Source organism: Bradyrhizobium sp. CCBAU 11361 (assembly GCF_028128935.1).
GTDB lineage: Bacteria > Pseudomonadota > Alphaproteobacteria > Rhizobiales > Xanthobacteraceae > Bradyrhizobium > Bradyrhizobium niftali.
Map to the genome: position 1 here is coordinate 1 of NZ_LBJZ01000155.1, position 41353 is coordinate 41353.

Sequence of the window (41353 nt, forward strand, 5' to 3'; positions counted from 1 at the left end):
CGCCACCAATCATCAGATCCCGAATCATGGTTGCCCATGGATTCAGAACCTTCAGGAAGATGCAACTGTAATGCTAGCTCCGAAGCACGTGCTCGAAGGCTCGCATTGCTAAGGCCTCGCGCTACGTTTAAAGATGGCGCTAAGCACCTTCCGCTCGAGCATCCCGTCCCTAATGCATACATCCGCGGCTGTCTCCATGAGCTGGCCGTCTAGACATCGCGCGCTCATGCTAGGCACCTTTAGCTTTCGAGAAGCGGACGATCTGATGGATTTAAGCCAAGGCCAGTTCGCCAAATCGCTCGGAGACACATCATCAAGTGTCACTTCAGGCCTGGACCGGCTTCGCGCACGACGCCATCCTGGTGCGGAGTGTCGGAAGAATAATGACCTTCCGGTCGTCCGTCCCGAACGACCGTGCTCGAGGAGCCGCGAAACAACATCAAAACCGACTCGCGTTGTGGCCTTTCGGCCGCGACGGGATCCCGCCGGGCCTGCGCCTCCGCCACAAGGCCCTTGAGGGTCTGGTCCACCAGCGCAACAAAGCGCGGTGGGCCAGAAGCCAGGACGAGGCCTTCTCCCGGAGCCGGTTTCACGATAAAGCGCTCATCGGAGATGTTGAGCGCATCGAGCGCGGTCTTGAACGCATCGAAGCTGATCGGGTTCAACACAATCAGCCGGCTTTGCGCCTCGTGGGCAGCGGAGACGTAAAGGACGAGCCCGTCGTAGTACCATTGAAGATTGTAGAGGGCTGTCAAACGATCGAGGAACTCTCGCGGCGGAAGGTCCGGCATTCGTCCGCGAATCCTGCCCCTTACCTCGGCGCTGACATTGACCCTGATATTGAGATTGTTGCCGAACTCCTGAAGCGCCGCAGAAAGATCCTGATCGAGAACGGTGTAGCTATAAGGGGTCGAGGGTAGTGAAAGTGATGCGCCAAACGCCCGCATTATTCCGAGATAGACGAAAACCCCGACATATAGAGCTCTCTTCAAAATTTGCACCATCTTAGATCGCATGAGCATTCCCAGACGCCTTCCACTCAGAATAACACTGGAGTTTCATTCCAACTTGGAAGTCAAACGTGATCTTTAGATGACGCAATCAGCGGCATCTTCGTCAGGTTTTCGTCAGCTCGCTAATCTATGACCTTGATCCGCTTATCGGTCAAAACGCCTGGTCACATCACGCGAGAACAATGACTCCTTCCATGATGTTAGGCGCAACGCCGATCTCTTCCAATGCAGTTGGCTGTCTTCCCAATGCCTGCTCGCCGGCAGCTCCTGGCGAGCAGGCGCACTTTGAGCAGGCTCTCGCGCAAGCAGCTTCCAGTCAAGCAGCTGCCTCCCCGGTCGCGGACAAGCCGGTGGTTGCTCCGCCGGTAACGGAGGTCCAGCGCGCGAACACGTTTGCAAGTCCGCCGGGCGACCGCGTCCTTCACGCCCTTTCCAGCCTGTACCATGGCCATGCCGTTCCTCCGGCTGTCGGAGGCGTGCCGACTGCTGTGAGCGGTCTGCAGCCTGGACCGGCTACCCAGCCGCTCTTGCAGTCGGACGACGGCGGTGCACATGCGACGGTTAAGCCGGTTGGAGCGGAGTTCGATTCGATGATGGTCAATCTGCGGGACGTCTACAGAGACGTCATTCAGGTTTCGCTCGTGTCCAAGGGTACCAGTGCCGTCAGCTCGTCGCTAAACAAGCTGCTGTCGGCAGGCTGAGTGAGGTTGATGAGTGGCGTGATGCAGAGGGGTAGCGGCGGCGGTCGTCAATCGTGGCGGCGACTTCGCATGTGTTTTGCTCTGCCCCTTCTGCTTCCGCTGATCGGCTGCAAGGCTGATCTCTACACCAAAATTCAGGAGCGCGAGGCTAATGAGATGCTTGCGCTTCTCCTTGGTAAGGGTGTTGATGCCGTTCGTGTTGTCGCTAAGGACGGAACCAGTACAATCCAGGTTGAGGAAAAGCAGCTTGCCTATTCGATTGACCTGCTCAATATCGAGGGGCTGCCGCGCCAATCCTTCAAGAATCTTGGCGAAGTGTTCAAAGGATCGGGCCTCGTTGCCTCGCCGATCGAGGAGCGGGCCCGTTATGTTTATGCTCTAAGCGAAGAATTGTCGCGCACGATCAGCGATATAGACGGCGTCCTTTCAGCTCGTGTCCATGTCGTTCTTCCGAAGAACGATTTGCTGCGCCAAGATGCGACCCCGTCCTCTGCGTCGGTTTTCATCCGACATGGCTCCAGCGCGAAGCTATCTACGCTGCTACCGCAAATTAAGATGCTTGTCGCAAACAGCATTGAAGGTTTGTCCTACGACAAGGTCGCGGTCGTCTTCGTGCCGGTTGAGCGGGCAACGCTCGAGCAGTCGGCCGGGCCGGCGGCCGCCGCGGCTCAAACAGCCAAATCTGGTTCAATGCCGTTGCTTGCACTCGGTGTGGGGGGCGCCGGCGCCGCATTCGGCATCGTATCTTACGTGTTGCTGGGCACCCGTCTTCGTCGGCCCGGACAATCATCGCGCAAATGGACCATTTTCGGTGCACGTTCGAGTGCGCCCGCTGTGCAGGCTGCCCGCAAAAAGATGATTTCTGATGCGACATAGTCAGGACGCTCATGTCGACATCGATATCATCAACCGAACCCAATCGTTCGTTCACGCTGGCTGCCGATCGGCTGCGCGAGCTCGTGGCCTCGATCGATCCGAGCCGTTTCGCTGAGCGTCTTGATCCGCTGCTGTCGCCTCCCACATTGGTCAGGCTACAGCGGAGTGCCAGGCTGCAGCCAAGACTGGCCGAGCTGCTGCTTGGCAGCGAAGTGGATCTGAGCGGCGCCGGCTGGAATGAGGACCCTCTGCTCGGGCACGATCCGCGTCGGGCTGCGCTGCTCGCGGGCAGCATCTGGCATGCACGCTCCGTCCTCAAGCTGGTATCCCGGCACGATCTGTCGATATTAATCGAAATGATCGGTGCTGAAGCGCATGCTTTCGGGGTCCGGCATTTATCCAATGCGGTCGCAACGGCCCCCATTGTCGATCCTGAGCAATTGTCGCGACAGATCGAATGCGACGGGCATGCTTGTCTCGGCGCCTGGCTCGAAAAGGCTTCATCACTTGACCGTATCCGCGTGCTTCTACGCCTGCCGATTGGGACCGCTGCGGAGAATCCGGGTGCTGAACACCGTAGCGCGGCCGGCCCGCTGTTTTCCCTGGTAACGGCCCATTTGGGGACGGAGGCCGCCAGGGCATGACAGCCGATGCCCCAGAATTCCCCGTGGCACCACAGATTCGGCCCCTCGGGCCGTTGATCTCGGCAGCCGAGCTCAAGATCTGGCACGATGCCGTAGAGGCGCGGGCTGCTGCCGAGCGGCATCTGCAGCGGGTTCGCGGTTGGGCACGCCAGGCTTATGAGCGGGAACGAGCGCGGGGCCGCGCCGAGGGCGCAAAGGCAGGCGCAGGAGAGATGGCGCGACTGATAGCGCAGGCTGCTTGTGAACTCGCGCAGCGAAAGGCTGTTCTGGAGCGGGAATTGCCGCAGCTGGTGCTTGAGATCGTGCGCGATTTGCTTGGCGCGTTTGATCCGGGCGAGATGCTGGTGCGGGGCGTTCGTCACGCCATTGAGCAGAAATACAAGAACACGGAAGTGTGCCTTCACGTATCCCCTCTGAAGGCCGATCTGCTCGCAAGTGAGTTCAGGGGCTATGACGGACTGGAAGGGCGGCCCAAGGTCAGGATTGAGCCCGATCCGGCGCTGACGGCGGACCAGTGCGTCTTGTGGAGCGAGTTTGGCAATGTCGATCTCGGACTTGGCGCGCAGCTCCGCGCCCTACGGCTCGGGTTAGGTTTGCCTTCGCACGGAGGTGAATCGTGACCAAGCAACAACCGACCCATGAAGCCGCCGCCGGAGAAGGAACTGTCCACGCCGCGCTCTCATCCTTGAGATCTTCTGCGAAGCATATCGATACGCGCGCCGTCCGCGGTCGGATCACGCGGGCAATCGGCACGCTGCTGCATGCTGTCTTGCCCGAGGCCCGCGTTGGAGAACTATGCCTGTTGCAGGATCCCCGCACCGGGTGGTCGCTCGAGGCCGAGGTGATCGGCCTGTTGCCCGACGGGGTGTTACTCACACCGATCGGTGACATGGTCGGGCTGTCCAACCGTGCGGAGGTGATCACAACCGGACGAATGCAGGAAGTGGCGGTCGGCCCCGATTTGCTCGGCCGAGTGGTCGACAGCTTTGGGCGTCCGCTCGATGGCAAAGGTCTGATAAAGGCGGGGGAAGCCCGCCCTCTGCGGGGTAAGGCACCCAATCCGATGAAACGGCGCGGCATCGAACAGCCTTTTCCGCTCGGCGTCCGTGTCCTCGATGGCCTTCTGACGTGTGGAGAAGGTCAGCGAATCGGAATCTATGGTGATGCCGGTTGCGGCAAGTCGACGCTGATGTCGCAGATCGTAAAAGGCGCGTCGGCCGACGTCACCGTCGTTGCGCTGATCGGCGAACGTGGACGAGAGGTGCGAGAATTCATCGAACGTCAGCTTGGAGAGGCCCTCGCCCGTTCCGTAGTCGTGGTTGAGACCTCTGACCGTTCGGCGATGGAGCGGGCGCAATGCGCTTATATGGCGACGGCACTCGCCGAATATTTCCGTGACCAGGGACTGCGCGTCGTTCTGATGATGGATTCTTTGACGCGCTTTAGCCGCGCCATGCGTGAAATCGGCCTTGCCGCAGGAGAACCGCCGACCCGGCGCGGCTTTCCGCCCTCCGTGTTTGCGCTGTTGCCTGGCTTGTTGGAGCGCGCCGGCATGGGCGAGCATGGCTCCATTACGGCGTTCTATACAGTGCTTGTCGAAGGTGACGGCACGGGCGATCCAATTGCGGAAGAATCACGAGGCATCCTCGATGGCCATATTATTCTCTCGCGCGCGCTGGCCTCTCGAGAGCATTTTCCGGCCATCGATGTGCTGTCGAGCCGAAGCCGCGTCATGGATGCAATCGTATCTGTGCCGCATCGTAAAGCGGCATCCTTCTTTCGTGATCTGCTCTCGCGCTACGCTGAGGCCGAGTTCTTGATCAAGGTCGGCGAATATAAGCAAGGCTCTGATCCGCTAACCGACCGGGCGATTGCCTCCATCGAGGATCTGCGAGCATTTTTGCGCCAGGGTCAGGACGAGGCATGCAGCTTTGAGGAGACGATCGCATGGATATCACGTCTGACCGCCTGAATCCCGTTCACGCGTCGAAATTGCGACTCGTCAAGGACATGCGGGAGCGGAGCGCCCTCCGTGAGTTGTCCAACATGGAAGCCAAGCGCCGCATCGCGGTTCAAGCCGTCGAACAAGCTTGCGAGCATCTTGCAAATGCCGAAAGACGGCGCGCAACGGTCGAAGCGGAGCTTTATCGGGAGATGTTGTCGGCCGATGCGATTTCAGTCCCCGAACTGGAGCGTCGCCATCATCTCATCATCGGCCGGCTCACAGACGAGATCGCAGCGGCGCAGCGGAGCCTTGGTAAGGCTCGTGCTGCTCAAGAGCAGGCCGAGGCTGCGGCTGTTGAGGCGCGCAGCCTTTGGACCAAACGTTCGGCCGCGAGCCAGAAATGGCATGAGATCGAGCGCGACGTTCGGCGCATCACCAATGCGCATTTCGAGGCCGCGGCTGAAAGCGAAGCCGATGATGAGGTCCTGCTCCGCTACCGGCGAAGCCCATCCGGGCAAATGGGAGGCGAGCCGACATGATGGCCGATTTTCCTGTACTGGAGCCTGGGTGCTGCAATGTGGAAGTAGAGCCTGCGACATACAGATCGGGTGGCCCCACACCCTTTATACCGGCGCTGACCCTCTCTCGCGCTGTGGCCTCGTGGCTCAATGAGATCGCAGCTTTGCGCACACCTCTGCAAAGCCGTCTCGGCGAGAAGCCGCTATCGATCGTTGTAAGCCGGCTTGTCTGGCAGGCGGAGCTGGCTCCGGCATCGATGCTCAACTGCGTCTTCGAAGCAGACGGTGAAACCCTCATCCTGTCCTTGCCCGGGCCGCTTGCCGAAGCGCTGATTGAGACCGTGCAGGATGGCCTTACCTTACCTTCTGAGCCGGCGCGTTCGCTGATCCTGGAACTTGCGCTTGAACCCTTGCTTGCTCCGCTGGAAAGAATGACGCAGCGGAATCTGCAGCTTGTTCGCACTGATGAAGCGCCCAGTGCGAGACCTTATCTTGAATTTGACGTCGTCTATGGTCAGCTCGCCAGCAAGGCTCGCCTGCTTCTATTCTCGCCTCTTGACGTTCAGGTTCCGTCGGCGTTCCGCGCCCTCGGCGAGTTGCTTGGCCGATTGCCGCGACACACGCCCAGGCTGCTTTCTGACCTCCCGGTCATCGTTGCAGGCCATATCGGTTCGCTCCGCGTCACGATCGGCGTTGTTCGCCAAGCACGGCAAGGCGACGCGCTGCTCCCGGACGCAATTCCCCTCGCTAGAGGCCAGATCATTCTCACGGCAGACCGATTGTGGGCTCCTGCAGAGATTGGCGGCGATAGGCTCGTGCTGCGGGGACCATTCCGCTTGCGATCCCACCCCTTGAAAAGTGAAGATGTGATGACACAAAGCCAGACGCAGCAGCCCCCCTCAGAGGCCGATATCGACAGTCTCGAGATCACACTCGTATTCGAATGTGGCCGCTGGCCGATGCCGTTGGGAACCTTGCGAACCATCAACGAAGGCCACGTGTTCGAAATTGGCCGGCCGCTTGACGGCCCGGTCGATATTCTTGCCAACGGCCAACGTATCGGCCGCGGCGACATCGTGCGGATCGGCGAGGAACTGGCCGTCAGGTTACGCGGCAGGTTGGCGCTTAATGACTGAGATTCAACCCAGCATCCTTGCGCTTCTTGCGATAACCGTCGGCCTTGGCCTGCTGGCCTTTGCAGTCGTCACAACTACCGCCTTCATCAAGGTCTCGGTTGTACTCTTCCTCGTGCGTAATGCGCTGGGGACCCAATCGATACCGCCGAACATCGTCCTTTACGGAGCGGCACTGATCCTGACCGTATTCATCAGCGCGCCGGTCTTTGAGCAGACCTACAATCGCCTTACCGACCCCCAACTTCGCTACCAAAGCTTCGACGACTGGATGACGGCCGCCAAGGAGGGGCAGGAGCCGCTGCGAGCCCATCTTAAGAAGTTCACCAACGAAGAGCAGCGCCGCTTCTTCCTGTCGTCCACCGAACATGTCTGGTCGGAGGAGATGCGCGGCAGCGCCACGGCAGATGATTTTGTAATTCTTGTGCCGTCGTTCCTGATTTCCGAGCTCAAGCGTGGCTTCGAAATCGGCTTTCTTCTCTATCTTCCCTTTATCACGATCGATCTGATCGTCACGACGATCTTGATGGCCATGGGCATGTCGATGGTCTCTCCGACGGTGATATCTGTCCCGTTCAAGCTCTTTCTGTTCGTCACTATCGACGGCTGGTCACGGCTCATGCACGGGCTGGTGTTAAGCTACACGACGCCAGGAGGTTGACGATGAACGAAGCCAGCATCCTCACGTACTTAAGCCAATCGCTTGTCCTTTTCATGATCTGGATTCTGCCGCCGTTGCTCGCAGCTCTCATCTCAGGATTGATCATTGGCCTCATCCAGGCGGCAACCCAGCTCCAGGATCAAACCTTGCCGCTGACGGTCAAGCTTCTGGTCGTCGTCGCCGTGCTCGCCGCGTTTTCTCCCGTGCTCAGCGCTCCACTCATCGAACAAGCAGAGCGCATTTTCAGCGAATTTCCTGCACTCACGGCAAGATACTAGCAGAGCTTGGATGGCTGGCCTGTCACCCACAGATGCGCAAGCTGTTGTCCAGAGCGCGATCGAGCTCGTCGCCGCAACCGCTCTGAGCGCGTCCCGCGCCCTGGGCATCATGCTAGTGCTTCCCGTCTTTACCCGGCCGCGCATCAGCGGCCTGATTCGGGGAAGCCTGACGATTGCGATCGGCCTGCCGTGCCTCGCGCAGGTGAAGCTCGGCCTGCAGGCACTGGACCCGAACACGCGTCTGGTCAGTGTCACCCTGCTTGGCCTAAAGGAGGTATTTGTCGGTCTTGTGCTCGGCATCCTGCTCAGTATTCCACTATGGAGTATCCAGGCAGTCGGCGACATCATCGATACCCAACGAGGAATTTCAAGCCAGATTGCGGGCGAGGATCCCGCGACGCACAGCCAAGCGTCCGGAACGGGGCTTTTTCTCGGCATTACGGCGGTTACGATTTTCGTTCTGGTCGGCGGCCTCCAGACGATGGTGAAGAGCCTTTATGGCAGCTATCTGGTCTGGCCCGTTTATCAGTTCCTGCCTGCAGTGACGTCGCAAGGGGCAATGGAATGTCTGGCCCTTCTCGATCATATCATGCTGACGACGCTGCTGGTCGCAGGGCCGGTGCTGGCCCTGCTGCTGCTGATCGATATCTCGGTCATGATGCTCGGCCGTTTCGCATCTCAGCTCAAGATGAATGATCTCTCCCCGATGATCAAGAATGTCGCTTTTGGCATCATCATGGTCAGCTACACCGTCTATCTACTGGAATACGCGGAAGCTGAAATCTTGAACTCGGACAGCATGCTCGATTATCTGAAGAAGCTCTTGAAATGAGCGGTACGAGTGAGGAGAAAAAGCTTCCTCCGACGCCCAAGAAGCTGCGCGATGCGCGCAAGAAGGGGCAGAGCGCGCGCAGCTCCGATCTGGTGAGCGGCGTCAGCGCCTGTGCCGGTTTCGGCTGCCTGTGGTGGCGAGCGGGTGCCATCGAGGACAAATGGCAAGAAACGGTCCGACTGGTCGATAAACTGCAAGAGCAGCCGTTCACCAGCGCGGTGCCACAAGCGCTCAGCGGCTTGCTAGAACTTTCGATTGCAACTGTCGCGCCGTTGCTCGCCGCTGCCGTGACAGCAGCTCTTCTGGCCAATGTCCTGGCCAATGGCGGTTTCATGTTTGCTTCGGAGCCGCTCAAGCCGAAGCTCGAGAAACTGGATCCCATCAAAGGCTTGAAACGGATCGCGTCGAAACGTTCAGCCATCGAACTTGGCAAGACGCTGGTTAAAGTCGTCTTGCTTGGTGCGACCTTCTTTCTCACCGTTTTCGCAAGTTGGAAGGCGCTGATATACCTGCCGGTCTGCGGCATGGGCTGTTTTGGCTTCGTCTTCAGCGAGGTTAAACTGCTGACCGGGATTGCCGCTGGAGCTTTTCTGGTCGGCGGATTGGCTGACCTTCTAATCCAGCGCTGGTTGTTTATGCAGGACATGCGCATGACGGAAACGGAGGCCAAGCGCGAGAACAAGGAACAGCAAGGCAATCCGCAGGTGAAACGTGAGCACCGGCGTCTCCGGCAAGAGTCGGCGAACGAGGCTCCACTCGGCGTCCATCGCGCCACGTTGATATTGAGGGGCCCGACAACGTTGATCGGGCTGCGCTATGTACGTGGCGAGACCGGCGTGCCGGTCTTGGTCTGCCGTGGCGAGGGCGAAGCCGCTTCAATACTGCTTGGCGAGGCGCGCGCGCTGCGCCTCAACATTGTGGATGACGATGTCCTGGCACGTCAGCTGCTCGGCAAAGCAAAGCTCGGCAACCCGGTTCCTTCGCAGTATTTCGAATCAGTCGCCAAAGCACTCTATGCCGCCGGGCTGGTCTAGATCGGCTTTACCTGGGGCTGCGATAGCAAACCCGCGCTATCGAAGCGGCTGTACCTCCCTTGTTGTTGCCCCCGCGGCTTCCGGCTCTGCCTTCTTGCCCGCGCCATCTTCGCCGTTAGTCTTACTGCGCGGGGCAAAGGTCCCGTAGCTGGCAACAGGAATGGCGGCACGATCGCCATGACTCGTCATGATTGATCGATTGTCCAGCAAATCGAGCGGGTCGTTTACCATGGTTGCCAGATTGCTTCTGGTCGAACAACCAAGCGTCGGGTCAAACGAATTGTCGTTCACAGTAGGACCGACGATGGAAAGCGACGGACAGGGCGGAGTATGGGCTTCGAAGGTGATCGCCTCGATCCTCACCCCGGAACGGGCGGGCGGATCGAGCGGGGAAGTGGACAGGCGGATGTTATAGGAGGCAACACCCATGGCCCGGGCCTCGTGAGCCACCTGCGCGATAAGGGGCGGGGAGCCGGTGACATCGAGATGGAGTGCATCCCGCCGGCCCTGACTGGCAGTCGCAATGAAACTCCGCAGCCGATGCGTTTCGGGGCCACGAAGGCTTCGTAAAAACAAGATACTGCTGTTCTGCTCCACCTGAATCGCTTGTTCAGCCGGTCTGTAATGGACCGAAGCAGTATTTGCGCATCCGCCTAATGTTGCTGCAAGACCAATCAAATGGCACAATTGTCGCAAAGTCATTTGACGATCCTCATTCGATAATAAAGCCGGCGCTGCCGGTCAATCCTGGTGCGCTGGCGCGAGGCGCATCGCGGTCTCGCGGCGGCCGGGCCACCGTGTTCGTTAAAATCCGCCCCACGTCTGAGGGCGGTGAGATGCGGTCGCTTGGCGCACTCATCTTGTTCGGGTTCGATCCGGGCCGCACGATGTACGGCGTGACAATAATGACCAGCTCGGTTTCACGTTTTTGAAACGACGAGGAGCGAAAAAGCGCACCCAGGATCGGCACATCGCCGAGCCAGGGAAACTCGCCGATATCAGTGTTGAAGTTGCGCCTGATGAGGCCGCCGATTGCAAAGCTCTGACCGCTGGCGAGCTCGACCACGGTGCTCGCCCGCCGAGTCGAGAGGGCAGGGACCGCCATGCCGTTGATTTTGACTTCGCCTTCGCTCGACAATTCGCTGACTTCGGGCTTCACACGGACATTGATCTGATTATTGCTGAGAACCGTCGGAACGAACTCGAGGCTCACGCCGAATTGGCGAAATTGGACTGAAACCTGCCGGTTATCCTGCATCACCGGAATGGGGAATTCGCCGCCGGCGAGGAAGCTTGCGGCTTCGCCAGACATCGCCGTCAGATTCGGCTCAGCCAGGATTGAGGCGAGGTGCTCGCTCGCGAGGGCGTCGAGAACAGCGCTCAGGTTGGTATTGCCGGCGTTAAACCCGATCCCGATCGTGCCGCCGCCGCCGGCCGCGCCGGACCCGCCGCCTTTGCCGGTGACAAGGAACGCGCCGTTTGGGCTCGAGGCGGTGAAGTTGATATTGAGATCCTTGACAGCGCTGCGGGAGACTTCTGCCACCCGTACGCTGAGATTCACCTGCAATGAGCCGGCGACCTGGATCTTGTTGACAACCAGCGCGCCCGCCCCAAGAAACTGCTCCGTGACCTTCCTGGCGGTCTCGACGACATCGGCATTGGGCGCCGTGCCGCTAAGGATCGCGCCGCGCGGAGTATAGCTGACTTGAATCGGATAGTCGCCGACCTCGGCCTTCAGCGCGGCCCGCAGATCCTCGATCGGTTGGGTGACGACAACACGCAGCTCGGCGAGAGCCTCTCCTTTGTCGTTCAGGGCGAACAGGCTCGTCCGTCCGGACTTTTTCCCAAACACGAAAATCGTGTTGTTCGACGGCGCCTGATAATCCGCAATCGCCGGGTCGGCAATAAAAATGCTTGCAGCCGGTCCGGTGAGATGAACTGTCTTGCCCTGTGAGGAGGTAAGGTTGAGCGTGCCGGTGGTGCTGCCAGGCGCCGCACGTGGCGGTTCTCCTTTGTCATCCCGCTTTGTCTGAGCTGTCACAGCCTGCGGAAATAGCAGAGCGACTGCGCACAGGACGTAGCAGAGGCGGGGAAATGCGGCATAGTGCGAGCCGCCGGCGACCATCGACGGCTCATCAGCGCCGGCGTCATTGTTAACGACGTTCAAGGGAGTGTTGCTTTCAAGTTCGATCGGCTAGGCAGCCGATGCTGCGCCAATGAGTTCAAGGGTGTAACCGACACCACGCGCGGTCTTGATCCTGAGCGTTGCGCCCGCCTGGCTCAAATGCGTGCGTAAGCGATAAATCCCGACTTCCAGCGCATTGGTCGAGACCTCGTCGTCAAATGCATACAAGCTATCTTCGAGCGATGCGCGCGGCACGGTACGGCCGGCGCGGTTGAGCAGATGTTCAAGAATGCACACTTCGCGGCGCGCAATTCTCAGTATTCGACCGCCGACGGAGACTTGTCTCGCGATCGGATCGAAATGCAGATTCCCAAATGTCACCACCGGCGCCGTCATTTGCGTTGACCGTCGCAAAATAGCTCGCATGCGAGCAATGAGTTCGTCGATAGACATGGGCTTGGGCAGAAAATCATCCGCGCCTGCATTGAATATCGCAATCCGCCGGCTGAGATCATTGAGACTGCTCATCATCATTGCCGGCATTGACCGTCCCTCGCGCCGCAACTGCTTCAGCCAGTCCAATCCGTCTCCATCGGGCAAAGCCGATTCGAGCAGGATCATGTGATAGTTTGCGCAATCGAGCGCGGCCGCCGCCTCATCCAGCGTGCGTGTCACGTCGACGGCGAAGCCGCAATTTAAGAGCGCTTCCTTCGCGTTGCGGGCAAATTCCGCGTGATGATCAACCAGGAGAATTCGCATTTCATCGCCTCTCGTCCATCCACGCCAAGACCTGAGCGCGTCACGATTGCCCATGGGGCTCGATGGAACTGAGAGGCGGTTGCGTTGGCGTGAATTTGAACAGCCCGAAACGATAGGGCGGAACATGTTGACAGGCGACCAATATCTGCGGGTCGATCGTCATCGGATGGACCACGGACCGCCGCGGACTGCTTACGCCGTCGACGCCGCTCAACATGTCCCTCATGCCAGCACGAGTTCTGATTTTGTTTAAAAGGCTGAAGGCCGCGGCAGCCCGCTGACGCGTCTGTGGGCCGATCGCAGCCGGTCTTGCATGCACTGAGCCGACACCTGCAGTGCAAATAGCGCCAGGCCGCGCAATCGAAACCAAAGCGGGAGAGACGATCGGATTTGTGGCGGAACAGGTGAGCGAAATCGACATTTGCAACTTTCCCAATTCGTCTTGGTCCGTGGTCAGTCTTGCTGGGCTGTTGAGCCGTCGTGTCGTGAAGTCACGACAATGCAAGCCTTTCCGCATTCGAAGACACGTCACGCGACGCATCTGACCAATGGCTTCACAGGCCGAGACGCACGACAGAGACGATCAATGCCCCTCTCGGCTTGAAGAACACCCTCGCCCCCGCCAATTGTTTGCACGCAAGGCGTCAACCGTCCTGAAGTTCCATCGCGCCAGAGGTCCCCCTGTACGCCGCAGCCCAGCGAAAGCTGCGGACGATGGCCGCTTCGCGCTGCACGCTGTTGCCGTCGCGCATAGTTCCAGGTGGCTCCACCAGCACCGTTTCGTCTCACGGAGTGCGCAGCGCCAGAATGATCGGTTCTCGAATTCGAAGTTGGCGTGTGCCCGGAAAGGGAAGATAGCGACCGCCAGCGTTCTGCTCGCGCGCCGCATCTTGATTCACTTCCGAGGGGATCGGCGCTGCGTTGTCCGATCTGCACATAGGCGATGTCGGACGCTGGCCCTGGAGAGGAGCAGTCCAGCAACGTGACCGGGCGGAGCGGCGGAGCATTGTGCTTTTGAGACGTTCGCAATTCTTGCTACCTGTTAGGAAGAGTTCACGCGAGCAGGTTCTGTGTCGCGGGGCTGTCTGAAATCCTACAATCTGACGCTAGGTGAGATTCAAGTGCCTTTGATTGCTGGTTGTAGCAATGCTCTCGAACTCAGCATTTTGAAGTGATGACGACACAGTCCGGACCAGACTATTGACCTGCGCGTAAGGCGCGTCCCTCTCGACAATGTCATGAGCATTTCGTCGGTCCAATTAAGGCATAGCTTGAGCCAACGCCGATGACAGTGTGAGAAGGCAGTTGTCTTTGCTTGGACTTAAGGCGTGACGTCACGGTCGTCCGATCGACCTCATACGTGCCAATTCAGCAAGGAGACGGCAGCGAGCCGCGTGATGCTTCTATGTGACGCGCGGGAGCTAACTTCTGGGATGCAGACGCCCGAGCGCGCAAGCCGATTTGACCGGCAAGGGACTCAAAGAATAATCGATTGCCGCAGGACATTCGTGAATGCTGCCTCCATAGATCACGATCGACTATGGGGCTTTTAGGCAAGATCGGCAAAATCGATTGTTTTGATGGAACGCATCCAGGTAGCGAATAGGCCGTTGTGCGACGGCATGCCTTGGCGCTGAGCAATACTCCATTGACCTGATCCGTTGATGCGGTCGGACCCGAGCTCTTTTGATTGATCGCGCGATCGATGGCAGGTCGAGCTGCCGAAGGGATCGATGCTCCGCCTTAGTGGGTCGCTCATCCGAACCTCCCGCCAAATGTGTCGGTGGCGATCGGATCGATGCGGGGCGAGGCCGCAGCGCTCCAATGAGGGCGGTGGAAGAGCGAACAATGTGCGAGGGTGTCCTCCAGAGCGTCGGGTACCTCTTAGGATGTGGGCGCGCCTTCGTCCCTTGCGGCAGGTCAACGGATGGGTTGATCTGAACTTTATTCGCGAAGCCATTGTCGTTCTTCGTGACGCGGCGCCGCTGGGAAGACTGTTCCTTAGGGTGGTCGTCTTGGTGAACATCAAGGAACATGCGAGAACGGTGCGGTCGCCAGTTGTCTAATCATTAGTCTCCAGTCTGCCGCTTGTAGAGATTCCCTTCGCTGGCCGTTCGGGAGCCGCCCGGGAACAAGCGCTCGGTCTCACGGTCTGCCCAGCGAGCACATCAAATCCACATCCGCATCGATGTTGTCCTGATCCTCCACATTCATTTCAAGGCCAATACTGCTCAGTGCGTCGTTGTCGGGCGTCCAGGCCGCGGACTTCGGTACGGCGTAGGTATGCAGCGTGTTCCGTTGTTGGCGATCGCTCTCGCCCCGCGGTCACGCGAAACCGTGAGTTTTGAGGGATCTTCGACCAACGACACGAATGGAGAAGCTGTTGGCTTACCACACATAGGCCATCCAGCCTGGCTCACACGTCCCTGGAATGTCGCTCCAGAGGATCTTCAATGGAAGAATGGTCCCGCGCCGTGTTACGGACATGCGATATCGCTCATGTGCTGGCTTCCGTGCTTGGTTCGCAATCGCCGTCCTGGTTCAGGAAACGATGCAGCTTGAGATATCCCGATGCCGCTACATTGTCGAAAATGCGGTCCCGCTCGACACTTTCGTCCCCCGTTGCGGTTGCTGGCGCCCATCGTGCTGATTGCTGTTCGGCCAAGGCTGTCTCGTTCTTGAGCGCTTCAAGCGTCGCGCCCGTTTGCGTTGCGGCAAGATGGGCGCGCCGCTGACAAATGATGCGGCTGGATAGTGCTTGGTTTGCGGCACCGCCTCATTCGGCGCACTCGATGATGCGACAGCAGGATCCGATGTTTGGTGAATGGAATGCAGACCATGTACCTGGACTTCAAAGTCTGCTTGATCGGCCGGCAGCCGCACCGGTGAGCTGGCTTATACGCTCAGTTCGACTGCTTGACGATTTACCCGGTGCGGTGACTGTCAAACCGAGGCCTCTGCGGCTTTCCGTGGATCGATGTTCATCCGCCTCCCCTCGCAAAGTAGTTGTTGGTGACCAGTTCTTTGCAAAGACAGCTTTCGAGAAGCTGACGGGCGCGAAAATGCTGCTGTTGGTTTTAGATGAGGATTGGCGGATATACCGAGGCGCGTTCAGCCGGACTCAATGCCGCAAGCTGGCGCTCCATTGCGCCATCTAACATGTATTTCGAGGGGTAAGCTCAGCTGCCCTGATTGCAGGGACTTTTTACCGCAGCGCGATGTTCGTGCCAGCCTATGTCCGCACCTGTCGTTCAGCCGGCAGATGCCGGCGCCGTCTTGTGGTTTCTAATGGCTCTGCTCGATGAATCATTTCGCTTGATGACCCCCGCGAGGGCGACTTCAGCAAACCTGACCTACGATGTTGTGACGTCAGGAATAGCCGTCACAACCACTTGCGTCTGATTGCGACTGATTGTCTTGTTCGAAGTGCGACGACGCTAGGTCGCGAACCTTTTCCGCATCCCCTATCCCGGAGCCGCCACTGCCGACTTCCGTCGTGCTTCGCGCGAGCGAGCCTTCGCGGCTCGGCGCGAGATCTCCACGACAAGCGCTATCGCCGAATCTCGAGCCTTTGAGAGGTACCTCCTTCAGCTCGGCGGTCGATTAAGTTGACGACGCCCGACGGTCTCCTGTAGTCCAAGAGGCCACAGATGCTCGGACCTCAGTGCTAACCATGTTCGTCTCGTTCTTCCCCCGACCCAAGCTGTTCTTTCTCTCGGCGATCGTTTGGACCGCACTGGCAATGCTGGTCTGGCATGGCTTCGCCAGCAATCTATTCGAAGCGCCGCAAAGATCGGTCGGGTTGGCGACGTTCACGTCGGCGCCGGCTCTCTGGTTCGACCTCTATTTCGCCGCATGCTCGGCGATATTTGCGGCTGGCTGGATGTTGGTTGCGCCGCATCCCTGGGCGAGGTGGTCGATTCTTGGCTCCGCGCTGATACTGTTCACCTCCTACTTTCAGGTCCAGGTCAGCGTCGCCATCAACAGCTGGTATGGGCCCTTCTATGATCTTGTCCAGGCCGCGCTTTCGAAATCGGCGCAAGTGACGGTGCAGCAGTTCTACAGCGAGTTGTCGACTTTTGCCGGCATTGCTCTTGTTGCGGTCGTGGTCGGTGTGATGACGCGTTTCTTCGTCAGTCACTACATCTTCCGCTGGCGGACGGCGATGAACGATTTCTATGTTGCAAGCTGGCCGCGGCTGCGCGCCATCGAAGGCGCCTCGCAACGCGTACAGGAAGACACCATGCGCTTTGCGAGCACCATGGAAGGTCTCGGCGTCAACCTCATCAGTGCCTTGCTCACGCTCCTGGCTTTCCTGCCTGTTTTGGTGAGGCTATCCAGCAATATCACAGAACTACCTCTGATCGGTTCCATTCCCTATCCGCTGGTGTTTGCAGCAGTGATCTGGTCGGTGCTCGGCACCGGCGTTCTCGCGTTGATCGGAATCCGCTTGCCGAGAATCGAGTTTTTCAACCAGCGGGTGGAAGCAGCCTATCGCAAGGAACTAGTGCTCGGCGAGGACGACCCCGCTCGCGCCGACCCGCCGGGATTGAGCATGCTGTTTGGCGACATTCGCAGGAACTATTTCCGGCTTTATCTGAACTTCATGTACTTTAACGTAGGCCGCATCGTTTACCTGCAGACCGACACCATTTTCCCCTATGTCTTGCTCGCACCCACGATCATTGCGGGCAAGATTACGCTTGGCGCGATGAACCAGATTTTGAATGCGTTCGCGCAGGTCAGAACCTCGTTTCAGTATCTTATCAACTCATGGAGCACCATTGTCGAACTGATTTCGATTTATCAGCGGCTGCGGGGCTTTGAGTCCAAGCTCCATGGCGAGCCGCCGCCCTCGATCGAGACAGAAAGGGAGCCATTGTCGTTGGGATGATACCTGCATTCCAAAGCCCCTGCTCTGGATGTGACGACCCCGGATCATGTCTTTCATTTCACCGGCTTCCGCGCCAGGCATAGAACTCCAATTCCCACAGTGTCGGGTCGGAGGAGGCGCGCTTGATTGCTCTTGCGCTGGCCTCCGTCCGCCGCACAAACTGGACGTGCAGTTTCCCGCATCCAGCTTTCAGGAACGGGCTCTTGCGGCTGAAGCGAAGGGATCAGTGAGACCAGCCCGACCAGCTTGAACTCCTGTGCAGCCGTGCGGTCGGATATTCATTCCAGGCTGCGTTCCGCCACGGCTTGCGCGGCGCGACAAGAGCCTTCGGATGATCCAGCCATCCAGCTGATGGAAGGTATCCCTCCATTGAGGGGCGCCTTCCCCCCTAGGTGGACCCGACCAGCGCGCGGAGCTGGGCTAACCGAGTTCGAACACTCCCTAACCGTGAGGCCGGCGATCCGCACGTGTCGAATTGCAAGTCCTCGATTGCGTGCCCGCAAGGACTCGCGGCTCTTGCTCTCCTGCAAACGAGCTCGGAATTTTCGCTGCGCGATAGCCTTGCGATCATGGTGCGGTCCCTGACAACGAGACTGTCTTTGTCAGGTTCAAAGCATTCGCGTCAATTACGATTTCATGAAGCCTATTCAGCCCCTTACTTGCGACTGATGCGGCTGGCACGGTCGTTGCTATCGAAAATGGGGTAACACCGAGTAAGGGCTGAGTGCAGCCCTAGATGAACGATCATTTTTCCGCCCGCAAGCGGTGGGGCCATTCTGAAAAATAAGCAAGACCTTGGAACGTTCGCGTTCGGTTTGATGGAGAGCGATGTGGATTTGCCTATATGAGCCGACGACACAAATCGCGCCTTCTGGACATATCTCACTGTCAGACGACCGTTGCCTTGTCAGCGTTGCCGGGCTTGGTCAACAATCGCAGCGAGCGGCACTGGGAGGGGGCATGACTAGAATTCGGCTGACGTGCTCAAGCGTGCCGGCTGCGGGAGGCCACCGACACAATAGGCGCCTCTCGACGCATCGTGTCGCCATTTCGCAGACGAATACGCCACAAATCGCATAGCGTACGTCCAAGATAACAGGCCCCCTGTAATCCGGGTAATACGGAATTGTCGACATGCCGCAAACGATCGGCGCTGATAGCGAGTGCACCGCGAATGAAGGGGCAGAGCACTGGTCAGAGACGAAAAACAACCTTTCATCAGATGGCGAGTTTGTTCGGTACTGGAGCCGAGCTGCTGATCGGTTGCGCGCAGTGGCCGCTGTCGGCAGGCGAACTGAGGAGGCGATCAGAAAGACTGGGATTGGTTTGCAGCTATCCTCCGAGAACTTTAACGGTCACGACCTGTCAGATTTCCCGTTGCGACGCTGTACCCTCAATCGTGCGCAGCTCTATGGAGCAAAGTTGGATCGGGCAGACCTTTCTGGGGCGAACCTTGTCTGTCCGGGGCTAGAGAGGGCAAGTTTCCTCGGGACCAAGCTCGATTTTGCGTATATGCACGCGATTGCAGCGCAGGTTTGCAACTTCGATGACGCCAGTCTGCGCAATGTAATTGATGCAACCGGCAGTCTGTTCCACGGTTGCAGCATGAAAAGGACACGCTTTGACAACGCGATGCTCAGCGGGCTCCTCGTTTACCAGTGCGACGCGAGCGATGCTGTATTTGATGGCGCGGAATTACAGGGTTCGACCATCAATGAATGCTTCCTTCCATCCGCCTCCTTTCGCTTTGCCAAGCTGAGCCAAGTCACGATCACGAAGGCGCATCTGGCGGCTTGCTCGTTCTTCCAGTCAAAGGGGGACTGTTTATCGATCGTGCGTCCCACCTCGGTCGACGGTCTTGTCCTGGAAGGCGCTCATCTTCCGTATCTGAGGCTCTCAAAGGTGAGCGGCCGCGTTACGGCGAGAGCCCTCTGTGCTCCATTCGCTGACCTTCACTTGTCAAATCTTTCAAGTGCGGAGCTGGAGCACGCAGACTTGACGGAGGCGCGGCTTCTGTCCGTAAGCTTGTCCGACGCGAACCTCGTCGGTGCTGTGTTGAACGGTGCATCCATTCATTCCTGTCAGCTCGATGGAGTGGACCTATCTCGGGCGTCAGGCGAAAACATTTCGATAACAGAGAGCACAATGCGAGCCGCCAAATTCACGGGCTTTCGTGGTCGCTGTGCCTTTGTGCGCGACTGCGATCTTGAGCATGCAGACCTATCCCAGGCTTACCTTTACAGGTCAATGATTACCGGTGATCCGCCGCAATCGATGGCATTGGATCACGCAAATCTCGAAGGATCCAATCTCGTTCAGGCATATCTCGCCGCCGGAATAGCCGACAGCAACCTGGAGGCAGCGCGCGTCGCATACGTTCGCATGAACCAATCGTCCTTGCGCGACGCGAACCTGAGTGGGATATCGCCATTCCAGGCCAGCTTCGTAAAGGTCGACTTTTCGGGCGCTAAGATAACGACATTCGAGCCACCGTTTTTTGCAGACCGATGTCCGGGACTGCAGGCCGCTTTGAATAGTGATCAGCCGCGCGAGCCATCAAGCTATCTGGACGAATTCTCATCGTTGATCAGACGTGGTCGAGAAGGGTCAACCTGACGGCTTAGGAAACCGCAAAATTGAAGGGGCTACAGTGTCCGCGAGCTTAGAATAGGTTGGTGCGGTAGTCCGAGCTGTGAGCGGGCGTTAAAGCTCTTTGGGGGCTCGCTGACGTGCGCGGTCAATACGACACGCGGGGCGGACCTTCTGCGATTCGACCGATCAGAGCACACTTTCGGCTTTCGAAGAAACTGGAGTAAGAAAATGCATCTGGCATGTCTTTCCGCAGGCAAAGCTTTCATCCGGGAGGTGGCGAGAACAGGTCAGACTATTGGGACGGTACACACTCTAGGCGCCCTGCATCTTGGGCACGCAGAACTGATCAGGAGAGCGGCATCGGAGAATGACGTCGCGATTGTCACGGTCTACCCGAACAAGAGCCAGCTCAAACCAGGTGGGAGCTACGATTTCAATTTGGACGATGATATTGGGCTTGCCCTACGTGCGGGAGCAACTGCCGTGATTTCCTCGAACGATACCGAAATGTTCCCGCCTGGCTATCTAACGTTTGTATCGCAAGGCGATTATCATTTGCGTTTAGATGGGCCTGAGGAGTACTTGAAGGAAGCCGTTACCGGGGCAATCCGCTGGATCTGTTATGCGCGACCAACTCGCAGCTACTTCGGCCTCAAGGATATCGGTCAGGCGATCCTGGTGAAGCGCGCCGTCGCAGACCTCCTTCTCGATTGCGAGATACGGTTTGTGCCGACCGTGAGATACAAAAACGGCGTGCCAGTTTCGTCGCGCTTGAGGCAATTTAGCCGCTCCGAGCTTGATGAGCTGTCGTGTCTCTTCACGGCACTCAACCATTCGAGGAAAGAGATCGCCCAAGGAGCGTCGAGCGTCAAGGATCTAGTAGCGTCGGCTACATCTCAAATTGAGTTCCGACAGTTTAAACTCGATTTTGTTCGAATTGTTGGTGCTGAAAGCTTCGAAGACCTGGAGCAGGTCAAGCTTCCTTTTATAATTGTTGGAGCGGCAATGGCGCATGGTCTCAGGGTCTTCGATAGTATCTACGTTCCAGATCAGGATACACTCCTGAATGGTCCTCCGGATGTCTGGATAGATCTGCCTGAACAGTCCTAGCCAGACGATTATGCATAGCGTGATTTCGACTGCAGTCGCCACTCCGGCCGTGCCTGAACTTATGACTGTGCATTTCGGCTCGACGCTGCCTCCAGCGTAGAACCATCGTCCAACTGCGGTGATAGCTCTCACCGATCCGCTGAGTAGATCGACTTGGAAAGTCAATTCGATCCTTACTGCCCGACATAGTAGGGAGGAGCTAGCTGCACTTTGAGATAGTCTGGTCGAGCGGCCGGTCGCAGCCCCACGCCACGGCAGCTCGAAACGGTGAATCGCGATCCTGGATCCGTAAGCTCTCAAGAGCAAAATCTACAGAGACGATCATGAAAAGGCGATTGGAAGATTATAGAGCTGACGACGACTGTATTATCCCGCTGAGCAATCTGGATGTAAGCGAGGCCAAGCGCTTTCAAGACGACAGCATATGGGGTTGCTTCGAGCGGTTGCGAAGGGAAGATCCCGTTCACTACTGTCAAGACAGCCCTCATGGTCCATATTGGTCCCTGACGAAATACCGGGATATAGTAGCGGTAGACACAAACCACAAAGCATTCTCGTCAGAGCAAGGTGTCACTATTGTCGACGTGCCTGACAAGCACTGGACCCAGAGTTTCATCAAGATGGGGCCTCCCCAGCACGCCGAACAGCGCAATACCGTGAGTCCGATAGTCGAGCCGGAAAGCCTGACGAAGCTCGAAAGCTTGATCCGCTCTCGGGTCAGGGCGATTCTAGCCGGCCTGCCGCGCAATGATGCCTTCAATTGGGTGGACATGGTCTCCATAGAGTTGACGACGCAAATGCTCGCCACGCTGTTCGACTTCCCATTTGAGGATCGGCGACTCCTGACCTATTGGTCAGACGTAGCTGTTGCAGTTCCGAAAGCAGGCCATGCGATCGATACCTGGGACAAGCGAAGCAAAATCTTGTCAGAGTGCCTCGACTATTTCACCAGACTTTGGAACGAGCGCATCAATGCCGAGCCGCGCCTCGACCTGATTTCCTTGATGGCGCACTCGCCCGCCACACGCCATATGGAGCCGAGTGAGTTTCTCGGGAATCTGATTCTGCTGATCGTTGGGGGGAATGACACCACGCGCAACTCGATTACCGGCGGCCTCCTGTTCATGAGTCAGTACCCCTCCGAACTGCGAAAACTAACCGTCAATCCAAAGCTGGTCTCGAGCGCCGTGTCCGAGATTATTCGATACCAGACGCCGATCGCACATATGCGCCGCACCGCCGCTACCGATAGCATCGTAGGCGGGAAACAGATCAGTAAGGGCGACAAGGTCGTTATGTGGTACATCTCCGGCAACCGGGACGAAGAGATCATTAAGAGCGCCAACAGCTTCATCATCGACCGCAAGAATGTGCGGCAGCATCTCGCGTTCGGATTCGGCATCCATCGCTGTCTTGGTCGACATCTTGCGGAACTTCAGTTGAGAGTCCTCTGGGAAGAGATGCTGGATGCGGGACTGGAGGTCAAGGTTGTCGGCGAACCCGAGCGAATTGCGTCCAACTTCGTGCACGGCTATTCCGCTCTCCCCGTACGGATTGCAGCCTAGGCCCTTATCGCTCCGGTCTGGCAGCGGACACGCGGTGGGGTTTGGCTCGTAGTGAACCATCTCCGCTTCTGCAAGCAGCGAAGATGGTTTGATCGACGCGAAACAATTGCTGCATCTCAGGATCTAGTCATCAACAGGGCGGATGTTTGAAGTGTCCGTGAGGAGCGATAGTGTAGCGCGCGGACAACTTGCGGCGGCATCAACCAACTTGGAGAATGCAATGTCTACGAAATCCAAAGTCGTGAAGCCCAGTCATGACGCCTTTGTCGTCACCGGTGAGGTGAGAGCGCCTCCTGGACTAAGATCGGCGCGGTCTGGTGATGGCAGCAAGGGCGTCAAGGTCGCTCCGATCGCCCTGCTTGTCAGCGGAAGGCTCGTTACCCGCGAGCGAAAAGAAACCACCGACTCTGAGTCCGATGCGGTGTCACGTGTGCTTGCGGGGACACTCGTCCCTTCCAAGGCTTTTGATTGTTCGGGGGCTGCAGGTCCATCCGGACCGGAAAGCATTCTTTGGTAGACAATGCTCCAGGCAACGTGATTGCCATGAAGCTGCGCTTCACAGATGGGCTATGCCATGAGCAGTTCCGCCTTCCTCTGGGATTCCAAGGTCGTCGCCGGCAGTAACCTTCAGCTTTTGGGTGTGTCTGTCGTTACCGTCTGAAGTTTGATTGTCACATCGAGTTTCCAACATCCCAACACAGAGCCGCGCCCAGCACCCGCGTCAGTATTTGACCCTACGTTCAGTGAGCAGGGATCGTGGTCGGCTGAGAAAAACTAGACCAGATTATCTGCGAAAATGTCATCCAGCAACAGGACAAGACCACAAGCTGCCCCAGCGCTGCGAGAAGTGGTGATCGCGCACCAAACCACGAATGATCAGAGATAGCCTTTTCACGTGCAAGGCGTTTTTGGTTGAGTGTGGCAGATGCCAATCACCCGTCGCATTTGCACCTCCTGCCTGACACATGTCGGGAACTGCGGGCGACACGGCAACTACGAATTCGCGCTCTCGGCGCAACCGGGCGAGTCGCAGAGGCGGCCAGCTACTAACTCGAGCTCCTGCAGCTCGATCTCGACGGCCCGGGCGAGCAGCTCACGGGCTCCGTTCCGCAGAATTTCTGGCAGTGGATCGTCAACCGCAGACGGCTGACTTCTCGTTCATGCGTATCGCTCTCCTTGAGAGGTTAGGGCAGGCTCGACACCTGCCTTGAACGCCGCCTATCTCAACCCGTCATCACCCACGTCCCCGCATAGCTCTCATAGCCTTCAGCTTTGGATGTTGGACCAAGATCTCGTCCCCGTTAGGCTCCGCATGCTGGGTTTTATCTCCCATGATGAATTGAGGGAAGCAAACCGTCGACGTCCGAACCTACGCAGCCCTGTGGCGCGAAACATTGATCGATGCTGCGATCTTCGTTAAGCGACCTCCGATTGGACTCTTAAGGCAATCACTTTGTCTTCGGATTTGTTCGGTCACTGCATTGCCCGAGGTTGGAGCTTGGCTGTGAGGCCCCTCAATTGAAGTTGTAGGAGGCCTGAAAGAACGTACCCCAGCGCTCCATGCTATACTTCGCAAGTACGGTCGGATCACCGACGCAGCCATAGCTGCTGCACAAAGAGTTGCTCCGCTTGTTGGTCCACATCGCCCAGTAGCGGCCACCGACGCCGACGCTGAAGTTCCTGGTGATGAAGTAGGACAAGACGCCTTCAACCTGGACGCCTCGGCCCCCATTGCCCCGTTGTTCATCAAACACGGTCTCGTTGCGCAAGAGATGATAATCACGCCCCTTGAAATCGGTCCACGGCAGGTAAGCGACGTCCGTGCTCAAGCGCCAACGCTCGGTGAGCATGGTTTCGGCGCTTAGGCCGATACGAGGTGCATTCCATTGAGTATCCTGGCTGCCAACGTTCGTGTTGTCGCCTGGCGCCAGGCACGGTAGGTTGACGATCTTGATGCATCCTATCGAGTCCGAGCTCTCGCCGTAATAGCTCCAACCCGTGAATCCGCCGACCTTGTAGGTGGCGCCGCGCAGGAAATCATAACCTAGGTCCGCCGTGTAATAAGTGAACCTTCCGTTTGCTTGGCCCGAGATCGTGTTAGTATACGACATTGATGTGGTCCCAGTATCGAGACCCCAATCTTCATCGTTCGAGTGTCCTTTGTTGAAGCGCCCGATCCCAATATTGCCCTTGAGGAATACTCCCCAGGGGCTGTCAACACGGAGAAATGATTCCCCGGAAAGTCCGTCCAATCCGTAATAAGTGAGCCTCGAGATGAGACGGCTGGGGTCGTCGAGGTGGCCATAGGGCACTGCGCTGTGGTCCCATTGAAATTGTCCGCGGCTGAGCCAGAGCCGCGATCCGCCTTCAAACGCCCAACCGGGCGAGTAAGCGACCGGCGGCGCACCGGCGAGTGCTTTCGCGTACAGCGGCGCGTCGCCCCATTGCGCCGTCCAAGGGTCGGCGCCAAAATGGTAATTCAACCCGATCTTTCCGACGTGATAACTGCTGGAGGGCCTCGTTGTGTTCGCTGGCAGAATCGCAAACGGTGGAAACTGCACCGTCGGAGGTGTGTCGATCCTCGGCCCGCCGAAATGTAGATAGTCATACTCAGCTTTGACCGACCATGCAGGCGTAAGCGCTTGCTCGACGCCCAGCCCGATGGTGCCACCGAGGCGACCATAATCGAAATGGGTCTTCTCCGGTGAGAATCCAAACTCGTAATTATTGAGGACGTCGCCCTGATTGTTCTGCCAAGCGACGCCTCCCTTGAGATAGGCCAGCGTGTGGCCCAGCGCGCCAAACGCGTAACCGATGCGGCCGGTCCCGGTGGCAAGAACGTTGGGACCTGCCTTGCAGTTTGCGCTCACGACAAAGCCGGAGGCAGCGAGGCAGGTATTTGTGCCGTCGGAGACAGCGCGGCTGACATCGAGTTCGACACCAAAGACCCAGCCCTTGTTCTGCCAATTGTAACCGATCTGGCCACCTGCGAGGAACACTGGGGTATCGACGACATCGCCATAGATTGACGGACCGTAGGGATTGCTGAAGGAGGTTCGGCCGTACCCGCCGCCGACGTGCCCGCCAATATAGCCTCCGGTCCAGTTCCACACCGCCGGCGGCAGTTTCACTTCTGGCTCAAGGTCTGCCGAATTGGCGGCACTGCTTGCGACGAGCGCAATTGTTGTGGCTCCCCAAAAAAGAAATCCAGATCGCATCAAATACTCCGCTGCGCTTCTCCATCCACAACCGAGCGCCTTCGCGCTGGCATCGGTGATGGCGCCGCGAATGAAGCAAGCAGCGTGCCGCTTAAATGAGGCTCTTCACGCGCCAGGTACGCGTCAAATTTGCGACATTGGGGCTCAAACCCGACAATCGCGCTGTTAGCGTTCGACAGTAAATGTTGCGCAACGCGAAGCCGCCATTCTCGCTGTAGCTGCGACATCAGCTGTCGAGTCTCATGTGAAGCGTTTGAGTCCAGTGGACATTACCAATACGAGCCCTGCCGGCCTGGACGCCGGATCCGTCGATCTGCAGAGGGATGATACTTGGTATGCTACGCTATCGAAATCCGCTTCCTTGGGAAAACATCTGACGAGCGATCATTCAGGCAATGCGGCACGCGCAGGAGACGCTCGTCGTCAGCCTCTTCGTGTCCCTGGTGATGCTCGCCTTCGCCATGATGGCCGCGATCCGACTTCGCGCTCACCGCCATCGCCCAAAAAACAAAACGTCGCCCCCCGGCAACAGCCCAAACACCACCACGCCGCCGCTGATCTGTTGGTCAATCCAGGAATCGGCCATTGCCATCAGACCGTAAGGCCGTATGTCCGCCTCTTCCGGTGAGGTGGCTCGCCCTACACTGCGCGTCCGAGGGTTACTCGGGCGTACCGAGCCGATCCTCATCACAGGAGGACGAGCCGTGGCAGATTATAGGGAAGCATTTGTCGGAATCGACGTCGCGAAGCTGAAAAACGCCATCGCGATCGCGGAAACAGGCCGGGAAGGAGAGGTTCGCTTCTTCGGTGAGGTCGACGCGTCGGCGACCGGCATGCGCCGGGTCGTTGAACGGATCGCCAACCGGTTTGGTGGTGTGCATTTCTGTTACGAGGCCGGTCCGACGGGCTATGGCCTTTATCGCCTGATCCGGTCGCTCGGCCATGAATGAACCGTGGTTGCGCCGTCGCTGATCCCGAGGAAACCGGGCGATCGCGTGAAGACAAACCGCCGGGACGCTGTTTCTCTCGCCCGGCTGCTGCGCGCCGGCGAGCTGACGGCGGTGTGGGTTCCCGATGAAAGCCACGAAGCGATGCGCGATCTCGTCCGCGCCCGAGCGGCGGCGGTTGAGGCTCTGCGGGTCCACCGCCAACAGGTGAGCGCCTTCATGCTCAAGCACGGCCGCACCTATCCCCGCAAGAAGGGATGGACGATGCGCTATCTGCGTTGGCTTCAGGAACAGCAGTTCGATCATCCCGCGCATCAGATCGCGCTCCAAGAAATGGTCGAAGCAGTTCGCATCACCAGGGAGCGGGTCCAACGTCTGGAGCGCACGATCGAAGAGTTCGTCTCGGCCTGGTCCTTGGAGCCGCTCGTGCGGGCGCTTCAAACACTGCGAGGCATCGATCTAATCGTCGCGGTGACATTTGCCACCGAGGTTGGTGACGTGAGCCGTTTTGAGACCTCACGTCAGCTCATGGGCTATCTCGGCCTGGTGCCGGGCGAGCGATCGACCGGGGAGACGGTCAGGCGTGGCGGCATCACTAAGGCCGGCAACGGCCGCGTTCGCCACATGTTGATCGAGAGCGCCGGGACGTATCGGCACCCGCCGAAGATCGGAAAGACAAAGCTATACCGGCTCGAGCAGGCATCGCCAGCGGTGCGAGAGATCGCATGGAAGGCGCAGACCCGCCTGACTGCTCGCTACCGAAAGCTCGCTTCGCGCGGCAAGCGAACGACGGTGGTCTGCACTGCTATCGCCCGTGAACTGGTCGGCTTCATGTGGGCGGTCGCCAGGCAAGTGCAATCAGCCTGATCAGGCCCTCTCATCATCGCGCATGGGCGGAGGCGGGACCACGGTAGAGGGAATGCCCGTCAGACGCTTTGTGGCCGGCAAGAACGCCGACGCCCGCAGTAAGATCGGAGCAGACCTCGGACGCACAATCGGGAATGCGGTAGCCAACCCGCGCATCAGAGCTTGATCACCGACGTCCTTCGGTTCCGCCTCCACCCATGCGCGATCATCAGTATCAACAGCCGATCAACGATCGGGCGAACCTCTGCGTTCTATCCTTGATAGCGGACATCAGAGCGTCGTCCTCAGGCCACGGCTTTAAGATCGTGACGGCAGTAAGCCCAAAGACGCAACTGATCGATTTCGCTGTTTGGATAGCCGTTGACGATGCTGGTGAGCGCGTCGGCCAGGTAAGCAAGCGCATTCATATCGGCGACCGCGAAAGCGACATCTTCGAATTGTATTGCCTGACGCAAGAGCTTGGCGCTCACTTGCTTGTCCGCGCCTGCGTCGATCGGCTGGCGGGCGATGACGGCCATTCGATTGCGACCGAGATGGAAGAGACCAGCGGTCAAGGGCCTGCATTACATCGGCGTGCGGGACGACAAGGGCGAGATGACGAAAGCTGTGCTGGAGATCAAGTTCAAGCGGATTGCGGTCTTGCCTCCGATCGGAAAGCAAAACTCTATCCTGCCCTCGACCTGACGGTAATCCTCGCAAGCGAGCGCGGTGCGCCAAAGGGCCGGAAACCTATTGAGTCGAAGCTAATCACGGACCTACCCGTCCGTAGACGCTCCGAGGCAATCGAGAAGATTAACTGGTGCGCCATGCGGTGGAAAATCGAGATGTTCCACAAGATCTTGAAATCGGGCTGCAGGGCGGGCGGAAGACTCAAAACTGCGGACGCGGACCGCCTCGCTAATCTGATGGCGGTCTTCTGCATTCTCAGTTGGCGCGTCCTCTGGCTCACCATGCTCAATCGCGCGGCCCGGACGCGTCACCGAAGATGGCCTTGACGGACAACGAGATCGCATTGCTCGATGAACTCATCAGCGACGTCGGCAATCGACGATGTCGCCCTGGAACCCTCGCATTCTACTTGACCAAACTTGAACGATTGGGTCGCTACCTGGCCAGGGCCGCCGATCCGCCACCCGGAAATGTCGTCATCTGGCGCGGACTTTCCAGACTGACCGTTATCGAATTCGGCGCCGAAATCGGAGCGGCTGGAAATGTGGGTTTGAAAGCTGGTGAGGACCTCACCAGACGCCGTACCCGGCATAGGGGCAGGACCCTTACGGATCGCCTCGCGGACGGTACTGTCAATCCAGAGCGCAGATCTTGACCGGGGCACGTCAGGCCGCGGTCACGTCTCAGCGGATTATGCCGCAACTGACGCAGCTATCCCGCATCGCTGTCTTCAGCAACACAGGAGCTGCGATGGAAATGGGACCCAAGGCGATATCGGCTTTCTTGCGCATCCGGAAGAACTCTCTTGGTCAGCTACTGGTCAGCCAGGCGGTCTATCCAGATAGGCTGAGCATTCTCGACTTTATCGGAGATAAAATATGACGGGCATTGGCCGAGCTGGCACATCGCGCGTTGGGGCTGCACGAGCCGACAGCACCGGGGAATTGAGCAGTTCGAGCGCGGAGTCCGGCCTGTTGCCTGGGGAACGCAGTCAATCCTTCGACGCCGTCGTGGAGCGGATGCGCTCCGGGCCTCAAGATAGAACCGCGGCGCTCGCGAACCAGCCACCAGCTTTGGATGTGGCGGCGCCAACGCGGGACGAGATCAAGGCAGCAGAGGAAAACTTGGACAGCCTGCTCGAGCAGCTTAAAACTTGTCGTCAAGCGGCCAGGCGCGCCCGGAACTTGCCCGAGGCGCAAGAGCTGATCGATCAAGTGGTTAAAGCAGGCTCAGCAGTTCTGGAGTACTACGCGAATCTGCCCCCAGCTCTGGCGCGCCGCATTCTGCCGGACGATCGGGCTCGCCAGCTCCGCTATGACACGCTGAACGCGGCCCACGAATGTGACCACTTGGCCAAGCAGATTCTCGACGAGTTGGAGAAGAACAGAAAGAAAGCAGCACGCCTGCTCGACAACATGAAAGACACCGCTTCGCCCGCCCAGCTGAGCCGCGTGGTTGCAGGCGTGGCGGACCACTATGTCGCCTGCATGGAGTGGTGGGGAAAGAAGGCATTGCGCTCGGAGCGGATGCAGTCAGTCTGCGCAGCTACTGCCAAGTTGCCATGTAGCACGCCCGAGATGCGGAAGGCCGAAGAGGCCGCACTAAGGCTGCATACCGGCTGGGCGCTCAATACGAAGTGCATGTATCTGCAATCGCGGATAGCTCTCGCGGAGCTCTTGATTAACTCGCAAGCGAGCACGTTCGAACCAGATCTGCGCGGCGCCCTCATGGACGAGAGCGGGCGAGTGCGTCTGCTCGGGACCTTCATCGAAGATGTTTTTCCGGCATTCGTCTCGACGCACGGCGCCGTTCTGAAGAGCGATGGAGCGGCCCTCGACGCAGAGCACCGCGCCGTTCTGGAAGGAGTCATGGAGCGCCTTTCGGAATTTGCGTCAGGACTGAGCGGCATCGTTGCCAGCCTGAGGGAGGCCAGAACGCGAGCCGACCTCCCGTTGCAGTTGCTGGACGAGATCGTGGAAGGCGCGTGGGTTACGGCGAACGACGTCATGCGGCTGCTGGCATTGCAGCCGAAGACGATAGCCACGATTGAACCGCCGGCTTGGGCTGGGCTGCCGGAAAATACTGCCGTCGTCGGCGAAGATAGTCCAGCGCGCAGAAGGGGAAAAGGAAGGCGCGCAGCGGCCGCAGGCGAGGGGAGTTCGACGGCCCGCCCGGCGGGGCCGCAACTCGCCAAGCCCAATGCCGCCACGGTCCGGACGGGCAAGGTTATCGTACTCTCGGATCTCGGCACCAAGAAACTCGCGACCGCGGACGAGGCACGCGCGTTATCCTCCGCGACCGAGCACCTCCAGATGTGGCAGGCTCCGCCCTCCAGGAAAGCGCTGGCGGGATTACTTGAGCGATTGGACGAGCTGCTGCAGTTCGATCTGTCGGCTCAGCAAAGCGCCGTCTCGCAAGCGCGCCAGATGAAGCCCGAGGACGCCGAACACGTCTTGGATCGCGTCATTAAGCGCTTGCAGACGCAGGCCTCCGAGATTGAGGCATGTGCAGCCGCGCTGGAGGAGCCTCGACGACGTGGCCTGCTCACGCCTGCGCAACTGCCCGAAGTGCACGATAAAATTGTACGGCTCAAGGCGATGTGGTCCGAGGTGCAGGGGCAGGCAAACTCATTAAACGCGCAAAAGGCAGCAATCACGAGCGATTGCATGAAGACCTATGCGTTTCCATCGCAAAAATACCTTGAACAGTTGCGGGCGGCGGGGGAGCTGGCGTCAGTGGATCCACCACGTGCCTTGAAGGGAGAGCCAGGGACGCTGTTCGAGATCAGGGTGCAGCCCAAGGCGCTGCGCAATGGTGCGACGCCAAGCCCGATGTGGGTGCACATCCATACCAAGCAGCCGGTACATGCCTGGCAATTAGCAACGCTGGGCGATCGCGGTTTCGCCGCTTGCCACGTGAAGTCTAACGAACAGCGCGGCTACAATCAGCACTGGCAGAGCGCTCGAGCCGCCGAGGGGCACGAGAAAGTCGTGATCCACCGCGGCAAGCTCACCCCTGCGTTCTGTAGGTCCTTGTTGAGCGACGCCGCTGGCCGCCATCCGTGGCCTCCCCTTCCCGATCCGGAGCACGTGTCGGCGCAGATCGCTCGACTGGGGATCTCGTGAGCTGGTTGTCTTCCGGCGTAGTGCCGTTCGGTGGCAGCTTTCCTGCCTCCGGATCGGCTCGGAGGATTGCCTGCCCAGCACCGAGCCCTCCAGGCTCCATCTCCCAAAAGGATGGAGCTTGGAGAAGAGAACGCGCACCACGGGAGGCTTGTCAGCCTGTCGCGCGGCGATCAGGATGGAAGAGCGCGTCAATCAAGCAAGGTGAGAGAGTTTCGCCGGGCTCGTGACGTAGGGAGGGCGTAGCCCGACCGGAGTTACGATCCCCGCGTCGGCGCGATCCGCGAGGGACCGCGCCGACTTCTGATCGCGGCCGGCAGGTTATGCAAGTGGGAGGCGACAGGCCGGATCTGCGGGAAGCGGCTGAAGGCATTACTGCCTGCGCTGATTGAGGCTATGGAACGGCACGGCCACCTCGACCTTGCCCCCCAGATCGGCGCCAAACTTTTGGCGATGAGCGCTGCGACGATCGACCGCACATTAGTGCGGATCCAAGAAGAATCAGGTCGCAAGCGCCGGCGGCACGCGACGCACTCGTTGCGTCGCAGTGTTCCAATACGGACGTCGGCAGATTGGAATGATCCGGCGCCCGGATTCGAGGCCGACCTTGTAGCACATAGCGGTCCATCTGCCCGGCAGCTTCATCCTGACCCTCGTGCTCACCGACAGTGCTACCGGCTGGACAGAGTGCGCTGCTCTGATCGTGGCGCGAACAGGCGCTATTGAGCATGGTGCTGACGGAATTGCGCAAACCATTGCCTTTTGCGCTGCTCGGCCTCGATACTGACAATGATACCGTGTTCATGATTGAGACGCTGAACGCCCACTGCGAGGTGGCCAACATCGTTTTCACGCGTTGCCGGCCCTACCGAAAGAATGACCAGCCGTTCGTCGAGCAGAAGAACGGCGCCGTCGTGCGCAGAATGGTCGGCTATCGTCGGTTCGAGAGCCTGGAAGTGCTGCTGGCTGAACACTATCGATCGCGGAGGCTGTTCGTGCACGTCTTCCAATCCTCGTTCAATTGATAGCCGGGCAGCGCGACGATGCGCGTGTGCGCAAGACATACCGTGCGCCGGCGACACCACACCAGCGCTTAGCCGCCGACACGCCCCGCTCGGTTCGTGCCCATCTCCAAGAAATACATGCCGTTCTCGACCCGGTCGCGTTGTTGCGCGATATCCGCGGCGCGCAGGAAACGGCGTCCCGCAAGTGCAAATTGATCTTATGAGTCCTGCTTCATGAGAACGTTTGACCTGCCACCGAGAAGAACCGCCGATCCTATAGGACCGGCGGCCAAGTCAAGGGAGGAAACGCCCGTCAGGGCAGCGGTAGCGAGACTACCGCAAGGCACCACCAACTTCTTGGCGGATCTCAAATAGACATTTTGCGATGGGCTAGACGATGATCCGCCTACTCATCGAATGGAGGTAATGCGAGGAAAGCTACGCATTGCTGGCTTCCAGTAATTCAATTGAGCCTGAATTTAAAGAAAAAGTTGCGTACAAAGCGTACAAATCGAGCTTTTTCGCGCTCTCTCGTCACACCTTCAACAGGTCAGAGCTGTTTCGCACGGAGTGCCGAGTTAGATCCGTCAAGTTTGCAGCTTGCCGCCCCTTCTATGGACCGTGCTGCCACGTTTGGGACGAAGTCGCCGATCTCACGCTCGGAAGCTCTCTGCCAATCGCAGGAAATTCATGAGCAGCACGTGACCTTGTTGAGTAAGTACTGACTCCGGGTGGAATTGCAGTCCATAGGTCGGTTGATGCCGATGTGCCAAAGCCATGATCTCACCTTCATTTGAGCGGGCTGTCACCACGAGATGCTGCGCGTCTGACTCCTCTAGTTCAACCGCCAGAGAATGATAGCGTCCAACAGAAAGTGGAGACGGGACTTGCTTGAACAACCCTCGGCCGTCATGAGTTATGTGTGAGGCTCGACCGTGCATCGGACAACGCGCGCGTACCACGCGACCGCCGAAAACGCTCCCAATACACTGGTGCCCAAGACAGATGCCAAGAATTGGAATGCGACCCGATAGTTCGCGGACAACGGCAGTGGATATGCCGGCCTCCATTGGCGTGCAAGGTCCGGGAGAGATCACGATTGCACGCGCCTGGAGCGCGAGGAGATCGGTGAAGCTCATCGCGTCATTCCGGACGACTTGCGTCTCTTCACCGAGCGCGCGGAAATATCGCGCGATATTGAACACGAATGAGTCGTAATTGTCGATGATCAGAATCAAAATGCACCAGATAGATCGGCACCAAAGGCGGCGAAGAGTCGCTGTGCCTTGGCAAGCGTCTCCTCGTACTCGGCTTCAGGATCCGACATCGCCGTTATCCCAGCCCCTGCATGAAAGACAGCTAGGTCGTCGTCGATCATCACAGTGCGGATCGCAATGTTCGTGTCCATCTGTCCATTGAATCCAATGAAACCGATCGCGCCGCAATAGACCTCTCGCGCCACTCCCTCGATGTCCGCAATAATCTCCATTGCTCGCACCTTCGGAACGCCGGTAACGGAGCCGCCCGGAAAGCAGGCGCGAAGCAAACTGACGGCGTCCTTGTCTTCAGCAAGTGCGCCCCTGACAATCGAAACGAGATGGTGCACCGATGCATAGGATTCTAGGTTGCACAGTGCGGTAACATCGACCGAATTGTCGGTACAAACGCGTGACAGATCGTTGCGCAGCAGGTCGACAATCATAATGTTCTCGGCACGATCCTTCTCGGACGCAAGAAGGAGTTCGGCACGCCGCCCATCTTCCGCGGAATCGGCGGAACGCGCGAATGTGCCCTTGATCGGGCGCGTTTCGACTTGCCGTTCGTCAAGTTTTAGAAATCTCTCAGGAGAGCTTGATGCGATCGTCAGCTTATCGTAGCGCAAGAGAGCTGCAAACGGTGCCGGGTTCAGAGTCCGGAGCTGGCAATAAAAGGTGAGCGGATCGAACAGGGGCGAAACCCTGGCACTGAAGCGTTGCGCGATGTTGGCCTGGAATATATCTCCTGCCAGGATCAAGCCGACGACGCGCTGGACCGCTGCGATAAAGCGTTCACGGCTATAGTTAGAATGCCAAGCGCCCGCCGTGCTGGGGATTATGTTCCGCGGCGACTTTGGCCTGGCGAGCAGTGCTGCAAACTCGTCGGCGCGACGACGCGCGCGATCGGCTCGTCGGGTTGGGTCCTGTTCGGGCCATCCGGTCGAGACGATCCAGCACCTGTGGTGCCGGTGATCGAAGCTGACGACCACATCGTAAAAATGCAGGATTGATTGAGGCAACCGGAGGCCGTGAATTGACGGCGGCTGCAGCTGCTCCAGTGTTCGGTTCAGATCGTAAGCAAGGAAGCCGGCTGCGCCGCCCTGGAATGGGGGGAGATCGGGGCGATGCGCTTCTTTGTATCTCGCAAGAAGGCCGCGGAGGACCTCCCATGGATCGCCTGTAAGTGCCACTCCATTCCAACTTGCCTGTCCATCTGCGACCAAATAGGTGCCGAACGGCTCGCAGGCCAGATATGAGTAACGCCCAAGCAGCTCATGCCCTGCCGCGCTATCGAGAAAGGTAAGCTGCGGCCACGGCGCAAGGCACCGCAGCGCCTTGACAGGTTCAATCCACTGCAACTCGCGGACGTGCATAGGCTATCTGTTACCGACGACCGGCAGGTTGGGAGGCCTGCGCCGCCGTGATGCCGCTCCGAAGGAGGGTTGTTTCCGCCCGAGCGTACAAGACCCTGCGGCTGATCATCAAGCTACTCACCGCCAGCTGATCCGCTACGCCGAGCGACTTGCGTTAGCCCTGCCGTTCCCGCGAAATGCACATCTGTTGACAGCTCATAGTCAGCGGCAAAGCGCAACTCCCGAAGTGGCCGTACGCATCTGATCGCTTCTCGATACAAATTGTGCGTTTTGTACGCAGCGAGATCCGTCTCGCTAGCAAACTCCCCGTACACCACGACGTCGATGTCATTGCCGAGCTGATCGCTCTTGCGGTTGCGCGCAATCTCGAGCCGGCGTGCATATGGGATTGAGGTGAGAACCGATAGACCTTTGACGATTTGGTCGATACAGGCCTCATCCCTGGCTGTGAAGAAGACGATGTGACGGATCATGGTGGCCGCAAAGGTGACGCCTCAACTTGGCCGCGTCCTTACCTCGGGGAGCGGCGCAACGCAATGCAATGCTGGAACGTCGTTGATGGCAAGGGGGCGCTCGTGTGACGCTCGGCCTTGCAGCAGAGGCTCGCAACAGCAGAGACTCGCAGAATTTCCAATTGAGCAAGACGTGTGAGTTGCTCGGTGTCCAAAATGATCTGAATGTGGCATATTCTGGCTCGGCGGCTCGATGAATCCGCGTGCAAAACTCGAGAACCCGCAATACTTCGTTGCGGGTGATACCGTCGATCAGTGTTTCCCGACAAGACGATTCAGCACTATCTCAACAGCCCATATCGATTGAACTCAGGCACCTCTCGTAGATCTGGGGTCCGAAACGTACGGTTCTGCATCTATTAGGATACATCGTGCCGCAGGTGAATGCCTTCGTCCGATCCGGACAGTATTTGTGCGCCGAAAACAATCTCAACCTGTCACAACGCATGACACGCAACTTAGGGAAGCGCGATGGTCCGCGCGCGAAACTCTATAATTCAATCTATCAGTTGGCCAGGCGGAACAGGCCCTTTCAGGCCAGGGGCATCGGCAACGAAGGCCATCCGTGAGTCGCATAGATTGAGCGACCGCTACTTTGCTTTGAGAGAGTAAAAAATGGTCGTAAGGGAGCTGAGCAGAGTTTTGCTCGACGCGCCTGGAAGGCCAGGTCGTACGCGGAACGTTGACTGCCGATCTTCCCAGGCGCGAGGTGGGTACTCCCGACTGGCGTATATTTGTGAACTGATACTGAAATCGTGGAGGGTGAGTTGCGTACAACTGCAGGAGGAGACAAGAGGCCAAACTCAATGAGCCAGAAGCAGATTGTGGTGACCGCTACTGGCGCCGGCATCGGAAAGACGGTGTTCTGCGCAGGACTCGTCAATCTCCTCGGTGCGAAGTTTTGGAAACCGATTCAGGCCGGCCTCGAAGGAGAAACCGATACCGAGCGGGTCGCTCGGCTTGGCAGTCTTCCGCCGGATCGCATCGTGCCTGAGCGTTACCGACTGCAAACGGCCGCTTGGCACCACAGTTCCTCGGGGATTGACGAGGTTCGTATCAAACCGGATTCGCTGGACGTACCGGACACCGGAGGGCAGCCGCTCGTGATCGAGGGTACCGGCGGACTAATGGAGCCGCTGAATTGCGGCTCGCTTTACATTGACCTCTTGGAGCGGTGGCGACTACCTGTCGTGCTCTGCGCGAGCACAACCCTGAGTACGATCAATTGTTCACTGCTGTCCATAGATGCGCTCCGAAGGCGCCAGATCGTCATTCTTGGGATCGCTTTCGTTGGCGAAAAGAATTCGGACGCTGTGGCAGCAATTTGCGAGATTGGACGGGTGCGGTGGTTAGGACGACTGCCCTGGATTGCGCCTTTGTCGGCAGACACGCTGCAAGCTGCGTTCAAGGCCTCCTTCTGTCAGGATGATTTCAATTCATGATGCTAAAGATGAAGTCGTTGATTGGCATCCGCATGCAACACGCGCTTCAAGCGGAATGACAACCGCCGGGCGATGGTGCTTATCTTTAGCCGGAACCGTTGCGGCGTTCGATCTGAAGACAATCACCTGATTATCGTGATGTCGCCATTTTGCGTCACAAGGGCAGACCTCGATGAAATCGGGGCATGTCATATTCGCCGACATGTGCGAGCAAGTTGTCCTTCATGCGCTGAAAGGCCTCAGTCGAAAACGAACGTTGTCCGAGATCAGCTATGACACGCTCCAATATTCGCCAGTGGCGATTTTCACGCGAAACCCGAGAAAGCGAGGGCTCAGGAAACCGCTCCCTCAAATACTGCACTGGCCGACGGAAAGGCTCACCTCAAGGGATCATGGTCATCAATTAATCGAACCATCAACCAGTGCCTGCCTTATTCGTTCGGCCTGTTCCTTGGATTGCTTCTCGGCCAAGCTGTGATCCTTTAACAGCGCGGGCCCCTTGCGTTGTCGATCATAGACCATCCAGCCGGTGGTCCCTATTCGAACGAGGAACCTGTACTGTTGCGGAGGTAATTCGTGGCTCAATAGTTCCTCCTAAATCGACCTGTTACGAAATCGCGCCCGGTGTCCCAAGAAAAGACGACACTCATGTCAGGAAAACACGCCCCGCGCTTTTTATTCCTGAATCGGAACACTGAATTTTCAGGCAACAAACGCACTGCACAGCCTGTGGCACTGGCCGAGGCATCTTTCGATGCCGCGTTCGTCGTATCCCACTGCCGCAGAGAGGGGCATGCAAACGCCTCGTGAAATTGATCACCTCGCCGGAGTCCAGCCGCGCCCATGACCCCTGTCGGCGTCGCTGTGTCTTGTAGTGAAGAGAAGTGGGCCGGTGCCGACCGCATCGCCCGGGAAGGCTTGCACTATCAGTTAAGGTGAAAGATTGTCGCTGCGATCGTCAATTTTGGCCGGCAGGAAGTCCGAAATCCCTCGACGATTCGCGCCGGCGAGCCAATTCTAATGGCTCCGCGTTTAACAGCTTCATCACCAGTCCCCCTCAGCCTTTCGCCATTGTGGCCAAGTGCGACACGATAGCAATCTAATGTCTTACAACTGACAGTTCGGTCGGCGGTCTCCTTCTGGGGCCGCCCATGATCAAGACGTTAGGGATTGCGGCGCTCGCGCTATTCGGGTCATCGCAGGTTGATCCGTACCTCGAACATGAACAAAGCCAAGGCTGTCATAGCGATGCTGCGACAGACATTCGTTTTGGGGTTTGAGTAGATTTAGGCCGGCGCCGCGTTATCGCGCGCGTAGCCTTGTGCCGCGCCTCGATCTTCTCGCGAGTCGCCCCCTAAATCATGTCGTTGTAGTCGGCGGTAATCTCCTCATGCAGGCGCTCAGGTGGCGAAACCGTTATCGGCTCAGGAAGCAAATCGTCGAGCCGATCTTCGGACAGATCAAGCAGGCGCGCGGGTTCCGGCAATTCCTATTGCGCGTCATGGAGAAAGCGAACGCCGAATAGGCCCTCATCTGTACCGCCCACAACCTCGCCAAGCTCGCTAGAGTCGCTGGAGCAAGTTATCATCCATTAACAAGCCCGATACCAGAGCTATCTGGACGCTCCTAGCGTCGGGAGTGTCCCTCGGTGTCTACACTCAAGGGTGATGGATGAGCCGAATGTCATTGGGCCCTCCCGGCCCTGCGAGGGCGGTGTAGAGCTCGCCGCGAATGTCGTAGTGCTTTATCGGCTGCGCCGCGTCCGGCAAGAGGCCCCAGCGGGCGAGCTTCGAGAGCATCGTGTACGGGGCGGGTTGGGTGCCGTGCGAAAAGTCCTCGGGAGCGGCGAATGTTGCAGCATAAATCTCGCGGGCTGCGGGGGACGTCGTCTCAGCCCTGGCGGACGCCGGAGCGGCTTGCTCCATTGACCGTGCAAGCCTCGCTGGCGAGGCCCGATTCGCCGGCTGCGCGCTGGGCTGCGGAACGTTCTCCGGTCGAGATCCGAGACGAACGGCAGCGCTTGGCGGATTGAGTGCGGTGCTTCGCCTCATCGCCGCCGCGGGCACGAACAGCGCCGTGTAGCGCTCATTGTGAACCACGAAGCGGGCGGGTCGGCTGTCCTGGCTCGGCGGGACGCTGCTACCGTCAAGCGCAGCCGTCGCGTGCTGGTCGCCGTGCCCCGAGTTGAAGGGACGAACGGCCTCTCCTAAATCCAGCGCTTCGTGATGGCGCGCGGTTGGCTCGAGAGACGACGATGGGCCGGCGTCGTTCATCGCCCACAGCAGATCCTGATCGTAACCTTCCGCAGGAAGGACTAACGGCGAACCGACCGCTGGCCCGAAAGGCGACGGTGCGCCGGCGTCTTCCATCAGCACGAGCGCGACTGAATTGCCGGGCTCGCTCAGCTGGCGCCCAATGGCATTCCCTTCCGGCTGGCTTAGCGTCCTCTGCCTCTTCGCAGGCCTCAACTGCCCGGTGTAATCCTCACCCATGAGGATCTCATGTCTTGAAAGGGAGGCGCTCCCGGTCAGTTCGTTCGGAGCCGGCTGGTAGCCGTCGCTCCAGTTGAAGTGACGAACGGCTTCTCCGGGATCCGGTGCCTGGTGATCGCGCGCGGTTGGCATGAGAGGCGATGCTAAGATGGCTTCGCCCATCATCCCTCGCAGCGGATCCTGATCGTGACCTTCCGCAGTCAGCTCCTTCGGCCAATTCAAAGCTTCCCGCGGCGCACTGTGCTGCGCAGCGGCGTCCCCGACGCGTCTGGTGAATGCGTCTTCGGGATGAGGACCTCGGGCCCTATGGTGCCCAAGTTCCAACGCCTCGGTGAGTCTACGGTCTTCGTCAGACAGATGACGATAGTGGCGATCTGGAGAAACAGGAACCCCTGCGACGGCGGTGGTATCAAGCTGCGGCACTTCATCCAGGTACGGCTCAAAGTCCGCGTGCTGCTGTTGCGGTTGTGGCACCGCGACGTTGTAAGCAGCGAGATCTCGGTCGAATGGGTTGATGCTGTTAAATGGGTCCATGTTCCCTCCGGATTTGAGTCGGTTCGCAATCCTGAGCAGGTAGTGTCCTCTCTAGTTCTTGCTCTATTAGGATCAGCTGTCGACAAGCTGACGCGCCAGCCCGACTGCCACACTCACCCGAGGGACGCGCCAAAGATGCCGGACTGCATTTTTCGGAAGTATTGGCTGGTAGTCGGAGCCGGCACGAACAGGTTCTATTTTGTAGAGTAGCATCATGGGGCCTACAAACCGTCGCAAAACAAAGTGCGTACTGAGCTAGGACGTGTTCTGGACGATGCCGTCCGGATGGTGCCCGAACCGAGGCGGACCTCTTCATTGAAGGCATGCCTTGCCGAAGGTCTTGACTCTGGCCGCAGAGGGTGAATCGGATCCAGTCATCTTGGCACGTGTCTCGGTGCGGACAGTGCAGGAATCCTTGCAGCTGCCACTGTTCCTGAAGAGCACCAGTTGGCACTGGGCGCTTCAACAAAGGAAACATGAACGATGAAGATTGGGGCATCCCGCCCTATCGCAACACGATCTCAGGCGAGGCAAACGGGAGGTTCACGTACTCCACGGCCGATGCCGGTTACGATTTCCTGCGCGCTGCCAACTACAAGGTCGGAGGATTTATCGGCTGGACCTACTACGAGCAGAGCTCCGACTCGAGGGGGGTGTACAGATAGCTGCCCCGGTTCCATGCTTGGCGCGCCGGATGACGACACGGTCGTTGGCAGCCAGAATACTCAGTGGATGCGCCTCGTGTCGGCCTAAGCGCCGAAACCATGCTCATCGAGCGTTGGCGGTTGAACACTGACGTCGCTTACCTGCCCTGGACCGATTTCAAGGGCGTGACAATCATCTCTTGCGCGACGCGACCATGTTTGATGAACAACGGGGCAATGGGGGCCGAGGTGTCCAAGTTGAAGGCGTCTTGTCCTACTTCATCACCAGGAACTTCAGCGTCGGCGTCGGTGCCCGCTATTGGGCGATGTGGACCAACCTGCGAAGCAACTCTTTGTGCAGCAGCAGCGGCTGCGTCAGTGAACAGACCACACATGCGAAGTACAGCATGGAACGTTGGGGTACGTTCTTTCAAGCGTCCTCCAAGTTCGATTGAAAAGATCACACCAAAAGCCAAGCTCCAGGCTTTCGACGCCCCCTCAAGCTTTGGTAGTGACCATCCACCTCCGCGCCATCTGGACGCCGGCAACATTGGCATTAGCGAACCTTGTCACGTGATGACGGCAGTGAAAAG

The 41353-nt window shown here is 58.5% G+C and carries 35 protein-coding genes and 4 pseudogenes; 27 read left to right on the top strand and 12 right to left on the bottom strand.

Features of this window, described 5'->3' with window-relative positions; all coding sequences use genetic code 11:
• Positions 1-320: 320 nt before the first annotated feature.
• Complete coding sequence (locus XI08_RS14005; protein WP_245570205.1) at positions 321-1004, bottom strand: secretin N-terminal domain-containing protein; 684 nt, start codon at positions 1002-1004, stop codon at positions 321-323.
• Positions 1005-1195: 191 nt separating this feature from the next.
• On the opposite strand from XI08_RS14005, the gene XI08_RS14010 reads away from it, so the two are divergent.
• From XI08_RS14010 to XI08_RS14060, 11 genes are read left to right on the top strand one after another with little or no spacing between them, the layout of a single operon-like run.
• Complete coding sequence (locus XI08_RS14010; RefSeq protein ID WP_271574827.1) at positions 1196-1714, top strand: nodulation protein NolB; 519 nt, start codon at positions 1196-1198, stop codon at positions 1712-1714.
• Positions 1715-1723: 9 nt separating this feature from the next.
• The gene (gene sctJ / locus XI08_RS14015) at positions 1724-2590 is read left to right on the top strand and encodes a type III secretion system inner membrane ring lipoprotein SctJ (protein WP_097669638.1); all 867 of its coding nucleotides are present in this window, start codon (positions 1724-1726) and stop codon (positions 2588-2590) included.
• An 11-nt stretch (positions 2591-2601) separates the two neighbouring features.
• Entirely contained in the window at positions 2602-3234 is a 633-nt protein-coding gene (locus XI08_RS14020; protein WP_097669617.1) for a nodulation protein NolU, read from the top strand.
• The gene (gene sctL / locus XI08_RS14025) at positions 3231-3854 is read left to right on the top strand and encodes a type III secretion system stator protein SctL (RefSeq protein ID WP_097669618.1); all 624 of its coding nucleotides are present in this window, start codon (positions 3231-3233) and stop codon (positions 3852-3854) included. Before XI08_RS14020 ends, sctL begins: the two co-directional genes overlap by 4 nt.
• On the top strand, positions 3851-5206 hold the full coding sequence (sctN, locus tag XI08_RS14030) for a type III secretion system ATPase SctN (protein WP_271574828.1): 1356 nt from the start codon (positions 3851-3853) through the stop codon (positions 5204-5206). The genes sctL and sctN overlap by 4 nt, the downstream gene beginning before the upstream one ends.
• Positions 5182-5718 carry a hypothetical protein gene (locus XI08_RS14035; protein WP_097669639.1) on the top strand — a complete coding sequence of 179 codons (537 nt, stop codon included), beginning with the start codon at positions 5182-5184 and terminating at the stop codon, positions 5716-5718. The genes sctN and XI08_RS14035 overlap by 25 nt, the downstream gene beginning before the upstream one ends.
• Complete coding sequence (gene sctQ, locus XI08_RS14040) at positions 5715-6833, top strand: type III secretion system cytoplasmic ring protein SctQ (protein ID WP_271574829.1); 1119 nt, start codon at positions 5715-5717, stop codon at positions 6831-6833. The genes XI08_RS14035 and sctQ overlap by 4 nt, the downstream gene beginning before the upstream one ends.
• Complete coding sequence (gene sctR / locus XI08_RS14045) at positions 6826-7491, top strand: type III secretion system export apparatus subunit SctR (RefSeq protein ID WP_097669621.1); 666 nt, start codon at positions 6826-6828, stop codon at positions 7489-7491. The genes sctQ and sctR overlap by 8 nt, the downstream gene beginning before the upstream one ends.
• A gap of 2 nt (positions 7492-7493) precedes the next feature.
• Positions 7494-7769, top strand: a complete 276-nt coding sequence (locus XI08_RS14050) for an EscS/YscS/HrcS family type III secretion system export apparatus protein (RefSeq protein ID WP_097669622.1) — start codon at positions 7494-7496, stop codon at positions 7767-7769.
• 10 nt (positions 7770-7779) lie between these two features.
• Complete coding sequence (sctT, locus tag XI08_RS14055) at positions 7780-8601, top strand: type III secretion system export apparatus subunit SctT (RefSeq protein WP_097669623.1); 822 nt, start codon at positions 7780-7782, stop codon at positions 8599-8601.
• Complete coding sequence (locus tag XI08_RS14060; RefSeq protein ID WP_097669624.1) at positions 8598-9635, top strand: EscU/YscU/HrcU family type III secretion system export apparatus switch protein; 1038 nt, start codon at positions 8598-8600, stop codon at positions 9633-9635. The genes sctT and XI08_RS14060 overlap by 4 nt, the downstream gene beginning before the upstream one ends.
• Positions 9636-9671: 36 nt before the next feature.
• Here the strand turns inward: XI08_RS14060 and XI08_RS14065 are convergent, their stop codons facing one another.
• The 5 genes from XI08_RS14065 to XI08_RS14085 all read right to left on the bottom strand — a co-directional run bounded on the left by XI08_RS14065 (position 9672) and on the right by XI08_RS14085 (position 15184).
• Entirely contained in the window at positions 9672-10337 is a 666-nt protein-coding gene (locus tag XI08_RS14065; RefSeq protein ID WP_097669625.1) for a CpaD family pilus assembly lipoprotein, read from the bottom strand.
• A gap of 10 nt (positions 10338-10347) precedes the next feature.
• Positions 10348-11802 carry a type II and III secretion system protein family protein gene (locus XI08_RS14070; RefSeq protein ID WP_097669626.1) on the bottom strand — a complete coding sequence of 485 codons (1455 nt, stop codon included), beginning with the start codon at positions 11800-11802 and terminating at the stop codon, positions 10348-10350.
• Positions 11803-11829: 27 nt separating this feature from the next.
• A complete protein-coding gene (locus tag XI08_RS14075) occupies positions 11830-12519 on the bottom strand; it encodes a response regulator (protein ID WP_097669627.1) in 690 nt (229 codons plus the stop codon).
• 1549 nt (positions 12520-14068) lie between these two features.
• A complete protein-coding gene (locus tag XI08_RS14080; protein WP_143279380.1) occupies positions 14069-14278 on the bottom strand; it encodes a hypothetical protein in 210 nt (69 codons plus the stop codon).
• A 738-nt stretch (positions 14279-15016) separates the two neighbouring features.
• On the bottom strand, positions 15017-15184 hold the full coding sequence (locus XI08_RS14085; RefSeq protein ID WP_271574830.1) for a hypothetical protein: 168 nt from the start codon (positions 15182-15184) through the stop codon (positions 15017-15019).
• A 127-nt stretch (positions 15185-15311) separates the two neighbouring features.
• Here XI08_RS14085 and XI08_RS14090 point away from each other — a divergent pair, with 127 nt between their 5' ends.
• The 6 genes and pseudogenes from XI08_RS14090 (at position 15312) to XI08_RS14115 (ending at position 22680) form a co-directional block, all read left to right on the top strand.
• Entirely contained in the window at positions 15312-15677 is a 366-nt protein-coding gene (locus tag XI08_RS14090) for a hypothetical protein (RefSeq protein WP_271574831.1), read from the top strand.
• 283 nt (positions 15678-15960) lie between these two features.
• A pseudogene (locus XI08_RS14095) lies at positions 15961-16126 on the top strand (IS6 family transposase); the annotation flags it as partial.
• A 66-nt stretch (positions 16127-16192) separates the two neighbouring features.
• A complete protein-coding gene (gene sbmA / locus XI08_RS14100) occupies positions 16193-17413 on the top strand; it encodes a peptide antibiotic transporter SbmA (protein WP_271553277.1) in 1221 nt (406 codons plus the stop codon).
• A gap of 1134 nt (positions 17414-18547) precedes the next feature.
• A complete protein-coding gene (locus XI08_RS14105) occupies positions 18548-20029 on the top strand; it encodes a pentapeptide repeat-containing protein (RefSeq protein WP_097669629.1) in 1482 nt (493 codons plus the stop codon).
• A 204-nt stretch (positions 20030-20233) separates the two neighbouring features.
• On the top strand, positions 20234-21115 hold the full coding sequence (locus XI08_RS14110) for a pantoate--beta-alanine ligase (RefSeq protein ID WP_097669630.1): 882 nt from the start codon (positions 20234-20236) through the stop codon (positions 21113-21115).
• A 323-nt stretch (positions 21116-21438) separates the two neighbouring features.
• A complete protein-coding gene (locus XI08_RS14115; protein WP_271553274.1) occupies positions 21439-22680 on the top strand; it encodes a cytochrome P450 in 1242 nt (413 codons plus the stop codon).
• 1514 nt (positions 22681-24194) lie between these two features.
• Here the strand turns inward: XI08_RS14115 and XI08_RS14120 are convergent.
• Positions 24195-25898 (bottom strand): outer membrane beta-barrel protein, encoded by a 1704-nt coding sequence (locus XI08_RS14120; RefSeq protein ID WP_271574832.1) that lies wholly within the window; start codon positions 25896-25898, stop codon positions 24195-24197.
• A gap of 395 nt (positions 25899-26293) precedes the next feature.
• Between XI08_RS14120 and XI08_RS14125 the strand changes: the two genes are divergently transcribed.
• Both XI08_RS14125 and XI08_RS14130 read left to right on the top strand, forming a co-directional pair.
• A complete protein-coding gene (locus XI08_RS14125; RefSeq protein ID WP_097669633.1) occupies positions 26294-26500 on the top strand; it encodes a hypothetical protein in 207 nt (68 codons plus the stop codon).
• 102 nt (positions 26501-26602) lie between these two features.
• A pseudogene (locus tag XI08_RS14130) lies at positions 26603-27712 on the top strand (IS110 family transposase).
• A gap of 284 nt (positions 27713-27996) precedes the next feature.
• On the opposite strand, the gene XI08_RS14135 reads toward XI08_RS14130, so the two are convergent.
• Positions 27997-28230, bottom strand: coding sequence for a transposase domain-containing protein (locus tag XI08_RS14135; protein WP_161533297.1), 234 nt, complete (start codon positions 28228-28230; stop codon positions 27997-27999).
• 473 nt (positions 28231-28703) lie between these two features.
• On the opposite strand from XI08_RS14135, the gene XI08_RS14140 reads away from it, so the two are divergent.
• The 4 genes and pseudogenes from XI08_RS14140 to XI08_RS14155 all read left to right on the top strand — a co-directional run.
• The gene (locus XI08_RS14140) at positions 28704-29036 is read left to right on the top strand and encodes a hypothetical protein (RefSeq protein WP_143279382.1); all 333 of its coding nucleotides are present in this window, start codon (positions 28704-28706) and stop codon (positions 29034-29036) included.
• Positions 29033-29263 (top strand): hypothetical protein, encoded by a 231-nt coding sequence (locus tag XI08_RS14145; RefSeq protein ID WP_161533299.1) that lies wholly within the window; start codon positions 29033-29035, stop codon positions 29261-29263. Before XI08_RS14140 ends, XI08_RS14145 begins: the two co-directional genes overlap by 4 nt.
• Positions 29260-31506, top strand: a complete 2247-nt coding sequence (locus tag XI08_RS14150; RefSeq protein WP_271574833.1) for a hypothetical protein — start codon at positions 29260-29262, stop codon at positions 31504-31506. The genes XI08_RS14145 and XI08_RS14150 overlap by 4 nt, the downstream gene beginning before the upstream one ends.
• Positions 31507-31833: 327 nt before the next feature.
• A pseudogene (locus XI08_RS14155) lies at positions 31834-32698 on the top strand (ISNCY family transposase); the annotation flags it as partial.
• 462 nt (positions 32699-33160) lie between these two features.
• Here XI08_RS14155 and XI08_RS14160 read toward each other — a convergent pair.
• The 3 genes from XI08_RS14160 to XI08_RS14170 form a co-directional block, all read right to left on the bottom strand.
• On the bottom strand, positions 33161-33745 hold the full coding sequence (locus XI08_RS14160) for an anthranilate synthase component II (protein WP_271574834.1): 585 nt from the start codon (positions 33743-33745) through the stop codon (positions 33161-33163).
• Positions 33742-35136 carry an aminodeoxychorismate synthase component I gene (pabB, locus tag XI08_RS14165; RefSeq protein WP_271574835.1) on the bottom strand — a complete coding sequence of 465 codons (1395 nt, stop codon included), beginning with the start codon at positions 35134-35136 and terminating at the stop codon, positions 33742-33744. The genes XI08_RS14160 and pabB overlap by 4 nt, the downstream gene beginning before the upstream one ends.
• A gap of 113 nt (positions 35137-35249) precedes the next feature.
• Positions 35250-35609 carry a Dabb family protein gene (locus XI08_RS14170; protein WP_097669452.1) on the bottom strand — a complete coding sequence of 120 codons (360 nt, stop codon included), beginning with the start codon at positions 35607-35609 and terminating at the stop codon, positions 35250-35252.
• 845 nt (positions 35610-36454) lie between these two features.
• On the opposite strand from XI08_RS14170, the gene XI08_RS14175 reads away from it, so the two are divergent.
• Together XI08_RS14175 and XI08_RS14180 are read left to right on the top strand one after the other, a co-directional pair.
• Entirely contained in the window at positions 36455-37090 is a 636-nt protein-coding gene (locus tag XI08_RS14175; protein ID WP_271574836.1) for a dethiobiotin synthase, read from the top strand.
• Positions 37091-38498: 1408 nt separating this feature from the next.
• Positions 38499-38615, top strand: a pseudogene (locus XI08_RS14180) (transposase); the annotation flags it as partial.
• A gap of 133 nt (positions 38616-38748) precedes the next feature.
• Here the strand turns inward: XI08_RS14180 and XI08_RS14185 are convergent.
• Positions 38749-40116 (bottom strand): hypothetical protein, encoded by a 1368-nt coding sequence (locus tag XI08_RS14185; protein WP_271574837.1) that lies wholly within the window; start codon positions 40114-40116, stop codon positions 38749-38751.
• Between the two features lie 476 nt (positions 40117-40592).
• Between XI08_RS14185 and XI08_RS14190 the strand changes: the two genes are divergently transcribed.
• Complete coding sequence (locus tag XI08_RS14190) at positions 40593-40781, top strand: hypothetical protein (protein ID WP_271574838.1); 189 nt, start codon at positions 40593-40595, stop codon at positions 40779-40781.
• A 372-nt stretch (positions 40782-41153) separates the two neighbouring features.
• A partial coding sequence (locus XI08_RS14195) for a hypothetical protein (protein WP_271574839.1) occupies positions 41154-41353 on the top strand: 200 nt, incomplete at its 3' end.

Excerpts from the sequence above, each read along its gene's own strand:
- XI08_RS14005 (WP_245570205.1), bottom strand. The coding sequence starts at position 1,004 with ATGGTGCAAATTTTGAAGAGAGCTCTATATGTCGGGGTTTTCGTCTAT.
- XI08_RS14010 (WP_271574827.1), top strand. The coding sequence starts at position 1,196 with ATGACTCCTTCCATGATGTTAGGCGCAACGCCGATCTCTTCCAATGCA.
- sctJ (WP_097669638.1), top strand. The coding sequence starts at position 1,724 with ATGAGTGGCGTGATGCAGAGGGGTAGCGGCGGCGGTCGTCAATCGTGG.
- XI08_RS14020 (WP_097669617.1), top strand. The coding sequence starts at position 2,602 with ATGTCGACATCGATATCATCAACCGAACCCAATCGTTCGTTCACGCTG.
- sctL (WP_097669618.1), top strand. The coding sequence starts at position 3,231 with ATGACAGCCGATGCCCCAGAATTCCCCGTGGCACCACAGATTCGGCCC.
- XI08_RS14035 (WP_097669639.1), top strand. The coding sequence starts at position 5,182 with ATGGATATCACGTCTGACCGCCTGAATCCCGTTCACGCGTCGAAATTG.
- sctQ (WP_271574829.1), top strand. The coding sequence starts at position 5,715 with ATGATGGCCGATTTTCCTGTACTGGAGCCTGGGTGCTGCAATGTGGAA.
- sctR (WP_097669621.1), top strand. The coding sequence starts at position 6,826 with ATGACTGAGATTCAACCCAGCATCCTTGCGCTTCTTGCGATAACCGTC.
- XI08_RS14050 (WP_097669622.1), top strand. The coding sequence starts at position 7,494 with ATGAACGAAGCCAGCATCCTCACGTACTTAAGCCAATCGCTTGTCCTT.
- sctT (WP_097669623.1), top strand. The coding sequence starts at position 7,780 with ATGGCTGGCCTGTCACCCACAGATGCGCAAGCTGTTGTCCAGAGCGCG.
- XI08_RS14060 (WP_097669624.1), top strand. The coding sequence starts at position 8,598 with ATGAGCGGTACGAGTGAGGAGAAAAAGCTTCCTCCGACGCCCAAGAAG.
- XI08_RS14065 (WP_097669625.1), bottom strand. The coding sequence starts at position 10,337 with ATGACTTTGCGACAATTGTGCCATTTGATTGGTCTTGCAGCAACATTA.
- XI08_RS14075 (WP_097669627.1), bottom strand. The coding sequence starts at position 12,519 with ATGCGAATTCTCCTGGTTGATCATCACGCGGAATTTGCCCGCAACGCG.
- XI08_RS14080 (WP_143279380.1), bottom strand. The coding sequence starts at position 14,278 with ATGAGCGACCCACTAAGGCGGAGCATCGATCCCTTCGGCAGCTCGACC.
- XI08_RS14090 (WP_271574831.1), top strand. The coding sequence starts at position 15,312 with ATGATGCGACAGCAGGATCCGATGTTTGGTGAATGGAATGCAGACCAT.
- sbmA (WP_271553277.1), top strand. The coding sequence starts at position 16,193 with ATGTTCGTCTCGTTCTTCCCCCGACCCAAGCTGTTCTTTCTCTCGGCG.
- XI08_RS14105 (WP_097669629.1), top strand. The coding sequence starts at position 18,548 with ATGCCGCAAACGATCGGCGCTGATAGCGAGTGCACCGCGAATGAAGGG.
- XI08_RS14110 (WP_097669630.1), top strand. The coding sequence starts at position 20,234 with ATGCATCTGGCATGTCTTTCCGCAGGCAAAGCTTTCATCCGGGAGGTG.
- XI08_RS14115 (WP_271553274.1), top strand. The coding sequence starts at position 21,439 with ATGAAAAGGCGATTGGAAGATTATAGAGCTGACGACGACTGTATTATC.
- XI08_RS14120 (WP_271574832.1), bottom strand. The coding sequence starts at position 25,898 with ATGCGATCTGGATTTCTTTTTTGGGGAGCCACAACAATTGCGCTCGTC.
- XI08_RS14125 (WP_097669633.1), top strand. The coding sequence starts at position 26,294 with ATGCGGCACGCGCAGGAGACGCTCGTCGTCAGCCTCTTCGTGTCCCTG.
- XI08_RS14135 (WP_161533297.1), bottom strand. The coding sequence starts at position 28,230 with ATGGCCGTCATCGCCCGCCAGCCGATCGACGCAGGCGCGGACAAGCAA.
- XI08_RS14150 (WP_271574833.1), top strand. The coding sequence starts at position 29,260 with ATGACGGGCATTGGCCGAGCTGGCACATCGCGCGTTGGGGCTGCACGA.
- pabB (WP_271574835.1), bottom strand. The coding sequence starts at position 35,136 with ATGCACGTCCGCGAGTTGCAGTGGATTGAACCTGTCAAGGCGCTGCGG.
- XI08_RS14170 (WP_097669452.1), bottom strand. The coding sequence starts at position 35,609 with ATGATCCGTCACATCGTCTTCTTCACAGCCAGGGATGAGGCCTGTATC.
- XI08_RS14175 (WP_271574836.1), top strand. The coding sequence starts at position 36,455 with ATGAGCCAGAAGCAGATTGTGGTGACCGCTACTGGCGCCGGCATCGGA.
- XI08_RS14185 (WP_271574837.1), bottom strand. The coding sequence starts at position 40,116 with ATGGACCCATTTAACAGCATCAACCCATTCGACCGAGATCTCGCTGCT.
- XI08_RS14190 (WP_271574838.1), top strand. The coding sequence starts at position 40,593 with ATGAACGATGAAGATTGGGGCATCCCGCCCTATCGCAACACGATCTCA.